This is a genomic window from Aeromicrobium sp. Root344 (genome assembly GCF_001425755.1).
GTDB lineage: Bacteria > Actinomycetota > Actinomycetes > Propionibacteriales > Nocardioidaceae > Aeromicrobium.
The window spans coordinates 2597672-2652844 of record NZ_LMDH01000001.1; the positions used below are offsets into that span (position 1 = coordinate 2597672).

A 55173-nucleotide genomic window follows, 5' to 3' on the forward strand; every position below is an offset into this window, starting at 1 on the left:
TCTGCATGAAGGACTTCCGCATCCTGGTGCTGCCGTTCGCCGCGGTGGCTCTAGTCCTGCTCGCCCTCGTCGCCCCGTCGAGCTCGGAGTCGGCGCGTCCCCCGTCTCGAGTGGTCGTCGGTGAGGCGTCGTACGCCTGCCCGGCCGGCTCGGTCATCACGGTGGCGTCCGGCCAGGTGCGCGCCGGCTCAGGTGCCAAGGCCAACATCTTCCCGGGGCGTGCGCGTGACGCGGAGCTCGAGAAGCCGTCCGCATGGCGTACGTCCGTGGTCGACGGCTCCGGGGTGATGGTCCAGCAGACCGGCCGGGCATCTGGTCCGGTGGGATTCTTCGCCGGCACCGCCCCCAAGAAGGGCGGCGGCGGACTCGTGGTCGGTTCGTGCCCGGGCGTCGTCGACGACGCCTGGCTGCTGGGTCTCGGCTCGGGCGGCAAGCACTTCTCGACCCTGATCCTGACGAACCTCGCCGACACCCCGGCCGCCGTCGACCTGTCGCTGTGGGGGCCCAAGGGCAAGATCGACGCCGTCGGGTCCGAAGGCATCGTGGTCGGTCCCTCGTCGGTGCGCCGCATCCGGCTCGATGAGCTGGCCGCAGGGGAGCCCGAGCTGGCGATGCACGTGCACCGGCGCCGTGGCTCGCTCTCGGCGGTCGTCAACGACAGTGCCACGACGGTCTTCAGCGGCACCGAGCCGGTGTCCGCGACGTTGTCGCCCCGTCGCACGCAGGTCATCGGTGGACTGGTCCAGGGCGCTGATGGCCGGACGCTGATGCTGCTCAATCCCGGCGCCGACACCGCACGGGTCGCAGTCAAGGTCATCGGCGCGAAGAACACGTTCGCCCCGTCCGGCTTGGAGCAGATCAAGGTACGAGCCGGCGCGACCCGGTCGATCACGGTGCCCAAGTCCGCCGGCGCCGGTGCCCAGGCGCTGCAGGTCACGTCGGACCAGCCGGTCTCCGCGACGGTTCGCATGGCGCCCAGCGCCAAGGACTACGCCTACGCCGAGGCTGTCCCGGCGCTGACCGGTCCGGCCGTCGTACCGATCGAGGTCGGTCCCAAGATCGGTGCGCCGCGACTGCTCCTGACCGCGCCGGGTGCGGCGGCGACGGTCGACGTGCAGGCCTACGACTCGTCGATGCGGCGCTTGGCGGCGACGACCGTCAAGATCAAGGCCGGCACCACGACCTGGACCAGGCTCGAGACGCCGGAGGCGGCCTACTTCGTGGTGACGCCCCACGGCAAGGTCGTCGCGGCCGCGACGTACGTCAAGGGCGACGGCATCAGCTCGCTGGCGTTGACGGCGGCCCCGGTCACCGTGCTGAGCCCCCAGGTCCGCCCGGTCTCCTGAGAGCGGGCTAACTAGCGCGGTCGCGGGTCGAGGTCGTCCGGCGACATGTGCCAGACCTCGGCGAGCCGGTCGAGGACGACCGTCCAGACGAGGTCCTCGAGGTCCTCGTTGCCAGAGCACCGCTGGGCGATCGGGATGCGGAACAGCACGACGCGTGCGCCCTCGGGCCCGGGCGCGACGATGCTCAGCGGCACGTCATCGGTCCATTCCGGCGGCAGCATCGGCGCTTCCTCGACGACGACGTCGACGTGATCCGGCTCGACCGCGAAGTGCGGCTCGAGGGCCGCCAGCACGTCGCCGACCAGCAGGTCGAACGACGCCCTCGCGGGACGGTGCACCGGCACGCTGCGTGGCGACAGCGGCCCGGGCAGTGCCATCGGTCCGCGGGGCCCGCGGCCTCGTCGGTCACGCATCCGGCCGGGTCGGGGGCCGCTGACGGCACCGCCGAAGTGATCCATGCGGTGAGCCTAACGCGCGCGCCTCGGCGTCAGGGATAACCTCACCTCGTGGGTGCGGTGAGACGATGCACGCGATCTGCGTGCTCCCAGACGGCAGTGGCGACGCTGACCTATGTCTATGCGGACCAGACGGCGGTGCTGGGTCCCCTCGCGACCTACGCCGAGCCGCACACCTATGACCTGTGCGCCGAGCACTCGCAGCGCATGTCGGCGCCGCAGGGCTGGAACGTCCTGCGCCTCGCGCCCGACCCCGCGGCAGCCGAGCCCACGCGCGACGACCTGCTGGCCCTGGCCGATGCCGTACGCGAAGCCGGTCGCCCGCCCGCTCCGCAACCCGATGGACCACCAGCCCTTCGACTCGTGAGGCCCGACTCTTGATCGACCCCCGTCTGGCGGAGGTGGTCAAGGCGTACGACGTACGCGGCCGCTCGCCCGAACAGCTCGACCCTGCCCTGACCCGTGCCCTCGGCGAGGCGTTCGCGCTCGAGACCGGTGTGGCCGGAGGCGGCACCGCCGTGATCGGCCACGACATGCGCGACACGTCGCCGCTGCTCGTCGAGGCGTTCTCAGATGGGGTACGCGCCCAGGGCGGCAACATCATCGGCATCGGCCTGGCGTCGACCGACCTGCTCTACTTCGCGTCCGGCGACCTCGACCTGCCCGGCGCCATGATCACGGCGAGCCACAACCCGGCGGAGTACAACGGCATCAAGCTGTGCCGCGCCGGGGCCAAGCCGATCGGCTACGACACCGGGCTCGCGGCGATCGCCGAGCAGGCCACCGAGCTCCTGGCCCGCACCGAGCTGCCGGAGCCGACGGGGACGTACGAGGAGCTCGACGCGCTCAGCCGCTATGCCGCCTATCTCCACGAGATCGTGCCGATCCCCGACCGGCGCCGCCTCGAGGTCGTGGCCGATGCCGGCAACGGCATGGCCGGGCACACCGTGCCGTCGGTCTTCGCGACGCTCAACGTCGAGCTGACGCCGATGTACTTCGACCTCGACGGCACCTTCCCCAACCACGACGCCAACCCGCTCGACCACAGCACCCTGGTCGACCTGCAGGCCACGGTGCGCGAGACCGGCGCCGACATCGGCCTGGCGTTCGACGGCGACGCCGACCGCTGCTTCGTGGTCGACGAGCTCGGCGACGTCGTCTCGCCGTCGGCGATCACGGCGCTCATCGCCTCCCGCGCCCTGCTCACGACGCCCGGCGCGACGATCCTGCACAACGTCATCACGTCCCGGGCCGTGCCGGAGATCATCGCCGAGAACGGTGGCACCGCCGTGCGTACGCCCGTCGGGCACTCGTTGATCAAGGCGGAGATGGCGCGCACCGGCGCGGTGTTCGGCGGCGAGCACTCGGGGCACTTCTACTTCAAGGACTTCTTCCTCGCCGACTCCGGCATGATCGCCGCGCTGCACGTCATGGCGGCGCTCGCCGAGACCGACGGCACGGTGTCCGAGCTGATGGCGCAGTACGAGCGCTACGTCGCCTCCGGCGAGATCAACAGCACCGTCGACGACGGCCCGGCGATTCTCGAGGAGCTCTCCACGACGTACGCCGAGCTTCCACAGGACACGCTCGACGGCCTGACGATCACGGGCGACCGGTGGTGGTTCAACGTGCGGGCCTCCAACACCGAGCCCCTGCTGCGGCTCAACGTCGAGGGTGACGACGACGAGACGATGGCGCGTGTCCGCGATGAAGTCCTCGCGGTGATACGTCGGTAGGCTGCTCGCATGAATCTTGACCCCGCCCTGCTCGAGATCCTGGTCTGCCCGCAGTGCCGGGCCACCCTGGCGGTCGACGACGAGGCCAGTGAGCTCGTCTGCACCGCCTGCGCCCTCGCCTATCCCGTCCGTCGCGACATCCCCGTGATGCTCGTCGACGAAGCGCGGAGCATCTGAGCGATGTCGACCGAAGGCGGCAACAAGGCGGTCATCGCTGCGCTCCTGGCCAACACCGGCATCGCCATCACGAAGTTCATCGCATTCCTGCTGACGGGATTCTCGTCGATGCTGGCCGAGTCGATCCACTCGCTGGCCGACTCCGGCAACCAGGTGCTGCTGCTGGTCGGCGGCAAGCGCTCGCAACGCGAGGCCACCGAGGAGCACCCCTTCGGGTTCGGCCGGGAGCGCTACATCTACGCGTTCGTCGTCTCGATCGTGCTGTTCAGCGTCGGCGGCCTGTTCGCGCTCTACGAGGCGTACCACAAGTGGCACGAGATCCATGAGGGTCATGACGCCGGCCTCGACAGCACATGGCGCCTCGTCCCGCTCGTCGTGTTGGGCATCGCGATCGTGCTCGAGTCATTGTCGTTCCGCACCGCGATCGTCGAGGGCAACAAGGTCCGTGGCGCGCAGAGCTGGTGGTCGTTCATCCGCCGCGCCAAGTCGCCGGAGCTGCCCGTCATCCTCCTCGAGGACTTCGCCGCGCTGATCGGCCTCGTCGCGGCGTTCCTCGCCGTGAGCCTGTCGCTGCTCACCGACAACGCCTACTTCGACGTCGTCGGCACCGGCTTCATCGGTGTGCTGCTGATCGTCGTCGCGATCGTCCTGGCCATCGAGGTCAAGAGCCTGCTGATCGGTGAGTCCGCGAGCAAGGACGCGATCGGCCGGATGCGCTCGGCGATCGAGTCCACGTCGGGCGTCACGCAGATCATCCACATGAAGACGCTGCACATCGCGCCCGAAGAGCTGCTCGTCGCGGTCAAGATCGGCATCGAGGCCGACGCGACCGGTGCCGGCATCGCCGAGGTCATCGACGCCGCCGAGCGCAACGTACGGGCGGCGGAGCCGATGGCACAGCAGGTCTACGTCGAGCCCGACGTCTATCGTGCCGACCACGTCCCCGACGCCCGCCCCACACCCCCGAGCGCCCCCAGCCACTAGCAGGACGCCCCGCGATGTGGCGGACAGACCACCACCGGGCAGGTGATCGGTGGTGGTCCGGCCGCCACATCGCGGTGACTAGTCCACCGGTGGGGTCGACAGCGGGTCGAGGCGGTCGACGACCTCCGGGTCGCCGGCGTCGGCCAGGTAGTCCGTCGGGTGCGTGTCGTCCGTCCCGGCGTCGATGTCGAGCGCGCGGCAGATGACGGTGCCGACGGCCGCGACGATCAGGTTGAGCACGAGCGCCGTCAGCCCGAAGTAGATCAGGTTGTCGCTCAGGTTGACCCCGAGCACCTCGAGCGGAGCGACGGAGCCGCCGAAATGCGACCCCGGGTCACCGACGACCGGCGTGTTGTAGGCCGCGACCGTGCCCCACACCATGCCGATCGCCCAACCGGCGATCAAGGCGTAGCGGTGGAACCAGCGCGTGTAGAGGCCGATGACGATCGCCGGCAGCGTCTGCAGGATCCAGATGCCGCCCAGCAGCTGCAGGTTGATCGCGAAGTCCTTGGGCAGCGCCAGCACGAACAGCAGCGCGCCGAACTTCACCAGCAGGCTGGCGAGCTTGCTCTGCTTGGCCTCCTGCGCGTCCGTCGCGCCCGGGTTGAGGAACGCCTTGTAGATGTTGCGCGTCCACAGGTTGGCGGCGGCGATCGACATGATCGCGGCCGGCACGAACGCGCCGATGACGATCGCGGCGAACGCGACCCCGGCGAACCAGGGCGAGAACTCCTGCTCGAACAGCTGCGGGATCGCCAGCTGCGGGTTCTTGACCTGGATCCCGGCAGCGACCGCGGCGATGCCGAGCAGGGCCAGGAGGCCGAGCAGGAACGAGTACGCCGGCAGCAGCGCCGCGTTGCGCCGGATGATGTTGCGGTTCTTGGTCGACAGCACCGCGGTCACCGAGTGCGGATACATGAAGAGCGCAAGCGCCGAGCCGAGCGACAGCGTGGCGTACGCCCACTGGGAGACCCCCAGACCCGGGATCAGCCCCTTGGGCCTCGCCTCACCGGCCGCGATGGCGTCGGCGCTGTCCTTGTTGAACGAGTCGAAGGCCTTGCCGGCGGAGTCGAAGATGCCGCTCCAGCCGCCGAGCTGCGTCGGCAGGTAGATCACCGCGACGATGATGACGAGGTAGATCAGCGTGTCCTTGACGAACGCGATGAGCGCGGGCGCCCGCAGCCCCGAGGAGTAGGTGTAGGCCGCCAACAGGGCGAACGCGACGAACAGCGGGATGTCCTTGCGGAACCAGCTGGCGTCCTCGCCGCCGCCGAGCCCCATCACATCGAGCACCGCCTGGATGCCGACGAGCTGCAGTGCGATGTAGGGCAGCGTCGCCAGGATGCCGGTGAACGCGATGGCCAGCGAGAGGCCGCGGGAGTCGAACCGGCCCTGCACGAAGTCGGCCGGTGTCACGTACGCCCGACGGTGCGAGACCGACCACAGTCGTGGCAGGAAGATGAAGATGATCGGGTAGAGGATGATCGTGTAGGGCACCGCGAAGAATCCCGTGGCGTTGCCGGCATAGAGCAGCGCAGGCACCGCGATGAACGTGTAGGCCGTGTAGATGTCGCCGCCGATGAGGAACCACGCGACGAACGTGCCGAAGCTGCGCCCGCCCAGCCCCCACTCGTCGAGGTTGTCGAGCGTCTCGGCCTTGCGCCACCGCGCGGCGAGGAAGCCGAGGACCGTGACGAGCAGGAAGAAGAACAGGAAGATGCTGAGCGAGACCGGGTCGACGTCGTTCATCGCGCGTCCCCGTTCGTACGTCCTTCGGCGAGGCGTCGCTGCCGCTCATGGCCGATGACGAGTCGGTAGGCGAGCGACGTCAGGACGACGGACCCGATGACCAGCAGGAACTGGTACCAGAAGAAGAACGGGATGCCCCACAGCTCGGGATCGGCCTTGGCGTACGTCCAGACGAGCAGCGGGACGACGATGGCAACTGCCAGCGCCACCCCCGCCCCGATCAGTGGACCCTTGCCCGGCGGTGTGTGCTCTGGCATCGACATGACCCCCCAGTCAGTCCGGCCGTGACCCCCGTCACAGTCCTCCGACACCGTACGCCCGACGCGTGGCGAGCGAAAGCCGGGGCCCGACGTTTGTCGGATCCCTCACATGTGCCCGCCGATTCGGTGGGGACGCCTACCCGCCGGTACGCTGTCGACCATGGATTACAACGTCGCTGACCTGTCCCTCGCGGAGTACGGTCGCAAGGAAATCGACCTCGCCGAGCACGAGATGCCGGGACTCATGGCCATGCGCGAGCGCTATGGCAAGGACAAGCCACTCGCCGGAGCCCGCATCGCCGGCTCCCTGCACATGACGATCCAGACCGCCGTGCTGATCGAGACCCTCGTGGACCTCGGCGCCGACGTCCGCTGGGCGACGTGCAACATCTTCTCGACCCAGGACCACGCCGCTGCCGCGGTCGTCGTCGGTCGTGACGGCACCCCCGAGGACCCCAAGGGCACGCCGGTCTTCGCCTGGAAGGGCGAGACGCTGGGCGAGTACTGGGACGAGGCCGAGAAGGTCTTCGACTTCGCCGAAGGCGGACCCAACGTCCTGCTCGACGACGGTGGCGACATCACGATGCTGCTGCACCTCGGCGTCGAGTACGAGAAGACCGGCTCCGTGCCGTCGCAGGACAGCACCGACAACGAGGAGTTCAAGGAGGTGCTGCGTGTGCTGGCCCGCTCGGTCGCCAACAAGCCGCAGCACTGGACCAACATCTCCAAGGACATCAAGGGCGTCTCGGAGGAGACCACCACCGGCGTCCTGCGCCTCTACGACCGTTTCCGTGACGGCACGCTGCTCTTCCCGGCGATCAACGTCAACGACTCGGTCACCAAGAGCAAGTTCGACAACAAGTACGGCTGCCGCCACTCGCTGATCGACGGCCTCAACCGCGCCACCGACGTCATGATCGGCGGCAAGGTCGCGGTCGTCTGTGGCTACGGCGACGTCGGCAAGGGCTCCGCCGAGTCGCTGCGCGGCCAGGGCGCTCGCGTCATCGTCACCGAGATCGACCCGATCTGCGCGCTGCAGGCCGCGATGGACGGCTACGAGGTCAAGCGCCTCGAGTCGGTCGTCGAGACCGCCGACATCTTCATCACCACGACGGGCAACTTCGACATCATCCGTGTCGAGCACTTCGAGAAGATGAAGCACCAGGCGATCGTCGGCAACATCGGCCACTTCGACAACGAGATCAACATGGCCGGCCTGGCCAAGATCCCCGGCATCGTCAAGGACGAGATCAAGCCGCAGGTCCACCAGTGGATCTTCCCCGACGGCAAGAAGCTCATCGTGCTGTCCGAGGGCCGTCTGCTCAACCTCGGCAACGCGACCGGCCACCCGTCGTTCGTGATGTCCAACTCGTTCACCAACCAGGTCCTGGCCCAGATCGAGCTCTACTCCAAGGCCAGCCAGTACGAGCTGGGCGTCCACGTCCTGCCCAAGCACCTCGACGAAGAGGTCGCCCGCCTGCACCTCGACGCCCTCGGTGTCGAGCTCACCGAGCTCACCAAGGAGCAGGCCGCCTACCTCGGCGTCGACGTCGCGGGTCCCTACAAGTCGGACCACTACCGCTACTGAGTCACCGCACGACACATCGCTCCGGGCGCCAGGTGTTCGCATCTGGCGCCCGTCGCTGTCCCCGCCTCCGTATCATGGGTTCCTATGAGCTATCGACGTACGAAGCGTGATCGCGTGCTCGTCGTCGACGATGACGCCTCGCTCGCCGAGATGCTCACGATCGTCCTCGAGGGCGAGGGCCTGACCGCTGCGGTGTGCCGTTCCGGCGACCGGGTCATGGCGGCGTTCAGCCAGTTCAAGCCCGATGTCGTGCTACTCGACCTGATGCTGCCGGGCCTGGACGGCATGAGCGTGTGCCGGCAGATCCGCGAGAAGTCGGCCGTGCCGATCATCATGCTGACCGCCAAGTCCGACACGCCCGACGTCGTCGCCGGGCTCGAGGCCGGAGCGGACGACTACATCACCAAGCCGTTCAAGAACACCGAGCTCGTCGCGCGCATCCGGGCCCGACTGCGCCGCTCGGACCAGCTCGCGGAGCCACTCGTGTTCGGCGACATCGTGCTCGACCCGGCCGGTCACACCGTGACCCGCAAGGGCGAGCCGCTCGAGCTGACCCCGCTGGAGTTCGACCTGCTGGCCTGCCTGCTGAGCGATCCGGCCCAGGTCTTCACGCGCGAGACGCTGCTGCAGAAGGTCTGGGGCTACCACCACCCGGGCGACACCAAGCTCGTCAACGTCCACATGACGCGCCTCCGGTCCAAGATCGAGGACGACGCCGAGAACCCGCAGATCATCCGCACCGTCCGCGGAGTCGGCTACCAGGCGATCACGCCGCCCGCATGACGCGGCAACGCCCGTCCGGCGGGGCAGGGATGCCCTAGATGCGCCGCGTGACCCGCCTGTGGCGCCGGTCGATCCAGGCCCGGGTCGTCACGAGCACGATCGTGCTCAGCGCGCTCGTGATCTCGCTGACCGGCTGGGCGCTGCTGCGCGACGTGGCCGGCGGGCTCGCCGACAGCCGCCGGGTCGCGGCGATCTCCGAGGCCAAGTCCGGATTCGACTACGCCCAGACCCAGCTCGACGCCTCGGTCGAGACCGAGCCGGCGACCCAGTCGCAGGCGCTGACCCAGATGGTCGACTCGCTCACGAGCTCGCGCGGCGCCAAGCGCACGTACGAGCTGGTGCTCGAGGGACCGCTGCTGACCGGCACGGGCGAGGTGCCCGTACGTTCCTCAGCCGCGATCGAGGCGGGTTCGCTGCCGGCCGACCTCGACAAGGCCGTCCGGTCCAGGCCCGGAACCTATTGGCGCTACTCCGACCTCGCACTGCTGGGCTCGTCGGACACGCATCCGTCGGTCGTGGTCGGCAGCCAGCTGCGCGCTCCGGGCACGGGCGACACGTACGCGCTGTTCTACCTGTTCTCGATGGAGGACCAGCAGGAGACCCTCGACCTCGTGCGTCGCGCCCTGCTGCTCGGTGGGCTGGCGATGGTGCTGATGGTGGGCGGTGTCGCCTGGCTGGTGTCGCGGCAGGTGCTCGATCCCGTACGCCTCGCGCGCCGCATCGCCGAGCGCTACGCCAGCGGCAACCTCGAGCAGCGCATGCACGTCAGCGGCGAGGACGACATCGCCCGCCTGAGCTCGTCGTTCAACCAGATGGCGGCGAGCCTGCAGAGTCAGATCCGTCGCCTCGAGAACCTCTCGCGCCTGCAGCAGCGCTTCGTCTCCGACGTGTCGCACGAGCTCCGCACCCCGCTCACGACGGTCCAGATGGCCAGCGAGGTGCTCTACGACGCCCGCGAGCGGTTCGACCCCCAGACGGCGCGGTCGGCCGAGCTGCTCAAGGGCGAGCTCGACCGCTTCGAGTCGCTGTTGTCCGACCTGCTCGACCTGAGCCGCTTCGACGCGGGCGCGGCCAAGCTCGAGCTCGACACGATCGACCTCAGCCAGGTCGCGCGCAGCGGCGCGGACGACCCGACGCTGGCTCGCAAGGGCATCGACGTCACGCTGATCGGCGTGGACGAGCCGGCGATCGTGGAGGCCGACATCCGGCGCATCGACCGCATCGTGCGCAACCTGCTGACCAACGCCGCGAAGTACAGCGGATCTCCGCGCCTCGAGATCGAGGTCGCGCAGAACGACGGCTGTGTCTCGTTGGCGGTGCGCGACTTCGGGGTGGGCCTGTCCGGTGACGAGAACCTCCGGGTGTTCGACCGCTTCTGGCGTGCCGACCCTGCGCGTACGCAGGGCGGCACGGGCCTCGGCCTGGCGATCTCCCGCGAGGACGCCGCACTGCACGGCGGAACCCTGCAGGCGTGGGGCCGCCCGGGCGAGGGCAGTGAGTTCGTCCTGACGATCCCCAAGCCCGAGGGCACCGCCAAGTTCCCCGCCATCACCTCGGTGTTCGCATGAACCTCACCCCACGCCTGAGGGCGGCCGTCGCGGTGGGCGCGCTCCTGGCGGTCTCCGCGTGCGCCGGCATCCCGTCGTCCGGCCCGGTCACCAAGGTGGCCGATGACGGCGGGCTCGGCGAGAGCACCGTGCGCTACTCCCCGGCGCGCCCGGCCGAGGGGGCCTCGCCTCAGCAGATCGTCCGGGGCTACCTCGACGCGATGCTGGCCTATCCGGCCTCGTCCGGCATCGCGACGGCGTTCCTCACGCCCGCCGGAGCCAAACGGTGGAGCCCGTCGGCGAGCGTGCGCGTCTATTCGTCCGCCACGATCTCCGGGCCGACGCTCGCGGCGGGGGAGGACGGGGAGACGACCGACAAGACCCGCAACCCGGTCGAGCTCAGCGCCCGCCTGTTCGAGGACGCCAGGCTTGACCAGCAGGGGCACTACACCCGGCGGGCGAGCCCGCTCGTGCTGTCCTACCGGTTGGAGCGGGTCGACGGCGAGTGGCGCATCGCCAATCCCCAGGTCGGCCTGCTCATCAGCCAGAAGTACTTCGACGACTACTTCCGCCCCTTCAACCTCTACAACTTCGACCGACCCGGCCGCCGGCTCGTGCCCGACCCGGTGCACCTCGTCGTCGGCGACCAGCTCGCCACCGGGCTGGTCACCAACCTCGCGCGGGGTCCGGCCGCATCGATTGCCGGTGTCGCCCGGACGTACGTCCCGCCCCTCGACGTGCTGCGGCCGTCGGTGCCGGTGTCGGACGACGGGGTGGCAGACGTGTCCTTCAGCGCCGACTTCTCGGTGCTCAGCGAGTCGGTCCAGGACCACCTCTCGGCGCAGATCGTGTGGACCCTTCGCCAGGTTCGCGGCATCACCTCCGTCCGGCTGGCCGGCGAGGCCACGGTGCTGTCGAGCAACGGCGGCACGACCCAGGACATCGGGTCGTGGGGCGGCTACGGCCCGAGCATCGCGCGCGGCCGGGCGTACGCGATCAGTGACGACCACGTCGTGCAGATCGACGACGACGCCGTCAAGCGCCTCAGCGGGGCCTGGGGCAGCGATGCACGCGGCGCCGTGGCGATCGGTGTGTCGGACGACGGCGTCGCCGCGGTGCTGGCCGGACGCAACCTCGTGCGGATCACCAACCGCAAGGGGACCAACGCGCGTACGTTCGCCGGCTCCCGGCTCCTCACGCCCCAGTGGGACGGAGACGGCAACGTGTGGGTGGTCGACGACCAGGGTTCCGGCACCCGCGTACGCCTGGTGACCGGCACCCGCATCCGAACCCTTGCCACGGGCGGGCTCGCAGGGCTTGACGTGACGACCTTCGCGTTGTCGCCCGACGGCTCGCGCTACGCGGTCACGGCCCGCGGTGCTGCGGGGTCCTCGATCCAGGTCGGCGCGGTCCGGCGCGACGCCAAGGACCGGGTCCTCGGCCTCGGCACGCCTTCGGAGGTCTACACACCTGCGCCGTCCCCGCGATCGGTCTCCTGGTCATCCGGCACCGAGCTCAGCTATCTCGCCGAGAGCCAGTCCGGTCGCCAGGTCTACACCACGGCGATCGACGGGTCCTCGACGACGGGAGGGCTGTCCCGCGGCGGTGTCCTGCTCCCTGATGTCGGGGCGCGAGCCCTCGCTCTCGGGTCCGGCGGCAGCGCCAACCGCTACGCGACGGACGCGCGCAACCGGCTGTGGTTCCTCGCCCCCGGAGGGTCGTGGCGGCTCCTGCCGGGCATCAGGCTCACAGGCCTGACGTACGGCCGCTGACCGTCCACAGGGCACGCCCGACGTGACGCGGACGGCTGACGGGGACGCGATGCTCGGTGGATGCGCGAGCTGCTGATCCCCGCCGCCGACCTGTTGCTCGGCGCTCAGTGCGCCGGGTGCGGCCGGCCGGCCCTGACCCTGTGTCGTACGTGCGGCGTCGCGATCCGGCCCGCGCCCGACGTCGCGTGGCCGCAGCCGTGCCCCCCTGCGTTGCGCCGGCCCACCCGGGTGCCACCGGTCGCCGCCGGGGCCAACGCCGATGTCCTGCGGCGCGTCCTGGTGGCCTGGAAGGAGTCGGGCAACACGCGGCTGACCTCGGTGCTCGACCACCTGCTGGCGGCGTCGGTCGTCGAGCACGTCCAGCCGCGGTGGCCGATCGTCCTCGTCCCCGTGCCGACGTCCCGACGCAGCAGGCGCGAGCGCGGTTGCGACCTCGTCGACGAGCTCAGCCGGTCCACGGTCCGGCTCCTGCGACGGGTCGGGATCGACGCGCGGGTGTGCCAGGCGTTGACCCCGGCGCGGGAGACGGCCGACCAGGTGGGGCTCGACGCAGCAGCCCGGGCCCGCAACCTCCGTGGTGCGTTCCGGCTCCGCACGGACCGGTCGTTGGCGGGCCGCGACGTCATCGTCGTGGACGACATCCTGACGACCGGTGCCACCGTCTCGGAGGCTGTCAGGGTGCTGACGGCGGCCGGTCATCGGCCGGTCGGCATCGCCGTCGTGGCCGCGACCCCTCGCATTCCTGAGCATCGGGGATGAACTTCTCGGCTGCTCTGGTGATTCCTTGGAGGGCGGTCTAACGTCACAGGTATGGCATGAAGACTGCGCTGATGGTTTAGGGCGCGACACCGAGGCAAGGGAGTTCCCATGGAAATTGTCGTCAACGGTCGCAACAGCGAGATCTCCGAGCGTTTCCGCGAGCACGTCGAGGAAAAACTTCACCGGCTCGAGAAGTACGACTCCCGCCAGAAGATCAGTCGCGTCGAGGTCGAGGTCACGCACGAGAAGAACCCCCGTCAGCAGGACACCGCCGCCAAGGTCGAGATGACCCTGCGCTCCCGGGGCCCGGCCGTACGCGCCGAGGCAGCCTCCACCGACCAGCACTCCGCGCTCGACGCCGCGATCGACAAGCTCGAGTCCCGCCTGCGCCGCTCCGTCGACCGCAGCCGCATCCACCACGGGCGGCACGCGCCGACGTCGTTGTCCTCGGCCACCGCCGAGCTGCCGCTCGACGGTCTCCAGGCCGACGAGCCGGACGACGACGTGCCCACCAGCCAGGCCTCGCCGATCGACTCCGAGGGCGACTGCCCGATCGTCGTGCGCGAGAAGACCCACCAGGCGTCACCCATGACGCTCGACCAGGCGATGTACGAGATGGAGCTCGTGGGGCACGACTTCTACCTGTTCCTCGAGAAGGACTCGATGCGCCCGAGCGTGGTCTACCTGCGCAAGGGATACGACTACGGAGTCATCCACCTCGACGTCTCCGAGTAGTCATAGTGCGCCAGTTGGCTCGACACGTGGCATGATCGAGATGTGAGTTCTCGGGGCGACAGCATTCGGGTGCTCCTGGTCGATGACCAGGAGCTCTTCCGACGCGGCGTCAAGATGGTGCTCAGCGCCGACGACGCGCTCGAGCTCGAAGAGGTCGACGACGGCGACAAGGCGCTCGAGATGGTCGCCGAGAACCCCTACGACATCGTCCTGCTCGACGTCCGCATGCCGGGTCGCAGCGGCGTCGAGGTGTGTGCCGCGATCAAGGAGATCTCGCCGACGACGGGCATCATCATGCTCACCGCGAGCGATGACGAGTCCGATCTCTACGAGTCGATCCGCAGCGGAGCCTCGGGCTATCTGCTCAAGGACGGATCGACCTACGAGCAGGTCGCCGAGGCCGTACGCCTCGTCGCCTCGGGCCAGTCGCTGATCAGCCCCAGCATGGCGACCAAGCTGCTCGACGAGTTCGTCCACATGTCCAAGAGCCCCGCGCCGACGACCAACCTCACGCCGCGCGAGCTCGGGGTGCTGCGCCACGTCGCGCGTGGCCGCAGCAACCGTGAGATCGCCGAAGAGCTGTTCATCAGCGAGAACACGGTCAAGAACCACATCCGCAACATTCTCGAGAAGCTGCAGATGAAGTCCCGCATGGAAGCGGCGATGTACGCCGTGCGCAGCAAGCTCGTCGACGACATCCCTTAATGTCACACCGCTAGACGACGATCGGGTCCATGCAGCTGACCACGACGCAGGCTCGTCGCATCGCTCTCGGCGCACAGGGCTTCACGCGTCCACGCCCCGGTCTCGGCGGCGAGGTCGCCTCGCGGCACCTCAATCGGGTCGTCGAGCGTCTCGGCTTCTTCCAGATCGACTCGGTCAACGTGCTGGTCCGCGCCCACTACATGCCGTTGTTCTCGCGCCTCGGTCCCTATGACCGTGAGCTCCTGCACCGGGCTGCGTCGCGCCGCCCGCGGCGCCTGTTCGAGTACTGGGCGCACGAGGCAGCGCTCGTCGACGTCAACCTGTGGCAGGCGTTCCAGTTCCGCATGGAGTCCGGGGCCCGCATGTGGGGCAACATGGCGCGGATCATCCGCGAGAAGCCCGAGTTCGTGGCCTGGGTGCTCGAGGAGGTGCGCGCCAAGGGCCCGTTGACGGCTCGCGAGATCGAGCACGACGCGCCGCGTGACAAGGACAACTGGGGCTGGAACTGGTCCGAGGTCAAGATGGCGCTGGAGTACCTCTTCTACAAGGGACAGGTCACCGCCGCGCGGCGCAACTCCGCGTTCGAGCGGGTCTACGACCTGCCCGAGCGGGTCATCCCGCAGGCACAGCTCGACGCCGAGCCCCTCGACAGCCGGCAGGCCCATCGGCTGCTCGTCAGCCATGCCGCTCAGGCGTTGGGCGTCGGCACGGCGCAGTGCCTGCGCGACTACTTCCGCATGGCGCCCGAGCCGACCAAGGTGGCGATCGACGACCTGGTCGCGACCGGCGAGCTCGTGCCGGCCACGATCGCGGGTTGGAAGCGCCCGGCCTACCTGCATCGCGACGCCGTGCGCCCCCGCAAGGTTGCGGCCCGGGCGCTGCTGAGTCCGTTCGATCCGCTCGTGTTCGAGCGCACCCGCACCGAGCAGCTGTTCGAGTTCCGCTATCGCATCGAGATCTACGTCCCCGCCGAGAAGCGGATGCACGGCTACTACGTCTTGCCGTTCCTGCTCGGCGACCGGCTCGTCGCTCGAGTCGACCTCAAGGCCGATCGGCAGGCGGGCGCGCTCGTGGTCCACGGGGCCTGGGCCGAGTCGCACGCACCCGACGAGGCCGCCGACGAGCTGGCCGCGGAGCTGCGGCTCATGGCCGGCTGGCTCGGCCTCGCGACCGTCACACCTCCGGCCAAGGGCGATCTGGCCGGGGAACTCACGCGGTCGCTTGCTCGTCACCTAGACTGAACAGGCTCTCAACTCTTTCTGCAGGAAGTACATTCGTGCCCAAGGTCATCGACAAGATCCTTCGCATGGGCGAAGGCAAGATCCTCAAGCAGCTCCAGGCGGTCGCCAAGCAGGTCAACGCCCTCGAGGACGAGTTCCACGCCATGAGCGATGACGAGCTCCGTGGCATGACCGAGGAGTTCCGGACCCGCCTCGCAGAGGGTTCGACGCTCGACGACCTCATGCCCGAGGCGTTCGCGACCGTCCGTGAGGCGGCACAGCGCGTGCTCGGTCAGCGGCACTTCGACGTCCAGATCATGGGCGGTGCGGCGCTGCACCTCGGCAACATCGCCGAGATGAAGACCGGCGAGGGCAAGACCCTGGTCTCGACCCTGCCGGCCTACCTCAACGCACTCAGCGGCAAGGGCGTGCACGTCGTCACGGTCAACGACTACCTCGCGAAGTACCACGCCGAGTGGATGGGCCGCGTGCACCACTTCCTCGGCCTGAGCGTCGGCATGATCCTGCCGTCCATGACGCCCAACGAGCGTCGTGAGGCCTACGCCGCCGACATCACCTACGGCACCAACAACGAGTTCGGCTTCGACTACCTGCGCGACAACATGGCCGACGACATCGCCGACTGCGTCCAGCGCGGTCACAACTTCGCCGTCGTCGACGAGGTCGACTCGATCCTCATCGACGAGGCCCGCACCCCGCTGATCATCTCGGGCCCCACCGAGGAAGAGGTCAAGTGGTACGCGGAGTTCGCCAAGATCGTCGGCGCCATGACCATTGACGAGCACTACGAGGTCGACGAGAAGAAGCGCACCATCGCCGTCACCGAGGAGGGCATCGACCGGGTCGAGGACCAGCTCGGCATCGACAATCTCTATGACGCGGTCAACACCCCGCTGATCAGCTTCCTCAACAACGCCATCAAGGCCAAGGAGCTGTTCAAGAACGACAAGGACTACGTCGTCATGGAGGGCGAGGTCCTGATCGTCGACGAGCACACCGGTCGCATCCTCGACGGACGCCGCTACAACGAGGGCCTGCACCAGGCGATCGAGGCCAAGGAGGGCGTGCGCATCCGCGAGGAGTACCAGACCCTCGCCACGATCACGCTGCAGAACTACTTCCGGCTCTACGACAAGCTCAGCGGCATGACCGGCACGGCGCTCACCGAGGCCTCGGAGTTCGACAAGATCTACAAGCTCGGCGTCGTCCCGATCCCCACCAACCGTGAGGTCGCCCGCGTCGACCAGCCCGACCTCGTCTACCGCACCGAGCAGGCCAAGTTCGACGCCGTCGTCGAGGACATCGTCGAGCGGCACTCCAACGGCCAGCCGATCCTGGTCGGTACGACCAGCGTCGAGAAGAGCGAGCGGCTCTCCAAGCAGCTCAAGAAGCGGGGGGTCCCGCACGAGGTGCTCAACGCCAAGCAGCACGACCGCGAGGCCGCGATCGTCGCGATGGCCGGCCACAAGGGCGCCGTCACGGTCGCCACCAACATGGCGGGGCGCGGCACCGACATCATGCTCGGCGGCAGCGTCGAGTTCCTCGCGGACCAGGCACTGCGCAAGAAGGGTCTCGACCCGCTCGAGGACTCCGAAGCGTACGAGGCCGCATGGCCCCAGACCCTCAAGGCGATGGAGGAGCAGGTCGCAGCCGAGCACGACGAGGTCGCGTCGGTCGGCGGCCTGGCCGTGATCGGCACCGAGCGCCACGAGTCGCGCCGCATCGACAACCAGCTGCGTGGTCGCTCCGGCCGTCAGGGCGACCCGGGCGAGACCCGCTTCTACCTGTCGCTCGAGGACGACCTGATGCGCCTGTTCAAGGCCGACTGGGTCAACTGGGTCCTGCAGACCATGAAGATCCCCGACGACGTGCCGATCGAGAACAAGCGCGTCACGGGCGCCATCGCCTCGGCGCAGGCTCAGGTCGAGGCGCAGAACTTCGACACCCGCAAGAACATCCTCAAGTACGACGACGTCATGAGCCGCCAGCGTGAGGTCATCTACGCCGAACGCCGTCGCGTGCTCGAGGGCGAGGACATGCACGAGTGGGTCACCTCGATGATCAGCGAGGTCACCGGCGCCTACGTCCATGGCGCCACCGAGGGATTCCCCGAGGAGTGGGAGCTCGATCAGCTGTGGACCGCACTCGGCACGCTCTACCCGATCGGCGTGACCGTCGACGGCGTCGAGGCCGAGGTCGGTGGCCGTGAGGGTCTGTCCCGCGAGTACCTCCAGGAAGCGATCTCCGAGGACGCCTTGGCGGCCTATGGCAGGCGTGAGGAGGAGCTCGGCTCGGAGGTCATGCGCGAGCTCGAGCGCCGGGTCGTCCTGAGTGTCCTCGACCGCAAGTGGCGCGAGCACCTCTACGAGATGGACTACCTGCGCGAGGGCATCGGCCTGCGGGCGTACTCACAGCGCGATCCGCTCGTGGAGTACCAGCGCGAGGGTTTCGACCTGTTCAACGCCATGATGGAAGGCATCGCCGAGGAGTCCGTCGGGTTCTTGTTCAACCTGGACGTCCAGGTCGAGCAGGCCGCCGAGGCGGAGCCGCAGTTGACCGCCAAGGGACTGACCGCGGACAAGAAGCCGCAGGCGCTGTCCTACTCCGCGCCGAGCGAGGACGGTATCGCCGAGGTTCACGGGGACACCGCCGAGGAGGACACGCCGGAGACCGAGGCGCGTCGCCAGGCCAACGCCAAGAACAAGGCACGCCAGAAGGCCAAGCAGCAGCGGAAGTCGCGCAAGAACAACCGCTGAGTACGCGCTGAGCCTGACGTTTCTGCACCGCCGCCGCGGCGTGTCGCTGCAGAAACGTCAGGCTCAGCGCGTTCAGGCCCACGTCAACGCTGTGCACTTCCAGACCTGGTCGCCGCGGTGGGTGGTCTGCAGCTCGAGGCGCACCGCGAGCGCCCTCGAGCGGCCGCGGTGCACCATGCGGCCGGCGATCTCGGCCGCGCCGTCGTGGACCATCGACACGTGGACCGAGGCGATACGGGCGCCGTGACCCGAACGGGCTCGCAAGGGCACCCGAGCGTGCGCTGACAGGCGGCTGGTCAGCTGGTCGTAGACGTCGGGCGCCATCCACGCAGCCATCTGCCGCGCGGCCCGCTCACCGGACAGGACCTCGACCAGCGCCTGCATGAACCGGGCGGCACGCTGGCGCATCGGCGCGGCGTCGCCACGCTCGACTGGCACCGGCAGGACCGGGCTCAGGCCGGGGAAGGGCAGCGGGATCTGGCCCGGAGCCGGTTCGACCGGTCCGGCGAACGACGGTTGCAGTGAGGGGACGAGCAGGGCGGTCGCGGTCTTCATGTGGGGTCCTTCCCGAGCGGCGGAACGAGGCGTTGCATGGGGAAGATCAGGTCGGGGTCGTCGCCGATGACGTCCCGGTTGGCGGCGTGCCACTGGGCGCAGGCTCGCGCGACCTCGGCGTCGGTGGGGTCGCCCGGCAACGAGCGGGCGGCGATCGCCCAGAGCGTGTCACCGGGACGTACGACGACGGGGGAGGAGCTCACCTGAGGAGCCGGGCGGTCGACCGTGGCCGTGCCGAGTGGCCGGTCCGGGAGCCGGAGGCCGGTGAGGTCGTGCTGGGGCCGGCTCGGTGCGCCGCCACGGTCGGCATGCACGGGTCCCAGCGCCAAGGCGCCGACGGTCCCGGCGAACAGGGCGCGGCGCAGCAGGCGAGGAGTGACCGCCCGCAGGAGAGGCGCCGGCGCCCGCACGAGCGACAGTGCCGCGACGAGCAGCACCCAGCTCGACAGTGCCAGCTGCACGACGCAGCCGAGGGCGAGCAGCGCCTCCGGAAAGCTGTCTCCGCGCAGGGCCCTGACGGTCGCGTCGGCGCCGGGCGCCAGCAGCCCCACGCTCGCGACGGCGAGCGTCGTGACCACCCACCCAGCCCGAGACAGCATCCGACCCCCCGATCGATGTGTTGGATGACGTTTGAGTACGTTTGAGTACAGACAAGACCGTTTGGCAGCGACTGTCAACACCTGTGCGCAGGGGTGTGCACACTGTCGTGCGGGTGCACGGCTGGGATAGCGTTCCGACATGCGGTGGGAGCGGCTGTTCGAGGATCTCGAGGCGCAAGCGCAGGAGCTCGAGCTCGACGAGCGCGATGCGCTGGTCGAGGAGCTCCGCGACGGTGACTGGGCCGAGACGTCGTGGCGGGACCTGGTCGGGGGGCGGGTCGTGCTCGCCGTACGCGGGGCCGACCGCGTCGAGGGTGAGGTGACGCTCGTCAACCCGCGGCTGGTGCACCTGCGCGGCGACGCGATGGATCACATCGTGAGCGCCGCCGCGGTGATGGCCGTGCACGAGACCGAGCGACGGGCCGACACCAGCACCGCAGTCGGGGAGGCCATGGGCTGGGGCCACGTCTTCCGGGCTCTGCGCGAGGCAGGGGAGGACATCCGCGTACGACTGGTCGACGGGACCGTGCGCGACGGCTCGGTGGTCGTCGCGGGCCGCGACTTCGTGCGCCTGCGCGCCGGGTCAGGGCGCGATCAGGTGGTGCCGTTCGCCGCGATCGCGGTGGTCAGCGGTCGGACGTGACGTCGTCTGTCGGCGCGTGGGCCTCGTCCGGGATCTCGGCGCGAGCGTACTGCCGGGCGATGTAGTCCTCGAGCTGGTCGTTCTCGATGCGCCACTGACCTCTGCCGCCGATCTGGATGCCGCGCAGGTCGCCGGAGCGGACGAGCGCATAGACCTGGCGCACCGTGACGTTGAGGATCTCTGCGACGTCGGCCAGCGTGAGGAACCGCGGGCTGGTGGGTGGCATGGCTTCAGTTTCCCACGACGCGGTGTCAGAGTCGCCTTGGCCCACGTGCCGCTGTGGACAACTCGACCCCGGTATGGACGAATGCAGGCGGAGTCTGTACAACCGAGGCATGACGAACTGGCGGGGGCCTGGGGAATCAGGCAGGACGGCGGCGCAACGACTGCACATCCGAGCGTGGCGGGACCCACGGCTCCTCCTCGGGCTGTTGCTCGTGCTCGGAGCGACGATCCTCGGCGCTCGTCTGGCTGCCGCCAGCGACGACACGGTGGAGTACTGGTCCGTCAGGGCTGCCGTCGCGCCGGGCGACGCGGTGAGTCCAGACGCGCTCCAGGCCACGCGCGTACGCCTGTCGTCCGCGACCAAGGGCAACTACCTGCGCACGGACGAGGAGTTCGCCGCTCCGCTCGAGGAGCTCGTCTGGGCCCACGGAGTGCCGGCGGGATCCTTGGTCGACAAGAGCTCACTCGTACGCCGGTCGGCCACGTCGCGCAGCCAGCTGCCGCTCAGCGTCGCCGAAGGAGCAGCTCCGGCCGACCTCGACCGCGGTGACCTGGTCGACGTGTGGGTCGGTCCGGGCCCCGGCGACGAGCCGGCCGGCAAGGCCAGGCTGGTGCTCGAGTCCGTGCGCGTCATCGAGTCGGGCGACGATGCGGCGGCGCGGGCCGGCTCGCTGGCACAGACGGTGCTGGTGGACGTCGACAAGACGCAGCTGCGCGGATCAATCGTCAGCACCGTGGCGGCGGGGCACGTGACGCTCGTCAGGGTCTCCTGATGGACGTCGTCCTCGCTGCGGGCGGTGCTCCGTGGGAGGCGGCGGCGATCCGGGAGATCGAGGGCTCGCCCGCCCTCCGCCTCGTACGCCGTTGCGTCGACGTCGCCGACCTGCTGGCCGTCGCCGACACCGACCTGGCCGTCGCCGCGCTGGTCACGGCGGACCTGCAGGGCCTCGACGCGGACGCGGTCTATCGGCTCGAGCACGCCGGCATACGCGTCGCGGCGGTCGAGGCCGACGAGGGCCGGTGCCGGGCGCTGGGCATCGAGCGTCTGGTCCGGCTCGGCTCGCTGGACGTCGTGGCGCGCGACGCCCCAGCCCCTCGGCACGCACCCCAGGACCGACGTGCCCCGATGATCGCGGTCTGGGGCCCGGCCGGCGCGCCGGGCCGCAGCACGGTGGCGCTGGGGCTCGCGTCGGCAGCGGCCGCACAAGGCGTCGACACGGCGCTGGTCGACGCCGACACCTATGGCGGCTCGCTGGGGCAGATGCTCTCGGTGCTCGACGACGTGAGCGGCCTCGTGGCCGCGTGCCGCGCGGCCAACACCGGCCGGGCGACCGAGGTGGCCGACCACCTCCTGGAGGTCGACGACCGCCTCCGCCTGCTCACGGGTCTCCCGCGAGCCGACATGTGGCCGCAGGTGCGCACGGGAGCGTTCGAGCTCGTCCTGTCCCGGCTGCGGTCGGTCGCCGACCTGCTGGTCGTCGACTGCGGGTTCTCCCTCGAGCCGGGCACCGGGCCGTCGGCCAACCGCAACCAGTCGACCCTGCAGGTCCTCGACCAGGCCGAGGTGATCGTGGCGGTCGGCCGGCCTGATCCCGTGGGACTGGCCCGGCTCGTGCGTGGGCTCCACGACCTCGCCGAGGCCGTCCCGGGCCGGGTGCCGACGCTGGTCGTCAACATGACGCGTACGTCATTGGGCTGGCGGGAGCGCGAGGTCGACGCGACGTTGCGACGCCTCACCGGGATCGTGCCGGCGGCCTACCTGCCGTTCGACCAGTCGGGTCTCGACCTCGCTGCGGTCAGCGGGCGAACGCCGCGCGAGGTGGCGCCGTCGTCGCCGTTCGTGACCCGGATCGAGGTGCTGGCCCGCACGCTCGTGTCACAGGTCGGAACACCCGCCCGCCTCGCGCCTGCGATCCCATGACCCGGTGGTAACTTCTCTGCAGGACGTCCCTGAGGAGAGTCATGCAACGGTTGAGCCCGCTGGATGCGATGTTCCTGCAGCAGGACAGCCCGACGGTGCCCCGCCAGATCGCGTCGCTGGCGATCCTGGAACCCGGTGAGCACCCCCTCGACTACGACCGCCTGATCCACGTCATCAACGAGCGCATCGACCTCGTACCGCGCTACCGCCAGGTCCCGCGCACCGTCCCGGCGTCGCTGGGCACGCCGGTGTGGCTCGACGACGAGAACTTCGACATCTCGTTGCACGTACGCCGCTCGGCGCTGCCCCGACCCGGCACCGCCGCCGCGCTGCACGAGCTCGTCGGACGCCTCATCGCCAGGCGGCTCGACCTCGACCGTCCGCTGTGGGAGCTCTACCTCATCGAAGGGCTGTCCGAAGGCCGCGTCGCGCTGCTGTTCAAGGCCCACCAAGCCCTGGTCGACGGCTCCGAGACGGTCGACCTCGCGCAGGTCCTGCTGGAGGAGACCGCGCACGACCGTGACATCCCCTACGAGGAGTGGAACCCGCGGCCGGAGCCCAACGCCGCCGAGCTCGTCGTCGGCACGCTCAACCGCAACCTCCGCCACCCCGGCGAGGCCTTGCGGGTCGCTGAGCTCAACCTCGGCCGGATCGCCCGGCGGCTCCCGGTCGTCGGCGTCGACGGCCAGCCGCCCCACAGCGTCCTGTCGACCGAGCTCTCGCGACATCGGCGATTCGCCTCGCTGGCCGCCAAGCTCGACGACTTCCGGCGCGTACGCGAGGAGCACGGCGGCACGGTCAACGACGTCATCCTCGCGGTGATCGCCGGTGGCATCCGCGGCTGGATGCTGACCAGAGCCGAGCCCGTGACGGCCAAGACCAGCTTCCGCGCGATGGTGCCGATGTCGGTCGTCGCCGAGGACGGTCTGCCTACCTCGCTGGGCTCCAAGGTGCGCGGGCACCTGCTGTCGCTGCCGGTCGGCGAGTCCAACCCCGTCGTGCGCCTGCACCAGGTGTCGTACGCGCTCAAGGACCACCGCGAGACCGGATCCGCAGTCGCGGCCAACAAGCTGGCCAACCTGCCGGGCTTCGCCACGTCGACGTTCCACGCTGTCGGCGCTCGGGTCGCGGACGCCGAAGCGGGCCGCGGGCACCAGATCGTCATCACCAACGTGCCCGGCCCGCAGGATCCCGTCTACATGGCGGGGGAGGCGGTCAGCGAGGTCTATCCCTGCATCCCGCTGAGCGGTCGCCGGGCGGTCTCGATCGGGGTGACGTCCTACAACAGCAAGGTGTTCTTCGGCATCGTCGCCGATCGCGAGGCCGTGCCGGACGTCGACGTGCTGGCGCAGTGCATCGAGGACGCGCTGCTCGAGCTCGTCGAGTCCGTCGAGGGACGGCGGACCCGGGCACCTCGCGGACGCCAGCGGCCGGCCAAGTCATGAGGGTCTATCTCGCGGTCGGACCCGACGACCTGAACGCCCTGGCCGGCGGCGCGTCGATCAGCGCGCCGGCGTTCCTCGCTGCCTCGGAGGACGAAGAGGACGAGCTCGCCGCACTCGAGGAAGCGGCGGAGAACGGCGCTGCGGTCGCCGCAGCCGAGCTCGACGACCCCGACGGCCCGGTCACGCTCGACGACGTGGTGTCGTTCCACCTCGATGTGGACGGCACGGGCGACCTCGCGTGGTACGCCACCCAAGAGATCGACGCCGTGCTCAGCACCCTCGCGGGGCCGGACACGGCGTCGTAGCGACCTCTCCTAGAGCTTGGTCTGCCCGTACTCGACCTCTTCGCGCAGCGAGGACCGGATCGCCTTGGCGACCTCGGGCTCGATCTTCTTGCCGATGAACGGGATCGACACCTTGACGTCGCCGTCGAGGCTGAAGGAGGTGGCGGAGCCGTCGGCGACGAGCTTGGCCTTGCCGGTCATCTCGGCGGGCTGTCCGATAATGCTGACCTTGACGTCGGCGGTGCGGTTGCCGCTCGCATCGGGGCCACTCCAGACCTCGGTCTGCTTGACCTTGACGGTGCTGCCGGTCAGCTTCTTGACGAAGTCGGGCAGGTCGGCGTCCTGCGTACGGATGACCGTGACGGTCGCGCCGTCGCCGGACTCCTCGACCGTGACCTCGTACTCGTGGGCGCCCTGGTTGGCGCACGACTCGGTGCGGAAGGCCTGGTCCGTGATCAGTCCGTAGACCGTCGCCACGTCAGCGCCCTCGTAGCTGAAGGACTCGGTGAGCTTCATTCGGTCACCGCCTGGGGGGCGCCGGTGCCGATGCCCTTGAGCTCGGCCAGCCGGGCCTCGACCTCGGCGTCGGTCGAGGACGCTTCGAGCTCGTCCCACGGGTCGGCGGTCGCGGCGTTGAGCTCAGCCTGTCCGGCGACCTGGGCCTCGGAGCGGCGCACCTTGTCCTCGAACCGGCCCAGCTCGCTGGTGGGGTCGAGCACGTCGATCGACTTGACTGCGTCCTGGACCTTGGCCTGAGCCTCGGCGGTCTTGGCGCGGGCGACGAGCTGGTCGCGCTTGGTCTGGAGCTCGCCCAGCTTGGCCTTCATGCCGATGAGCCCGGTCTTGAGCTTCTCGACGGTCTCGTTCTGCGAGGCGATCATCGGTGCGGCCTGCTTGGCCTCGGTCTCGAACCCGATCTGCTTGGACAGTGCGATCTTGGCGAGCTGGTCGAACTTGTCGGCCTCGGCCGCCTGCCCGGACGCTCGCAGGGAATCGGCCTTCTGCGACGCTGCGAGTGCCTTCTGGCCCCACTCCTTGACCGCCGCGACGTCCTCGGCGTGGTCAGCCTCGGCGAGCCGCAGGTTGCCGATCGTCTGCGCCACGGCGTCCTCGGCCTCGGCGATCGAGTTGGTGTAGTCACGCACGAGCTGGTCCAACATCTTCTCCGGGTCCTCGGCCTTGTCGAGGAGGGCGTTGATGTTGGCGCGCGTCAGCTGGCCGATGCGCCCCAGGATGGTCTGTTTCTGAGCCATGGTCATCACTCTCTGTCAGATGCTGCCTGTGGGGTGCGACGATCGGGCACAGGGTTGCCGCACACGTTGATCTTGCTGCATCGAGGTGGTCGAGACAACCGGATCAGGCGCCAGGCGCCGCTCAGACCGCGGTTCCGGGCTCTCGCCGTGTGCCGCGGAAGATCCACAGCCGCATGAGCACGAAGCGCATCACGGTCACGAACAGGTTGGCCCCGGTCAGCAGGACGACCTCGACGAGCGGATGCCCGTCGCCCCGCACGGCACGCATGGTCCACAGCGCTCCGCTCGTGACGCCGAGGCCGCACGCGAAGACCAGCAGCCCTTGGAGCTGGTGCCGGAGTGCGCCTTCGGGGCCCCGGAAGCCGAACGTGAAACGCCGGTTCGCCGCGGTGTTGGCGACCGCGGTGGCGGCCAGCGCGAGGGCGTTCGCCTCCTGAGCGCCGAGCCGGCCGCGCAGCGCGACGTACAGCACCCCGTACGCGAGGGTCGACAGGATCCCGACCAGGGCGAACACGACCATCTGGGCGCTCAGGCGGCCGCCAGCGCTGCGTGCGGTCGTACGCCCGAGGGCGCCGGCGACGTCTGCCAGCGGTACGCGTCCGCGCAGGAGCGCCCAGCCGAGCCGGCCCATGCCTCGCAGGTCGGCTGCGGCGGTGCGGACGATGTCGACGCGGCTGTCGGGGTCGTCGATCCAGTCGACCGGCACCTCGTGGATCCGCAGGCCGGCCCGCTCGGCCACGATCAGCAGCTCGGTGTCGAAGAACCACTCGTCGTCCTCGATCAGAGGCAGCAGGTGCTCGGCCACGTCGCGTCGGATCGCCTTGAACCCGCACTGCGCGTCGGAGAACCGCGCTCGCAACGCCCCGCGGAGCATCACGTTGTACGTCCGCGAGATCAGCTCGCGCTTGGGTCCCCGGGTCGTCCGCGCGGTGCGGGCCAGCCGGGAGCCGATCGCGAGGTCGGAGTGTCCCGACAGCAGGGGCGCGACGAGCGGCAGCAGGGCGTTGAGGTCGGTCGACAGGTCGACGTCCATGTAGACCAGCACGGCGGCATCCGACTGCGACCAGGCGTGCTTGAGGGCGCGCCCGCGTCCCTTCTGCGCCAGCGACAGCACCGCAACGTCCGGGTGGCGGTGCGCGAGCTGATGGGCCAGCAGGCCCGTCGCGTCGGTGCTCGCGTTGTCGGCGATCGTCACCCTCGACGCGTACGGCAACGTCTGCAGGTGCTTGCGGATGGTCTCGACCGACTGCACCAACGTCCGCTCCTCGTTGTGGACGGGAATCACGATGTCGAGGACGGTCGTGCCGACCGGTGTGTGCTCGGCGTACGTCGTTGCGGCGGTCATCACTGGATGCCTGCCGAGAGGTCGTAGATCGTGACACCGTCGACAGTCTTGGCGGTGAAGTTCTCCGACACCCAGCTCGTGATCTCCGAGCTGGAGCTGCCGCCGGCGTTCATCCCGCCGCCGCCGCTGGCGATGAAGTAGTGGATCTCGCCGTCCGCGACGTACTGCTTGAACCGTGCGAGCGTCGGGCTCGGGTCCGAGCCGTTGAACCCGCCGACCGCCATGACCGGCAGCTCGGTCGCCAGCTGGTAGCCCGATGCGGTGTTGGAGCCGATTGCCGCGGCGACCCAGGTGTAGGAGCTGGCGTCGGTCGCCAGCAGGGCGTTGATCGCGGTGGTCGACGTCGAGCCGTTGAGCAGACCACCGGCGCCGCCTCCGGCCCGGCCCGTGGTGCCGCCGGGGGCCTGCCGGGTGCCGTTCTGGGTCGGGGGCCGGCCCAGCTGACCGCCGCGGCCGCCTCCGGGTCCGCCGCCCATGCCGCCGCCGGTGCTCGGGCCCGCAGACGGGATCGAGCCGGTGTGCGGCGTGGACGCGGTGTCGACCGCGTACGCGGCAGGTCCGGCGAGCATCGTGATGACCGCGGCTGCACCGACGGCGAGCATGATCCGGCTGGACAGCAGCCGGTGGAGCACGATCATGAGCGCGGCGCCGACTCCGACGACCACCACGGCGTACTTGAGCCACGGTACGAATCCACCAGCCCGGCCGAGCAGGACGAAGCTCATCGAGGCGGTCAGCGCGAGGATGAACGCGGCGCCGAGGGCCGCGACGATCGACTCGCGGTGCTCCCACAGGATGCTGGCGCCGATGCCGAGGAGCGCGGCGATCGCGGGTGCCAGCGCCACGGTGTAATAGGCGTGGAAGATGCCGGCCATGAGGCTGAACGTCAGCCCGGTCACGAGCAGCCAGCCACCCCACACGATGAGTCCGCTGACCTGGCGGTCCGTACGCCCGGCCTTGCGACGGAACCACACGCCGAGCGCCAGGCTCGCGAGCGCTGCGGGGAGCAGCCAGGCGATCTGCCCGCCGATCTCGGAGTTGAACAGCCGGAACACTCCGGTCGCGCCCCAGTTGCCACCGCCGGCGTTGCCGCCACCGCCACCGACTGAGCCGACCTCGTTGCCGTTGAGCCGGCCGAAGCCGTTGTAGCCGAGCGTCAGCTCGAGGATCGAGTTGTTCTGCGAGCCGCCGATGTAGGGCCGGCTCGATGCGGGCCACAGCTCGACGATCGCGATCCACCACCCGGCAGCGACGATCATCGACCCGAACGCGATCAGCAGGTGGCCGAGGCGCTTGCCGATCGACGGCTTCGCGGCGATGAGGTAGACGGCCGCCAGCGGAGGCAGGACCAGGAACGCCTGCAGCATCTTGGTGAGGAAGGCGAAGCCGACCAGGGTGCCGCCCAGCACGAGCCAGCGGACGGCACGTTCAGGCGACTCGATCGCGCGGATCGTGGCGTGGACCGCAGCGATGAGGAGCAGCGTCAGCAGAGCGTCGGGATTGTTGAACCGGAACATCAGCACGGCGACCGGTGTCAGCGCGAGCGCCGCGCCGGCGAGCAGCCCGGCCCAGGCGTTGTGGGTCGTACGCCTGACCGTCGCGTACAGGAGGCCGACCGAGCCGACGCCCATCAGCGCCTGCGGGACGAGCATGCTCCACGACGACAGCCCGAAGATGCGGACCGACAGCGACATCGGCCAGAGCGACATCGGGGTCTTGTCGACCGTGATCGAGTTCGAGGCGTCGGAGGACCCGAAGAAGAATGCCTTCCACGACGCCGAGCCGGCCTGTACGGCGGCGGAGTAGAAGGAGTTCGCCCACCCGGACGCGCCGAGTCCCCACAGGTAGAGGAGCGCGGTCGCGAGCAGCAGACCCAGCAGCGCCGGGCGTACGAACGGCGAGTCGTCGGGCTTGCCACGCCAGAGGCGGGTCGTCCAGCGCGGGGCGGCGGGCGTTCGGTCAGGGGCGGGCGCCACGATGCGGCGCTCGGCCGCCGGCGGGATGAGGGTCGTCTGGTTCATGCCACCACGGTGCGAGACCCGACTGGCACGACCGTGTGGTCAGTCTGTGCCGGCTCTGTGAGGCGTTGGCGGTTTACCAAGAGGTCAGGGCAGACAGCCACTCCGCAGGGCGCGTGCGCCGTGAGGAGTGGCAGGTTGCCGTGAGGAGTGGTGAAGCTTGCCCTGACCTCTTGGTAAACCGCGGCAGCCGTCAGTCGCGGGGCAGGGTGAGGGTGAACGTCGTGTCGCCCGGTGTGCTCTCGACCGTTGCGGTGCCGTGGTGAGCGTGCATGATCGCCCGTACGAGCGACATGCCGAGGCCGGCGCCGCCCGAGGCCCGGGTGCGGGACGAGTCGCCGCGCACGAAGCGCTCGAAGATCGTCGGTGCGAGTGACGGGTCGATGCCCGGGCCGTCGTCGTGCACCTCGACCAGCACGGCGCCGTCGACCCGCAGGCGTACGTCCACGGTCGTCCTCGGCGGGGTGTGGCGGCTGGCGTTGGTCAGCAGGTTCGTGACGGCCTGGTGGAGTCGTTGCTCGTCCCCGGTCACCGTGACGGGTTCGTCCGGCACGTCGAACGTCCACTGCCGCTCGGGGTCGACGACGCGTGCGTCATCGACTGCCTCGACAACGAGCCGGGTCAGGTCGACCGGGCGGCGGTCGACCTCGCGCCCGGCGTCGAGGCGAGCCAGCAGCAGCATGTCCTCGACGAGTGTCGACATACGGCCGGCCTCCGACTCGACCTTGGCCAGGATCTGGTCGGGGTCGTCGCGGCCCGTGCGCCGGCTCAGCTCGGCATAGCCCTTGATCGTCGACAGGGGAGTGCGGAGCTCGTGGGACGCGTCGGCAAGGAACTGGCGCACCTGCTGCTCGCTTTCGTGCCGGGCGTCCAGCGCCTCCTCGACGTGGCCCAGCAGCTGGTTGAGTGCGCCGCCGACCTGCCCGACCTCGGTGTCCGGGTCGGTGAGCTCGGCCGGCACGCGCACGGTCTCGCCGATCTCGCCCGACGACAGCGGCATCGCGATGACCTCGTGTGCCGTGGCGGCGACCTCGCGGAGCGGCCGGAGCTGCCGGCGTACGATCACGCGGCCAGCGACGCCCGCGGCGGCGATCGCACCAAGTGCCAGCAGCGCCTCCCACCGGATCAGGCTGGCGATGGTCTCCTCGACGTCTTCACGGGGCAGCCCGACGACGTACGTGGACCCGTCCGGCCCCTGCTGGGCGAGGACGCGGTACGAGCCGTACTTCGGCAGGTGGACGTTGTGCGCCTCGTCGTCGGGAGCGACGCCTGCCAGGAGGTCGCGTGCGGCGGTCGAGATCTGGGGCAGCCCGCCGCTGGCGGTGATGATCGATCCCGGTTTGCCGGGAATCACGATGATGAGCCCGACGTCCTGGCCTCGGCCGGCGTCAGGACGGCGATCGTCGGGATCGCCGTCGGCGCGCGGCAGGTTGGGGGCGTGCTGCGCCCGACCCATGGAGTCCTTCAGCTTCTCGTCCAGACGATCGGTGAGGTAGCGGTTCATCACCACGGTGACCGCGCCGGCGACCAGGAGGCTCGCGACAGCGACGAGGGCGACCACCGTCACGACGAGGCGGCCGGTCAGCGAGGAGGGGAGAAGCTTGCGCACGGGACCTACTCTGCAGGCTTCAGGACGTAGCCGGCGCCGCGCTTGGTGTGGATCATCGGCTCGTGGCCGGCGTCGACCTTCTTGCGCAGGTACGAGATGTAGAGCTCGACGACGTTGGCCTGGCCGCCGAAGTCGTAGTCCCAGACGCGATCCAGGATCTGGGCCTTGGACAGGACACGGCGTGGGTTGCGCATCAGGAACCGCAGCAGCTCGAACTCCGTCGCGGTCAGCTCGATCTCGCGATCGCCGCGCACGACGTCGCGGCTGTCCTCGTCGAGGCTGAGGTCGCCGACCGTGATGACCGAGTTGGGGCGCGCGTCCATCGCACCGGCGCGCCGCATCAGCCCGCGCAGGCGCGCGACGACCTCCTCGAGACTGAACGGCTTGGTGACGTAGTCGTCGCCTCCGGCGGTGAGCCCGGCGACCCGGTCCTCGACTGAGTCGCGCGCGGTCAGGAAGAGCACCGGGATGTCGGGGGACTGGGCCCGTACCTTGCGCAGGACCTCCATGCCGTCGTAGTCGGGCAGCATCATGTCGAGCACGATCGCGTCAGGGACGAACTCCTTGGCGGCGGCCACCGCCTTGCGCCCGGTGTGCGCCATCTGGATGTCCCAGCCCTCGTAGCGGAGGGCCATCTGCAGCAGCTCGGCGATGTTGATCTCGTCATCGACCACGAGGACGCGCAGGGGTGTCCCATCAGCCCGGGTCAGTGTGGAAGCCATGAGCTCAGTGTGGATCGCCCAGGCCCGGAGCGCGTGAGAACAGCCTGTGAGCAACCTGTGAGTGGCGTGGCCGCGATTGCACCCAGCCGGTGATGGGCGGGCACACAGGGTCGTGACAGGTCAGCCGCGCATCGTCATGGTCATGAACGACACCGCTGACGACAGCTCTGCCCAGCCCACCTCGTGGTCGACCCGTACGCTCGTGGCCGCCGCGATCAGCGCAGTCGTGCTCGGCCTGGGCGCGGGCGCCGCGCTCGGCGCCGCCGGCAGCGCCTCCGATGGTGGCATGGGAGGTGGCCCAGGAGGCCGTCCCGGGATGCAGCGCGGCCAGGTGCCGCCCGGGGGTGGACCAGGAATGCCGCCACCCGCCACGCAGGGCAACGCCACCAACTCCTGACGGCGGTCACTACGCTGTGCCCATGACGCGGCTGACCCGATCGCAGGTGCAGGACCGCAATCGCGAGACCGTGCTCGAGGTCGCCCGCGGCGCGTTCCTCAGGGACGGCTACGTCGCGACGTCGCTGGCGTCCGTCGCCAAGGAGGCCGGCTTCACGACCGGCATCGTCTACTCCAGCTTCGGCAGCAAGGCCGACCTCGCGCTGAGCGTGCTCGAACGCCTGCAGGCCGAGCAGATCGGCGCCCTCGGCGACCAGGTCGGTGGGGCGTCCGGTGACGTCCTCGACCGCGTGCGGCAGTGGGCCGCCGAGGCGATGTCGTCCGGATGGGTGCGGCTCGAGCTCGAGCTGCTCCTCGACACCATGAACGATCCACGGCTGGCGGCCGCCCAGACGAGGCGGCAGACGGCGTCGATCCAGCAGGCTGTGGCCGTCGTACGCTCGCTCGTGCCACCGGACTCGATGGACGACGAGACCATCGAGGTGCTCGCCGAGGCAGCGGTCGACTATGCCATCGGCCTGGCGATGCGGCAGTCGGTCAACCCCGACGCGACGCCCGACCGCTTCCTGCGGCTCATCGAGCCGCTGGTCGCGGCCATCACGCCCTAGGGATAGTGGCGGGTCTTGCCGTCGGCAGTTCCGCACTCGCCACCGGCCACCCCGGCGGGGAAGTCGTACTTCTCGAGCACTGCGCAGTCGGGCAGCGTCTGCCCGCCCCACACCTCGCGCCACCCGCCGGCGACCTTGGCCCAGAGCGCGGCATTGCCGCCGCACTGCGGGATGAAGATGCCGCCGGCCGCCCAGCCCCGGGTGTCGACCTTGCCGACGTGGATCTCCGCCTTCTCGGTGCAGACCTTGTCCTTCGTGGCCTGCTGGCGCTGCAGGTCCGCGGCGATGAACGCCTTGAAGTCCTCGGGTGCACCGGTCAGCTTCGCCACGTCACCAGCGCGTGCCACCGTGATCTCGTCGTCGCCGTAGTCGATCAGCGTCGAGGCCTTCGTGGGTTGCGTCGGCGTCGGGGTGGTGGTCGGAGCCGGCGTCGGGGTGGCCGTCGTGGTCGGTTCGGTGGTCGGCGCGGACGACGTCGTGGGATCGTCCGCGCCCTGGGGCTCGTCGGAGCCACCGCACCCCGCGGTGAGCAACAGGATCGCGATGGCCGCCGGCAGAGTCCGTCTCATGCCGACCAGTATCACCGAGCCCGATGCGTCCGGTAGTCAACGACTTGCTGGAACGTGGGACGGTTCTGCCAGTCGATCGGCCGGACCTCCACGACGCCTCCGGTGGTCGGCCGGATGTAGTCGAGCGACTTGTCGTACGTCAGCTGGCTCGGGCTGGTGACCCCCTGCGCCGACTCGGCCCGCTGGACGGCGTTGAGCAACGACGTCCGCAACGTCGTCCGGCACGTCGTGAGCGAGCCGCAGAGCCGGTAGGCGTACGGGCTCTGGACCGTCGAACCGGCCAGCTGGCGCAGCTCCTTGTCGAGGTAGCCGTACCAGGGTGAGCCGAGCCACGACGAGCCCTGTCCCGTACGCGGGTGGTCGTCGAGTGGCTGGGGGAGTGATTTGGCGAGCACCGAGCCGAGGCCCGGCGTGGCGAAGTCGTACGCGAGGGACTTGTCGCCGTCCTCCCACCAGGTGTCGAAGATCCGGATCGCGGCCTGGTGGGCGTACGTGCCGTCGCGGTCGTAGTCGACCCGGTGCGCGCCGGCGGCCAGCCACGCTGACAGGAGCTTGCGCGCCTCCGCGGTCCTGGGATCGTCGCCGAGCACCTTGAGCAGCCCGGGCAGCAGCGACTTGGCCCGTACGTCCTCGGTCGCGGCATCCTCGACGATGCCGGCCAGCTGGGCTCGGCTGACCTTGCCTGCGGCGATCGCGGCGGAGGCCCGCCGGCTGAGCGCCTCGGAGCGGTGCACCGAGCCATCGGACCACTTGTCGTCGGCCGCCGCGAAGTCACGCGCCGGCTTGTTGTTCCAGCTCGCGAGGTAGCCGGTCGACGGGTTGATCTGCTGGGGATGCTTCGCGGCGCTGAGCCAGCCTGTCGGGTCGTATGCCTTGCCGGCCCACCGCGGCAGGTCGGTGTCGGTGCCTGCTGCACGTACGGGCAGGCGGCCGGACGAGAAGTAGGCGATGTCGCGGTTGTCGGCATAGAACCAGTTGAACGTGTAATCGATGCCGTTGGCTGCCTTCTTGAAGGTCGTGGCGTCCTTGACGTAGTCGGGGTTGTTGAACCGCGAGAAGCCCAGGATCGACGCAGCCTCCCGGCCGTACGTGCTGCGCTCGAGCACGACGGCGACCGGCACGCCCTTGACCGTCGTGCGGGTCTGCACGATGCCGTGGTTGGTGCGCCAGACCTGCATCTTGAGGGTCTTGGGCGCCGTGGGCGCCGAGATGTTGGGGATCACCGTCTCCTTGTGCTCGTCGTACTGCATCGGCACGCATGCGCCGCCGTCCTTGCGGTACGACGTCGAGCTGACCGTCGGCGCGCTGCCGTCTGCGTTGCAGAGCTTCTCGATCACGGTGTCGATGTTGTCGCTGCCCGAGCTGGTCGCCGACCAGGCGTAGTCGAGGCCGTGGCCGAGCTCGACGACGAGGTTGGTGCCGGCGAACGACACCCCGCGCGCGAACACGCCGGGACCCATCAGCACCTGCTCGTTGAGCAGCTGTGGGTTGTAGTAGCCGGTCTGTGGTCCGAAGACCACGAGCGGGTGCCCGGTCTTGGTCTTGTTGGCGCCGACGAGCAGCGCGTTGCTCATGCCGTTGGCGGCGAACAGGCTGCTGAGGTCGATCGTCCCCGACGGTGTCTCCATCTGGTTGGGCACGCCGGTCAGCCCGAGCTTGAGCGCGTCGAGCAGCGTCTCGATGGGACTGGTGCTGCCGGCGTCATCGCCGGACCCGGTGCCGTGGGCGCCGGTGAGATCGGGGATCGCCACGCCGGCCTGGTGGGGATTGAACGCCTTGTTGTCGTAGGGGAACGACAGCGTCGAGGTCGTCGGCGCCTCCTTGTCGTTCTTCTCGCGCAGGCTGGCGAACATCTTGTCGGCCTTGGTCGTGCCGAACTTCTCGACCAGCTCGCCGTAGTAGATGCTGTTGGCGTACTCCTGACCGCCGCCCTTGCCGAAGATGCCGCCGACGAGCGAGGCGACGTATGTCAGGTCGGCCCGGGTCCACGGCGTCGGCTTCTTCTGCAGGGCGAGGTATTCGGCCGGGCAGTTGAGCCCGGTCGGCAGGCCGAGAGGGCACATCTGGTTCTGGGCTGCGTTGATGCCGGCGAGGTAGGCATCGGCGCCGTCGAGCAGCCGCTGACCCTCGGCGCCGTTCTCGTCGGCGATGACCTGGAGCTGGTCCTGTGCTTCCTTGGGCGTGTAGTACGCCGAACGGACCTGCGCCCGGTCCATCGCGATGTTGCCCGGCGTGCCGCCGACGAACTCCGCGCCGCGGCCGGCGCCGAGGTGCCGCAGCGCGTCCATGAGGAACATCCGGTCCTGCGTGCCGGCGAACCCGGCGCCGAACATCGTGTCGGTGTAGGTCTTGCCGGTGATGTAGGGGACGCCGTACGCGTCACGCACGATCGTCACGCCCGCCTTGGGGGTCTCGGTGCTGACGACCTTCTCGGGGACGAAGCCGGCCTTCTTGTAGTCCTTGTCGATGACGGTGTCGGTGATCTGGGCCGGTGTGTGCTTCGCCAGGTCGTCGTACATCTCGAGCTGGTCGGCGTAGTTCTTCGGTGCGTTCTTGCCGTCGATGGCGGTCAGGCTCCCGCCGAGCAGCACCTGTGCGAGCTGGAGCGCGTTGACCGACCCGCGCTGGCCTGCAGGCACGATGTTGCGCACTGTGCCGTACGAGTCGGCGGTCGCGGGCGAGGGCGTTGAGGTCGCAGCGGAGGCGGGAATCGTCGCGGCTGCGCCGACGGCCAGGACGCTGAGGACGGTGACGGCAAGACGACGCACGTAGGTGCTCCTCTGACTCAGAAAAGTGTTGCAGGTCACAACGATCGAAGGTGACATGGAGTTACACATTCGCCCGTGAGCGCCCGCGCGCCCGCGCTGTCGCGAGCTCTAGGGTCGCCAGCGGTGGTTGCGGCGCCAGACGTCTCGGGGTTTGCGGATCTCGATGATGCCGTCGGGGGCTTGGCGGAATTGCCAGTGTTCGTCGTGGGCTTGGTGGTGGTGTCGGGAGCACATGAGTGCCCCGTCGTTGATGTTGGTGGTGGCGCCGTGGGCCCAGTCGCCTTGCCAGTGGTGGCCTTCGCACCATCCGGGTGGTGCTTCGCATCCGGGGGTGATGCAGCCGAGGTCGCGGTTGGCGATCGCGATGCGTTGGGCGGGGGTGAACAGCCTCTTGGCGCGGCCCATGTCCAACGGCAACGCTTGGCCGTCGAAGACCATGGGCAGGATGGCGTGGTTGCAGGCCAGCCGTCGTAGTTCGCTGGAGCTGATCCTGGTGCCGGTGGTCAACGTGGCGGCGCCGACCTTGTTCTTCAGGTCGGCCAGGTCGATGTTGACCGTGATCACTGCTGGGGTTCCGCCGGTGGTGGGGACCTTGTCGGTGGGCAACCTCTCGATGAGGTGCGCGAACGCGCGACCCATCCGCTGCGAATACGTCAGATCGTCCTGGTCGCGTTGTTGTTCGGGGGTGAGGTGGCGACGGCGGGGTGCGGCGATCGCGTCGAGCGCGGATTTGAGCATCTCGCCGTGCAGCGCTGGGAGGCGTCCGCCGAATCGCCAGGTGCCGTCCTTGTCGTCGACCAACCACGCCTCGGTCCGTGCCCACGCCTTCTTCTCCCGCAACCTCAGCGCTTCGTCCTCATCAACTTTGGCGTCTGCCGGTGCTCTGAACGCGTCACTGATGCGCAGCGCGCGTTGGCGCAGGTCCTTGATCGGAAACCGTTTCGCATCAGCAATCAGCGACTTCTCACACGCCGCCCGCTGATCTGCGGTCACGTCGTCGGGGAGGTCGGCCATCGTCCCGGCGATGACGGCGGCCTGGGTCTCGGCCAGCTCACCAGCCGCAAGCGCGTCCTCGGTCCGGGGCGCCGCCGACAGGGCTTTGGCGACCCGGACGGATCGGTCGGCTTCCCACTTGTCACGCCCGAACCCGCGCGCCAGGACTTCGCCGGTGCGGGTCTTGTCACCCAGCCCGGCATCCAGAGCGCGTACGGCTGCGAGCTCCTGGGCGGTGATGCGGGCTTTGAGCCGTCGCAACCGCTCGACCGCGTGACGTCGCATCGCCGGGTCAAGTGAGGCGTATGCCTCGACCGGCATGTCATCCAAGATGGCATCGAGCGCGTCCAGGCAGCCCACCAGCGGTGGCGGTGCTGGGACGAGCTCGGCGACCATGATCCCCCGATCAGTAGAACGTATGTTCGACTGATTCCAATCTAGACCACGGCTCGGACACTGTCCATGGCCGCCGAAAGGGCTGTGGGCAACCGGCGCTCAGCGGCTGGTCACGCCGTCGATCGCCTCGCGAATCAGGTCGGCGTGGCCGTTGTGCCGGGCATACTCCTGGATCATGTGGATGTAGAGCATGCGCAGCGACATGTCCTCGCCGTGGCTGTCGAACGTCACGTCGAAGTCGAGCGCCTTGGCCGCCTCGTCCGCCTCGCGCTGCTCGTTGAGCAGCTCCGCCACGGCACGCTCGGCATCAGCAGGGTCGATGACCTTGAAGTCGGTGTCGTCGCGGGCCTCGAAGTTGTGCAGGTGCTCGATGTCCTGCTGTGCGAGTCGCTTGCGGAACCAGATGCGCTCGACCTTGGCCATGTGACGTACGAGCCCCAGCAACGTGATGCTCGTCGACGGGATGGGCCGCGACGCGAGCTGCTCGGCGGTCAGCCCGGCGCAGATGTTGAGCAGCGTGACGCGATGGTGCGCCAGCATCTCCTCGAGCAGCGGCCGGTCGGGACCGGTCATGGGGCCCTCGGGTGCGGGAGTCGGGGTCGGCACGGTCCAGGTCATACGAGCGATCGTGCCATGCGCCGTGGCCTAGGGGATGGCCAGTGGCGCACTCGTCGCGGCTGTGGGCGCGTAGTTGGTCTTCGTCGCCGTGACCGTGACGGTGATCGACGTCCCCGCGTCGGCGGCCGTGAGCACGTACCGGTTCGTGGTGGCGCTGGAGATCGGCACGCCGTTCCGGTTCCACTGGTACGCCTTGGTGACGGACGGGCTCCAGCTGCCTGCCGAGGATGACAACGTCCGCCCGACCGCCGGGGTCCCGCTGATCCTGGGCAGAGCCGTGTTCGTGATGGTGTTGAGGGCGATCTCCGCGGTCGGATCGGTCGTCACGACCAAGGTCGTGTAGTTGGCCTTCGTCACCGTGAGGGTCACCGTCAGGTGCGAACCGACGTCGGCCGTCGTGGCTCTGTACGTCCGCGCGGTCGCACCGGTGATCGGGGTCCCGTCACGGTTCCACTGGTACGTCCTGCTGACCGTGCTGGGGTTGAAGGTTCCGGTCGACGTCGTCAGCGCGCTGCCGGCGGTCGGCGTACCGGTGATGGCCGGTGGTGCCGTCGTCGTGATGAGGTTCTCGGGTATCGCCGGCGTCGGTGCGCTCTCGACCGTGAGGGGAGCGAGGCCGGTCCTGGCCGCCGTGACCTTGACCGTGAGGGTGGAGCCGACATCTGCGGCCGTCACCCGGTAGGTCCGGGCCGTGGCCGCCGCAATCTCCTCGTCCCCGCGCATCCACTGATAGGTCCGGGTGACAGGGGACGGGGTGAACGTGCCGGTCGACGACGTGAGCATGCTGCCGACGGTCGGCGTGCCCGAGATCGTGGGCGGCACGGTGTTGGTGATCTTGGCCGCGATGACCGAAGCTGTGGGGTCGCTGGTTGCCGCGGCGGGCGTGAATCCGTCAGCGCCGGCCGTGACGACCACCGTGATCTGGTGGCCGCTGTCGGCGTCCGTGAGGTCGTACGTGTCGGCGGTTGCGCCGGTGATGGTCGTCCCGTCGCGCTTCCAGCGATAGCTCCGCCTGACGTCGCCGGCGGACCAGGTGTCGCCGGCAGCGGTGAGGCGTCCACCATTCGCCGCGAGTCCGCTGATGCTCGGCCTCGTCTGGTTGACCAGCACGGGCGCCTTGATCTGGACCAGCTGGCTCGACGACTGATAGCCGTTGTTGCCCACGAGGTCGAACACCTCGGGGAGGTAGGCGACTCGACGGCCGCCCGGCTCGGTCGAGTCGATCGTGATCGTCGCCTCGTACACGCCGTCGTACTGGTCCCCGCTGATGAGCTCAGGAACGGTGAAGTCGATGTCAGGGCCGCCGCCGTAGGAGAACGACGTCAGGCGGAAGCTGGGGTCGACACCGGAGGGGTCGGAGATCCTCAAGCGGGAGGTGAGGGTGACCGGGCCCGTGCTGGCATCGACGATCGAGGGGGTCAAGGGATCCCACGACACGACGGGTCCGGACAGGTCGGGTTCGTCCGTGCCGTTGGTGACGATGAACGGCATGTTCTTGCCGTACGAGAGGTTGCCGAGGACGTCGCGAAGATTGCCGATGCTCACGCTCCATTGGCCCGAACGTGCCCCTTCGGGGATCGTGATGGTCCCTTGGTAGGTGCCGTCGTGTGCGTCGCCTGAGATCCGCTGGACGTCAGAGGTCCCGGCACTCTGGCCCGATGCCTGCTCGTAGGCGCCGAAGCCGTAGAACCCCGGGAAGCCGGCTCGGTCCTTGATCCGGACGGTCACCGTAATGTCGGCCGGCCCGTCGGACACGTCGACAGGGTTCGGCGTGACGCTGGCTGAGACGACTTCGGGGATGTCCGCGTCGGGATCCTCGTTGAGGACGTCGAAGCTGCGCGTCTGGCTCCTGCTGTTGCCGGCCGCGTCGTGGGGATTGACCAGGGCGTACCAGGGCCCGCCGATGGAGAGGGCCGGCAGCGTGACGGTGTACTCGTAGTCGCCCGACTGCGCGTCCCCGCTGACCCGCACCATCTCGCCGGAGGAGTACGTGGGGAAGGCGCCCAAGGTGTTCTGCTCGGACTGCTTGCTGGCCAGGAACACCTGCACCGTCTCCACGCCGACCTCGTCGGTGACGTGCGCCTTCACGGTCACCTCGACGGGGCCTTCGTCGAGGTTGACGGGATTGGGCGTGACGCTCATCGAGGTCACATCAGGGGCGGTCTCGTCCCCGCCCTCGCAGAAGCCGGGGCAGAACCCGGCGTTGGCCGGCTGACCGCCCAGGAAGAGGAGGACCATGGCGCAGGTGACTGCCGCGGCGAGGATCTTGCGTGGACGCTGGTTCATGCGGGCATGTCCTTCTCGCGTTCCTCTCCCTGCCCTCGACCGTACGCACGAGTGCGGCTCGTGACGATGGTCGAGGAGCGAAATGGCCACGACGAGAGGCCGAAACCATCCCGATGAGCCACGGCGTCCGGGCCTCGTGCGGTCGATCTCCATCCACAACTCACCGCGACAGGCTCTTCCCAAACCGGCCGGGACTCGGGCACTATCTCTTCCCAAGTCACTTCTTCGGGGGAAGAGGTTCTGGGAGTGGAATCGTCGACGTCGGCACTGTCCGACCGCGTGCGCGACCTCGTGCGTCAGCGCCGCATCGACCCGCGCACCGACGCGGTGTCCGTACGCCAGGCAGCCCTCGACGTCATCGCCGAGCATGAGTCCCGCAGCCTGACCGGCGCCGTACGCTCGCTCGACGAACCCGAGCTCGTGATCGGCCAGATCGTCGCCGACGTGTCCGGCTTCGGCCCGCTGCAACAGTTCCTCGACGACGACACGGTGGAGGAGATCTGGATCAACGACCCGTCTCGCGTGTTCATTGCGCGGGGCGGGCGCCACGAGCTGACCTCCTTGATCCTCAGCGCCGAGCAGGTCAGAGAGCTGGTCGAGCGCATGCTGAGCTCGTCGGGCCGGCGGCTCGACATCAGCCAGCCGTTCGTCGACGCGATGCTCCCCGGTGGACACCGCCTGCACGTCGTACTCGACGGCATCTCGCGAGGCTTCGCCGCCGTCAACATCCGCAAGTTCGTCGCCCGCGCCCACTCGCTGTCAGACCTCGTCGCGCTCGGCACGCTCGACGAGCAGAGTGCGACGTTCCTCGACGCGAGCGTCGCAGCCGGGCTCAACATCGTGGTGTCCGGTGGCACGCAAGCCGGCAAGACGACGCTGCTCAACTGCCTGGCCGCCTCGATCCCGGGCTCCCAGCGCCTCGTCTCGGTCGAGGAGGTCTTCGAGCTGCAGTGCGGCCATCCCGACTGGGTCGCGATGCAGACGCGGCAAGCCGGACTCGAGGGCACCGGCGAGATCTCGTTGCGGGTGCTCGTCAAGGAGGCGTTGCGCATGCGCCCGTCCCGCATCATCGTCGGCGAGGTCAGGGCGGCCGAGTGCCTCGACCTGCTGCTTGCCCTCAACGCCGGGCTTCCCGGCATGGCCAGCATCCACGCCAACTCCGCCCGGCAGGCCCTGGTCAAGATGTGCACACTGCCGTTGCTCGCGGGCGACAACATCGGGTCGAGGTTCGTGGTGCCGACCGTCGCCTCGTCCGTCGACCTCGTCGTCCACACCGGCATCGACCCCGACGGGAGCCGTGCTGTGCGCGAGATCGTTGCGGTGACTGGCCGCGTCGAGAACGACCTGATCGAGTCCGAACCGGTGTTCGTACGTCGTGCGGGCCGGCTCGAGCGGGGTCACGGCGTGCCGTTGCGCCGCGACGCGTACGAGCAGGCCGGCGTCGACCTCGACGACGTGCTGGGAGTTGGCCGATGGGCGCCGTGACGGGCCTGATGGCCGGCGTCGGCCTGCTGCTGATCGGCTGGACGTTCGCCGATCCGGGGTGGCGCCCCGCGCGGCGCAGCATCCGTGGCAAGGGCCGGCTCGCGGATCTCCTGGCCCGCGCCGGGGTCGAAGGCATCTCGCCGGCGCAGATCGCCGGCCTGTGCGTCGTCGCGTTCCTCCTCGCGGCCATGGTCGTGACGGCGGCGTCGGGCGTACCAGCGATCGGTGCGATCTTCGGGCTCATGGCGGGTGCCGTGCCGACATCCGTCCTGCGTGGGCGAGCGGCGCGGCGGGCCCGTGAGCACGCCGCGCTGTGGCCCGATGCCGTCGACAACCTCTCGTCCGCCGTACGTGCGGGGCTCTCCTTGCCGGAGGCGCTCATGCAGCTGGGTGAGCGAGGACCGGAGGGCCTGCGGGTGCCGTTCGCGCAGTTCGGCCGCGACTACCAGGCGTCCGGCCGATTCCACGACTCGCTCGACCTGCTCAAGGCGCGACTCGCCGACCCCGTCGGTGACCGGGTGATCGAGGCGTTGCGCATCGCGCGCGAGGTCGGCGGCGGCGACCTGGGCCGCATGTTGCGGTCGCTCTCGGGCTTCCTGCGCGACGACCTTCGCACGCGTGGCGAGCTCGAGTCGCGGCAGTCCTGGACCGTCAACGGCGCTCGTCTCGCGGTCGGCGCGCCCTGGGCGGTGCTGCTCTTCATGTGCCTGCAGCAGGACGTGGTCGAGCGGTTCGCGACGACTGCTGGCCTGGTCGTCCTCGCGAGCGGAGCGGTCCTCTGCGTGGTGGCCTACCGCCTCATGCTCTGGATCGGCCGCCTGCCCACCGAGAAGCGGATCCTCGCGTGACCGGGGCGATGATCGGGCTCCTGCTGTCCAGCGGTCTGCTGCTGGTCGCCTCGGGCTGGGCGCGCACGCGACGGCCGTCGCTCGAGCAACGGCTGGCTCCCTATCTCCGCGACGTTCATCCGTACGCCGTGGTGCCCGGCTGCTCGCGCGGTGTCGTCGAGGCGGTCTTCGGCCCCTCGATCCGCAGGGCAGGTCAGGTGGTGGGCGACCTCGTCGGCGGCTCCGCGAGCGTGTCCCGGCGCCTGGTCCGGCTGGGCTCGACCATGACGGTCGAGGAGTTCCGCATCCGCCAGGTGTTGTGGGGCGCGGTTGGACTGGCCGGGACGATCGGTGTCTCCGCGTTCCTGTGGTCCGAGCGAGGCACGGGCGTCCCGGTGCTGCTGGTCATCTGCGTCGTCGGCTTCGTGAGCGGCGTCCTGATGTGCGACAACAACTTGTCGAGCAGGGTGAAGGCGCACGAGCAGGAGCTGCAGGCAGAGTTCCCCGTGGTCGCCGACCTCCTCGCCCTCGCGGTTGCCGCAGGCGAGAGCCCGGTGGCCAGCCTCGAGCGGATCATGAAGGTCTGCCACGGAGCGCTGTCCGACGACCTCGCACGTGTCGTCGCCGACATCCGCACCGGAACACCGATGGCGCACGCGTTCGACGGGCTCGCCGCACGGACGGGTGTCACGAGCATCGCGCGGTTCGCCGAAGGACTGGCGATTGCGGTCGAGCGTGGCACGCCGCTGGTCGATGTGCTGCACGCCCAGGCCGCCGATGTTCGTGAAGCCGGGCGACGCGAGCTGATGGAGGCAGGCGGCCGCAAGGAGATCGCGATGATGGTCCCCGTCGTGTTCCTGATCCTTCCTGTGACCGTCGTGTTCGCCTTCTTCCCCGGCTACATCGGGCTTCATCTGACCTCAGGTATGTAGGAAGGAACTCACATGTGGCAATTCCGATCTCGTCGCCATGACGAACGCGGCGACGTTCCCGGCTGGGTCATGATCACGGTCATGAGCGCGGGAATCGTGGCAGTGCTGTCGGCGGTCGCCGGGCCCCAGCTGCGGTCGATGCTGACCCAGGCACTGTCGGCGGTCGGCGGCTGAGCCGTGGGGCTGCCGGGGCGGCGCGAGCGCGGGGCGGCGGTCGTCGACTTCGTGTTAATCATGGTCTTGCTGGTCCCCCTGGTGCTCGGGGTGGCCCAAGTGGCCCTCGTGCTCCACGTACGCAACACCGCAGCGGCCGCGGCGTCCGAAGGCGCCCGCGCCGCGGCACCCTTGGGAGCCACCCCTGCCGACGGAGTGGCACGTACGCGCTCCATGATCCGCGCCGCACTGGCCGACCGCTATGCCGACGACGTGACCGCGACCCGTACGTCGATCGGCGGCTTGCCCGCCACGGAGGTGGTCGTACGCGCTCGGGTCCCGGCCCTCGGCCTGTTCGGGCCCTCCGTCCCGATCACCGTACGAGGGCACGCCGTCAGCGATGTCGAACCATGAACCGCGACGAGGGCACTGCCACGGTCGAGTTCGTCTGGCTCTCGATCCTCCTCCTCGTGCCGTTCGTCTACATCCTCGTCGCGGTGTTCGACGCCCAGCGCGCGTCCTACGGGGTGTCGACCGCGAGCCGCTCGGCCGCCCGGGCCTTTCTTCAGGCCCCCGACGTCGCTTCGGGGGAGCAGCGCGCCAGACTGGCCGCGCGCGTGGCGCTCGACGACCAGGGCCTGCCCGCCGCCAGCGTCCAGATCACCTGCCTGCCCTCGCCGGCAGACTGCCTGCAGCCGGGGTCTTCGGTCCGGGTCGTCGTCCGTACGACCCAGCAGCTGCCACTCACCCCCAACGCGCTGGGCTCGCAGCTGGGCGGCATCACGGTCGACAGCACGCACACGCAGCCCTACGGCACCTTCCGGAGGGCGCGGTGAGGCGCGAGGACGGCCAGATCACCGTCATGACGATCGGGTTCTTCGTGTTCCTCGGCCTGCTGGCGGTCGTGGTCGTCAACTCCTCGGCGGCGTTCCTGCAGCGCCAGCAGCTCGACAACGTCGCCGACGGCGCGGCCCTTGCCGCGGCCGACGGACTGAGCCGGGCCGACTTCTACCGGCACGGTGAGGTCACGCTCGACGACGCCGAGGCCCGCCGACTGATCGGGGAGTACGTCGCGGGCGACGACATCCGGGTCGTCGCGGTGCGCACCGACGGCGACCAGGTTCACGTACGCCTGGAGCGCACCGTGAGCCTGACGATCGCACCGCCGGGCTGGACCTCGCGAACCACGATCGCGTCCGAGGCGACGTCCCAGCTCCGACTGGGCGACTAACCGTTCCGCCCAGAGATCTGACGAGTCGGCTCGATCAGGGCGACGACCCGCTCGGCGTCTCGCCCGTACGGCTGGCCGATGTACTTCCGGGCGATCCGATCCACGACTTCCCACGCGGCGTCGCCCTCGAGCCACTCGACGACCCGACCCCGGATGAGGACCGGATGGAACGGGTTGTCGACCGGAGTCAGCGACAGGGCCACGCGTGGGTCGCGTCGCAGGTTGCGGGCCTTGAGGGTCTGCGGGCCGGTGAGGATCGCGACGCGCTCGCCCTCGGTGCCGACCCAGACCGGCACCGAGTGCGGAGCGCCGTCGGGCAGGATCGTCGCGAGGTGGGCCGTCGAGGTGCCGTCGAGGATCTCGCGGACCTCGGGGTCGATCATCGCTGCACCTCGTAGTGCAGGTGGGTCACACCAGGAGCCGGCACGGCCGCGATCAGGCGCAGCTGGATGTGCGCTGGCAGCTCTTGGAAGAACGGACGACCGGCACCGAGCAGGATGGGTACCTGGTTGAGGACCAGCTCGTCGACCAGACCGGCCTTGAGGGCCTCGGTCACGATGCCGCCGCCCATCAGCGCGACGTCCTTGTCGCCGGCAGCCTCCTTGGCAGCGGCGATCGCCTCCTCGATCCCGGTGGTGACGAGGGTCTGGCGGGCGCCCATCTCGGGAGCTGGGCGGTGGCTCAGGACGAACAGGGGAGCGGTGGGGTGTGGTGCGCCGTCGTTGCCGAACTGCTCGGAGTCGTCGTACGTCTTGCGTCCGGCCAGAGACGCGCCGACACGCTGCGCCAAGGTGTCGAACAGCGGAGCGCTGGCAGCGCTGAGCGTGAAGCCGTCGAACACGTGGCTGGGGACATCCCCGGTGAAGAACCAGTCGAAGAGTGCGCCGCCGTCGCCGAGCCCATGGCCGGGGCGGGCGTCGCGTCCGGTGACGAAGCCGTCGACCGAGACCGACATGGCGGTGAAGACCTTGCTCATGTGTCGTTCCTTTCGAGTTCCGTGAAGAGACTCTGGCACCGTAGCATCCAAAGTTTCTTGAGGGAACCCCAATGGAGTAGGATGAGCCCATGCAACGTACGGACTTCGGCGCCATGGCCTGCTCGATCGCCCGCACCCTCGACGTCATCGGCGAGCCGTGGTCGCCGCTGATCCTGCGCGATGTGTGGGTCGGGATGACCCGTTTCGAGCAGCTCCAGGCCGACCTCGGGATCTCCCGCAAGGTGCTCACGGAACGGCTCAACCACCTGGTCGAGCACGGCGTGCTGGAGCGCCGGCCGTACGACAACCGGCCGCGTCACGAGTACCACCTCACGGACAAGGGCGCCGAGCTCGTCGACGTCCTGATGGTCATGGTGCGGTGGGGCGACACGTGGCTTGCCGGCAAGGCAGGGCCGCCCGTCCTCTATCGCCATCACGCGTGCGGCGAGGTCAGCCGCGTCGACCTGCACTGCTCGGGCTGCGGTGAGCCGATGCACGCAGGCGACGTCGACGTGCTGGCCGGTCCCGGCGCGGCGGCCTAGTCGTCGAGCGCAGCGCGGAGCTTGGCGGCGTACTCCTCGGCCTCGCGGTCGGCATACTTGGTGCGCGGCCAGAAGAAGCCACGCAGACCGTCACCCTTGGTGCGCGGGACGACGTGTACGTGCAGGTGCGCGACGCTCTGCGAGACGACGTTGTTCATCGCGACGAACGTGCCCTGCGCGCCGAGCCCCGACGTGACGGCGTCGGCGACCCGCTGCGCGGTGCCGAACAGCGGCACGATCAGCGGCTCGGGCAGGTCCGACAGCGTCACGACGTGCTCGCGCGGCACGAGCAGCGTGTGCCCCTTGAACACGGGCCGTACGTCGAGGAACCCGACCACGTCGTCGGTCTCCAGGACCATCGTCGCCGGAGTGGTCCCGGCGATGATCCCGCAGAACAGGCACTCAGAAGTCATGCCGTCACCTCCACCAAGAACCCCACCATACGGAGGTGACGGCACGAGTCCTTTCGTTTCCCTCGCTGGCGCTCGGTCATGGTCCGATCCCACCACAACTAGGCATAGGGTGGAGGCATGGCTGAATCAGAAGGCACCGACAACAAGTCCGACATGAAGGCCAAGTTCCGCGAGGCGCTGGAGAAGAAGAAGGGCAAGCACCACGCGACTGCCGAGGGTGCCGAGCACGACGGCAGCGAGAAGTCGCACGGAGCCAACGGTCCCACGCAGTCGCCGGAGTTCCGCCGCAAGAGCATCTGACCTCTCCCTGTAACCTCGTCGGGTGGCGACACCGGATTTTGCAGAGCAGACCAAGGCCCTCGACGCGACCCTGACGTCGATCGAGAAGGTCCTCGATCTCGACTCGATTCGCGCGGAGATCGCGACGCTCCAGGAGGAGGTCGGCGATCCCGGGCTGTGGGACGACCAGGCCAACGCGCAGCGCGTCACGAGCCGACTGTCCGCGCTCCAGGCCGAGGTCGAGCGGGTCACCGGTCTGCGAGGACGGCTCGACGACCTCGAGATCATGCACGAGATGGCGCTCGAGGAGGAAGACGATTCCGCTTCGGCTGAAGTCGCCTCCGAACTGGTGCGCATCCAGAAGGCCATCGACTCCCTCGAGATCCGCACGCTGCTGTCGGGGGAGTACGACGAGCGCGACGCCCTCGTCTCGATCCGCTCCGGCGCGGGTGGCGTCGACGCAGCCGACTTCGCGCTGATGCTCCAGCGCATGTACATCCGCTGGGCCGAGCGCCACGGCTACAGCGTCGAGGTCTACGACACGTCGTACGCCGAAGAAGCCGGCATCAAGTCGACGACCTTCGCGGTCAAGGCGCCCTACGCGTACGGGACGCTGTCGGTCGAAGCCGGCACGCACCGCCTCGTCCGCATCTCGCCGTTCGACAACCAGGGCCGGCGCCAGACGTCGTTCGCCGCGGTCGAGGTCGTGCCGGTGCTCGAGGAGACCGACGAGATCGACATCCCCGAAGAGGACATCCGCGTCGACGTGTTCCGCTCGTCCGGCCCGGGTGGCCAGAGCGTCAACACGACGGACTCGGCCGTACGCCTGACACACATCCCGACCGGCACGGTCGTCAGCTGCCAGAACGAGAAGAGCCAGCTGCAGAACAAGGCCAGCGCGATGGTGATCCTGAAGGCCAAGCTGCTGGCACTCAAGAAGGCCGAGGAGCGGGCGCAGCTCGACGAGCTGCGCGGGGACGTGCAGGCGTCGTGGGGTGACCAGATGCGCAACTACGTCCTCAACCCGTACCAGATGGTCAAGGACCTGCGCACCGAGTTCGAGACCGGCAACACGCAAGCCGTGCTCGACGGTGAGATCGACGACTTCATCGAGGCCGGGATCCGCTGGCGCCGAGGCCAGTCCGCCTAGGACCCGTCACCGCTGCGTGCGGGGCGGTGCGTCAGGTCGAACCGGCAGGTGTTGGGTTCGATCAGGGTCACCGCTGCGTGGCCCGGGTTCGACCGGGGTCACCGCTGCGTGTGGGGCGGTGGGTCTGGTCGAACCAGGAGGTGCTGGGTTCGACCAGGGTCACCGCTCGCGGGTCAGTCGGACGATGAGAACGCGGCGTCGAAGGCTGCGGTGGGGGCGTCGAACAGGTTGGCCTTGACGAACGCCAGGGCCTCGGGCGCACCCAGCAGGCGATCCATGCCGGCGTCCTCCCACTCGATCGAGATGGGTCCGTCGTAGCCGATCGTGTTGAGCATCCGGAAGCATGCCTCCCACGGCACGTCGCCGCGCCCCGTCGACACGAAGTCCCAACCACGCCGAGGATCAGCCCAGGGCAGGTGCGATCCGAGCCGGCCGTTGCGACCGTTGCCGACCTGCTTCTTCGCGTCCTTGCAGTCGACGTGGTAGATCCGGTCCTTGAAGTCCCAGAGGAAACCGAGTGGATCGAGGTCCTGCCAGACGAAGTGCGACGGGTCCCAGTTGAGCCCGAACGCCTCGCGGTGACCGATCGCGTCGAGGGCGGCGTGCGTCGTCCAGTAGTCGTACGCGATCTCGCTGGGGTGCACCTCGTGGGCGAACCGCACGCCCTCCTCGTCGAACACGTCGAGGATGGGATTCCAGCGGTCGGCGAAGTCGCGGTAGCCAGCGGCGACCATCTCCTCGGAGGCCGGCGGGAACATCGCGACGTACTTCCAGATCGACGAGCCCGTGAAGCCGATGACGGTGTCGACGCCGAGCAGCTTGGCGGCGCGCGCCGTGTTCTTGAGCTCCTCGGCCGCCCGCTGGCGTACGCCTTCAGGATCGCCGTCGCCCCAGATGCGCGATGACAGGATGCCTTGGTGCCGGGCGTCGATCGGGTCGTCGCAGACGGCCTGGCCGGTCAGGTGGTTGGAGATCGCGTAGACCTTGAGTCCGTTCTTCTCCAGGATGTCGTGGCGGCTCTGGACGTACGAGGGATCCTCCACAGCGGCCCAAGGATCGAAGTGGTCGCCCCAGCAGGCGATCTCGAGGCCGTCGTAGCCCCACTCGCCGGCGAGTCGTGCCACCTCTTCGAACGGCAGGTCGGCCCACTGGCCGGTGAACAGCGTGATGGGTCGAGTCATGAGACAGCTCCTGTCGTGTGGGTGGTGCCGTCGGCGGCGCTGGCCTCGACGGCGGCCAGCACGCGCTGGACGGCCAGGCCGTCGGCGAACGAGGGGACCGGGTCGGCGCCCTTGGCGATGTCGGTGACGAGGTCGACGACCTGGTGCGTGAAGCCGTGCTCATAGCCGAGACCGTGGCCGGGCGGCCACCACGCCGCGATGTACGGATGGCTTGCCTCGGTGACCATGATGCGGCGGAAGCCGGCGACGGCGGGGTCCTCGGTCGCGTCGAACAGCTCGAGCACGTTCATGTCCTCGAAGTCGAACGCGATCGAGCCGCGCGTGCCGTTGATCTCGAGCCGCAGCGCGTTCTTGCGGCCGGTTGCGAAGCGGGTCGCCTCGAAGACACCGATGGCGCCGTCGGCGAAACGGGCGGTGAAGGCGGCCGCGTCGTCGACGGTCACCGGTCCGCGCTCCGCATCGGCACTGGAGGTGCCGCCGAGCGTCGCGCTGTCGCCCGCGATCGGGCGGGTCTTGACGAACGTCTCCATGAGCCCGCTCACCGAGGTGATCGACGAGCCGGTGACGTACTGCGCCATGTCGATGATGTGGGCGCCGATGTCGCCCAGGGCGCCGGACCCGGCCAGCGACTTGTCGAGGCGCCAGCTCAGGGGCGCGTTCTCGTCGGCCAGCCAGTCCTGGAGGTACTGCCCGCGCACGTGGCGGATCGACCCGATCCGACCCGACGCGACGAGCTGCCGCGCGAAGGCGACCGCGGGCGTACGCCGATAGGTGAAGCCGACCATCGCGCGTACGTCGTGCTTGGCGGCCTCGGTCGCGGCGGCGGCCATCGCCTCGGCCTCCTCGACGGTGTTGGCGAGGGGCTTCTCGCAGAGCACGTGCTTGCCGGCCCCGAGGGCGGCGATCGCGATCTCGGCATGCGTGTTGCCCGGCGTGCAGATGTCGATGACGTCGATGTCGTCGCGGGTCAGCAGTGCCCGCCAGTCGGTCTCGACCGACTCCCAGCCGAACCGGCGGGCGACGTCTCCGGCGGCGTCCTCGTTGCGGCCGCAGATGGCCGTGAGCCGTGGGCGGAGCGGGAGGTCGAAGAATGCGGGGGCGGTGCGCCAGGCCTGGGAGTGGGCGGCGCCCATGAAGGCGTAGCCGACCATGCCGATCCCGAGCTCGGTACGTGTGTCGGTCATGTCCCTGCTCTCGTGTGAGGTGGTCTCAGTGTGGCGTGGTGGTGGGGGCCCGCGGCGGCGGCCGCGGGCCCCCGTCCGATCAGGACCGGAACGCGGACGGCAGGTACGTGTCGACGTTGTCCTTGGTGACGACCGGCGCGGCCAGCTTGAGCTGACGCGGCACCTCGATCTCCGAGAGGTCCGACATCGACTTGCCCTGGACCAGCAGCCGGGCGAGCTTGATGCCGTCGGCGGCCTGGGTCGACGGGTAGACGACCGTCGCCTTGAGCACCGAGTTGCCGGCCTTGATGGCCTCCATGACGTCGGCCGAGCCGGCGCCGCCGATCATCGTGAACTCGTCACGGTTGGCGTTCTTGATCGCCGCGAGGACGCCAACACCCTGGTCGTCGTCGTGGTTCCAGAGGTAGTCGATCTTCGGAGCGGCCTGCAGCAGGTTGGATGCCGCCTTCTCACCCGACTCGACCGTGAACTCGGCCGCGACGCGGTTGTTGACCTTGAGGCCGCACTTCTTGAGCGCGTCCGCGAAGCCTCGCGACCGGTCCTGCGTCAGGGGCAGCGAGTCGATGCCGGCGATCTCGGCGACGATCTTGCCCTTGTCTCCCTTGGCGTCGTCGCAGACGTAGGTGCCGGCGGAGACGCCCATGCCGTAGTTGTCACCCAGCACGGTGCTGCGGGCGGCGAACGGTGAGTCGAACTCGCGGTCGACGTTGATCACGACGATGCCGGCGTCCATGGCCTTGCGGGCCACCGACGTCATCGCGGCACCATCGAACGGCAGCAGGACGATCGCGTCGACCTTGTCGTTGATGAACGTCTCCACCTGTGAGATCTGCAGGTTGACGTCGTTGGTGCCCTCGGCGACCTTGAGCGTGATGTCCTTGTACTCCTTGGCCTGGGCGACCGCGTTCTTGGTGATCGCGCCCATCCAGCCGTGATCGGCCGCCGGGGCCGAGAACCCGATGACGACCTTCTTGCCGGTCTTGTCGTTGTCGGTGTTGCTCTTGCTGACGTTGGAGTTCGAGTCGCCGTCGGAGCTGTTGCCGCACGCGCCGAGCACGAGCGTGGCTGCTGCGAAGGCACCGACGATCGCGAGACCGCGACGCCGACGATGATGGAAAACGGACATGGTGTGGACTCCTGTTGTGGTGGGGGCGGACGGACTGGAGAAGTCAGGTCTTGCGGTTCGCGATCTGCTGCTGGAGCAGCACGGCGATCACGATGATCACGCCGTTGGCGACGGCCTGGGTCGACGTCGACAGGTTGTTGAGCGTGAACACGTTGGTGAGCGTCGTGAAGATCACGACGCCGAGCAGGGTGCCGGTCACGGTGCCGCGTCCGCCGCTCAGCAGGGTGCCGCCGATCACGACGGCCGCGATGGTCTGCAGCTCGAGCCCCGTGCCGTGGGTCGACGACCCCGTGGTCGTACGGGACATCAGCATCACGGCGGCGATGCCGCAGGTCAGGCCCGACAGGGCGTACAGGTAGACGGTGTGGCGCTGCACCTTGATGCCCGCCAGGCGGGCGGCCTCGGGGTTGCCGCCGACCGCGAACGTCCGGCGGCCGAACGTCGTGCGGTTGAGCAGGAACCACCCGGCGGCCGTGACCACGGCGAAGATGATCACGATGACGGGTATGCCGGCCGGCTCGGCACCGAAGAAGTCGGTGAAGCCCTGGTTGCGGATGATCTGGGTCTTGCGGTCGGCGATGACCTCGGCGAGACCGCGGGCCGACGCCAGCATGGCGAGCGTGGCGATGAACGGCACGACCTTGCCGTACGCGATCAGCACACCGTTGATGACCCCGGCACACGTGCCGACCAGGAGCGCGCTGAACACCATCGCGATCCAGCCGATGCTGTCGGCCATGTCCTGCGTGCCGGTCGTGGTGGCCCACACGGAGGCGAGAGCCAGGATGGCGCCGACGGAGAGGTCGATGCCGCCACCGGTGATCACGAACGTCATGCCGACCGCGACCACGCCGGTGACCGCCGCGAGCCGGAGGATCGTGACGACGTTGTCGGTGCTGGCGAAACGGTCGCCGGCGGTGATGATGCCGACGACGCACAGGATGACGAGGGCGATGACGAGACCGAGGTTGCGGACCGGACCGAGGCTGCCCCCGCGACTCTCCTTGGCGGGTGCTGGCACCGCCAGCGAGGGGTCGTTCTGAAGGGAGGCGCTCACGCGATGTCTTCTTCCTGGATCGGGGTCGAGTCGTGCTCGGCGAGGATGCGGTCGAGGACGCCGGAGGCGTCGATGGCGTCGCTGGGGCCGTCGTGGACGACCCGGCCGTCAGCGACGACGAGGACCCGGTCGGACAGGCCGAGCACCTCGTCGATGTCGCTGGAGACGATCACCAGGGCGACGCCGGAGTCGGCGAGCTCACGGATCAGCGCGTAGATCTCGGCGCGGGCACCGACGTCGACGCCACGGGTCGGCTCGTCGAGCAGCAGCACCTTGCACGACCGCAGCAGCCAACGGGCCAGGACGACCTTCTGCTGGTTGCCGCCCGAGAGCGTGCGGATGATGCGGTTGGGATCGTCGGGGCGCACGTCGACCGAGCGCGCCGCCTCGTGAGCGGCTCGGCGCTCGGCGCCCTCGCGCGAGATGCCGTACTGCGCGAACCGGTCGAGGCTGGCCAGCGAGATGTTGCGGTAGACCGCGTCGTCGAGCACGAGGCCCTGGGACTTGCGCTCCTCGGGGCACAGGCCGAGGCCGGCGGAGACCGCGGCGGACACCGATCCGTTGTGCAGGGGCCGTCCGGCGACGGTGACCGAGCCCGACGCCGCACGGCGGGCGCCGTAGACGGTCTCGATGATCTCGCTGCGCCCGGCGCCGACCAGTCCGGCGATGCCGACGATCTCGCCAGGACGTACGTCGAACGAGACATCGGCGAACTCGCCGGGACGGGTGAGCGCATCGACGCTGAGCAGGGGAGCGCCTTCGGGCAGCGTGGTCGTACGCCGGGGGAACACCGACGACACGGTCCGGCCCGTCATCAGCGTGACGAGCTCGGCGGTCGGGGTCTCGCGGGCCGGTAGGTCGGTGGCGACCGTACGGCCGTCCTTGAGCACCGTGAGCCGGTCGCCGATGCGACGGATCTCCTCGAGGCGGTGCGAGATGTAGATGATCGCGGCGCCCGAGGACCGGAGATCCTCGACGACGCGGAACAGCCCGTCGACCTCGTCGGGGTCGAGGACGGCCGACGGCTCGTCCATCACGATGACCTGGGCGCTGCGGGACAGCGCGCGAGCCATCGACACGATCTGCTTGCCGGCGGCGGAGAGGCTCCCGACCTCACGGGTCGGCCGGATCTCGGGGTGGCCGAGCCGGCGCAGCAGCTCGCGCGCCGAGCGGTTCATGTCGCGGTCGCGGGTGACGCCGCCGCGCGCCTTCTCATGGCCGAGGTAGATGTTGTCGGCGACGCTGAGCCCGTCGATGAGGTCGAGCTCCTGGTAGATCGTCGCGATGCCGGTTGCCAGCGCGGCCTGCGGGTCCGCGAAGCTGACCGGGTCGCCGTTCCACAGGATCGTGCCCTCGTCGACGTCATGGGCGCCCGACAGGATCTTGATCAGCGTCGACTTGCCGGCACCGTTCTGGCCGAGCAGGCAGTGCACCTCGCCGGCGCGCACCACGAGATCGACACCGTCCAGGGCGCGCACGCCGGGGAACTCCTTGACGATGCCGCGCATCTCGAGCAGGGGCTGTGGCATGGCGGTGATGCTAGTCACACGTTTTGCCGTTCGTCAAGCAAAAGTATGATGTCGAGCGACATACTTGGTTCACAATCGTCATGAAAGGGTGCATGGTTTACTCATGGCCATGACCGTGCCCACCGCGCTGCCGCCGACCCTCGCCGGCACCGGGGAGCTCTTCCAGTTGCTGCGCGACGGCACGCCCCGCACCCGTGCCGAGCTCGCACAGCTGTCATCGCTGGCGAGGTCGACCGTGACCGCGCGGGTCGATGCCCTGCTGGCGTCGGGATTGCTCGCGCCCGTCGGTGAAGCCGCGTCGACCGGTGGCCGACCGCCGACACGCTTTGCCCTCAACCGCGACAACCGCGTGGTGCTGGCGATCGACCTGGGCGCCTCGCACGCCAGCGTCGCCGTGACCGACCTGTCGGGCCAGGTGCTCGATGAGAAGACCGTCGACAGCGACATCGCTGACGGTCCGGAAAAGGTTCTCGACCGGGTCGCGGCGATCGGTCGTACGCTGCTGACCGCCATCGACCGGCCGCTGAGCGACGTCGCCGGTGTCGGCATCGGCGTGCCGGGACCGGTCGAGCACGCCACCGGCCGGCCGGCGAACCCACCGATCATGCCGGGCTGGCACGACTTCGACATCCCGGCGCACCTCGGCACGACGTTCGTCGGCCCGGTGCTCGTCGACAACGACGTCAACCTCATGGCGCTCGGCGAGTACGCCACGTCGTGGCAGGCCGCGCCCCACCTGCTGCTCGTCAAGGTCGCCACCGGCATCGGCGCCGGCATCGTGTCGGACGGCCGGCTGATGCGCGGCGCGCTCGGCTCGGCCGGCGACCTCGGACACGTACAGGTCGCCGGGGCCCGCGACGATGTCGTCTGCCGGTGCGGCAACACCGGCTGCCTCGAGGCCGTGGCCGCCGGTCCGGCGATCGCCGCCAAGCTGCGTGAGCGCGGACTCGACGTCGAGGGCTCCCAGGACATCGTGGACGCCGTCGTCGCCGGCGAGATCGCCGCGCTCCAGGCCGTGCGCGAGGCCGGGCGTGACCTGGGCACGGTGCTCGCGACCTGCGTCAACCTGCTCAACCCGTCGGTCATCGTGATCGGCGGCAAGCTCTCGGAGGCAGGGGAGTACCTCCTGGCGGGCGTACGCGAGGTGGTCTACCAACGGTCGCTGCCGCTGGCGACGCACGACCTGCGGATCGTCAGCACGTCAGCTGCGAGCAGGGGCGGGATCCTCGGGGCGAGCGCCATGGTCGTCGACGCGGTGCTGG

Annotated in this window: 56 protein-coding genes (1 of these 56 running past the window's edge); 31 read left to right on the plus strand and 25 right to left on the minus strand. The window is 69.3% G+C overall.

The features are described from left to right. On the plus strand, positions 1 to 1346 hold a 1346-nt coding region (locus ASC61_RS12765), incomplete at its 5' end, for a DUF5719 family protein (protein ID WP_235503553.1). 11 nt (positions 1347 to 1357) lie between these two features. Here ASC61_RS12765 and ASC61_RS12770 read toward each other — a convergent pair. Next, positions 1358 to 1804, minus strand: a complete 447-nt coding sequence (locus ASC61_RS12770; protein ID WP_082530650.1) for a metallopeptidase family protein — start codon at positions 1802 to 1804, stop codon at positions 1358 to 1360. Positions 1805 to 1861: 57 nt separating this feature from the next. Here ASC61_RS12770 and ASC61_RS12775 point away from each other — a divergent pair, with 57 nt between their 5' ends. The 4 genes from ASC61_RS12775 to ASC61_RS12785 are packed head-to-tail and all read left to right on the plus strand — an operon-like array spanning position 1862 to position 4698. Further along, complete coding sequence (locus ASC61_RS12775; RefSeq protein ID WP_327019501.1) at positions 1862 to 2182, plus strand: DUF3499 domain-containing protein; 321 nt, start codon at positions 1862 to 1864, stop codon at positions 2180 to 2182. Next, positions 2179 to 3537 (plus strand): phosphomannomutase/phosphoglucomutase, encoded by a 1359-nt coding sequence (locus tag ASC61_RS12780; protein ID WP_056212476.1) that lies wholly within the window; start codon positions 2179 to 2181, stop codon positions 3535 to 3537. The genes ASC61_RS12775 and ASC61_RS12780 overlap by 4 nt, the downstream gene beginning before the upstream one ends. Before the next feature lie 9 nt (positions 3538 to 3546). Next, positions 3547 to 3714: a Trm112 family protein gene (locus ASC61_RS19445; RefSeq protein ID WP_082530651.1), complete on the plus strand. Its 168-nt coding sequence runs from the start codon at positions 3547 to 3549 to the stop codon at positions 3712 to 3714. Positions 3715 to 3717: 3 nt separating this feature from the next. Beyond that, on the plus strand, positions 3718 to 4698 hold the full coding sequence (locus ASC61_RS12785; RefSeq protein WP_056212478.1) for a cation diffusion facilitator family transporter: 981 nt from the start codon (positions 3718 to 3720) through the stop codon (positions 4696 to 4698). 78 nt (positions 4699 to 4776) lie between these two features. Here ASC61_RS12785 and mctP read toward each other — a convergent pair whose 3' ends face one another. Both mctP and ASC61_RS12795 read right to left on the minus strand, forming a co-directional pair. After that, positions 4777 to 6447: a monocarboxylate uptake permease MctP gene (gene mctP, locus ASC61_RS12790; RefSeq protein ID WP_056212480.1), complete on the minus strand. Its 1671-nt coding sequence runs from the start codon at positions 6445 to 6447 to the stop codon at positions 4777 to 4779. Further along, positions 6444 to 6704 (minus strand): DUF3311 domain-containing protein, encoded by a 261-nt coding sequence (locus tag ASC61_RS12795; protein ID WP_056215642.1) that lies wholly within the window; start codon positions 6702 to 6704, stop codon positions 6444 to 6446. The genes mctP and ASC61_RS12795 overlap by 4 nt, the downstream gene beginning before the upstream one ends. A gap of 163 nt (positions 6705 to 6867) precedes the next feature. On the opposite strand from ASC61_RS12795, the gene ahcY reads away from it, so the two are divergent. The 9 genes from ahcY to secA all read left to right on the plus strand — a co-directional run bounded on the left by ahcY (position 6868) and on the right by secA (position 18593). Next, complete coding sequence (ahcY, locus tag ASC61_RS12800; RefSeq protein ID WP_082530652.1) at positions 6868 to 8295, plus strand: adenosylhomocysteinase; 1428 nt, start codon at positions 6868 to 6870, stop codon at positions 8293 to 8295. An 84-nt stretch (positions 8296 to 8379) separates the two neighbouring features. After that, positions 8380 to 9078: an MtrAB system response regulator MtrA gene (gene mtrA / locus ASC61_RS12805; RefSeq protein ID WP_056212482.1), complete on the plus strand. Its 699-nt coding sequence runs from the start codon at positions 8380 to 8382 to the stop codon at positions 9076 to 9078. A 38-nt stretch (positions 9079 to 9116) separates the two neighbouring features. Further along, positions 9117 to 10646 (plus strand): MtrAB system histidine kinase MtrB, encoded by a 1530-nt coding sequence (mtrB, locus tag ASC61_RS12810; protein WP_056212484.1) that lies wholly within the window; start codon positions 9117 to 9119, stop codon positions 10644 to 10646. After that, positions 10643 to 12397 (plus strand): LpqB family beta-propeller domain-containing protein, encoded by a 1755-nt coding sequence (locus ASC61_RS12815; RefSeq protein ID WP_082530653.1) that lies wholly within the window; start codon positions 10643 to 10645, stop codon positions 12395 to 12397. Before mtrB ends, ASC61_RS12815 begins: the two co-directional genes overlap by 4 nt. Positions 12398 to 12457: 60 nt before the next feature. Further along, on the plus strand, positions 12458 to 13156 hold the full coding sequence (locus tag ASC61_RS12820; protein ID WP_056212489.1) for a ComF family protein: 699 nt from the start codon (positions 12458 to 12460) through the stop codon (positions 13154 to 13156). Between the two features lie 108 nt (positions 13157 to 13264). Further along, positions 13265 to 13891, plus strand: a complete 627-nt coding sequence (gene hpf, locus ASC61_RS12825; protein ID WP_056212491.1) for a ribosome hibernation-promoting factor, HPF/YfiA family — start codon at positions 13265 to 13267, stop codon at positions 13889 to 13891. A 42-nt stretch (positions 13892 to 13933) separates the two neighbouring features. Beyond that, positions 13934 to 14596, plus strand: coding sequence for a response regulator (locus ASC61_RS12830; protein ID WP_056212493.1), 663 nt, complete (start codon positions 13934 to 13936; stop codon positions 14594 to 14596). Positions 14597 to 14625: 29 nt separating this feature from the next. Beyond that, the gene (locus tag ASC61_RS12835) at positions 14626 to 15837 is read left to right on the plus strand and encodes a winged helix-turn-helix domain-containing protein (protein ID WP_056212495.1); all 1212 of its coding nucleotides are present in this window, start codon (positions 14626 to 14628) and stop codon (positions 15835 to 15837) included. Positions 15838 to 15872: 35 nt separating this feature from the next. Then, a complete protein-coding gene (gene secA, locus ASC61_RS12840) occupies positions 15873 to 18593 on the plus strand; it encodes a preprotein translocase subunit SecA (RefSeq protein WP_056212497.1) in 2721 nt (906 codons plus the stop codon). A gap of 72 nt (positions 18594 to 18665) precedes the next feature. Here the strand turns inward: secA and ASC61_RS12845 are convergent, their stop codons facing one another. Next, the gene (locus tag ASC61_RS12845) at positions 18666 to 19148 is read right to left on the minus strand and encodes an Rv3235 family protein (protein WP_056212499.1); all 483 of its coding nucleotides are present in this window, start codon (positions 19146 to 19148) and stop codon (positions 18666 to 18668) included. Next, positions 19145 to 19726: a LysM peptidoglycan-binding domain-containing protein gene (locus ASC61_RS12850; RefSeq protein ID WP_056212501.1), complete on the minus strand. Its 582-nt coding sequence runs from the start codon at positions 19724 to 19726 to the stop codon at positions 19145 to 19147. Before ASC61_RS12850 ends, ASC61_RS12845 begins: the two co-directional genes overlap by 4 nt. Before the next feature lie 160 nt (positions 19727 to 19886). On the opposite strand from ASC61_RS12850, the gene ASC61_RS12855 reads away from it, so the two are divergent. After that, a complete protein-coding gene (locus ASC61_RS12855) occupies positions 19887 to 20390 on the plus strand; it encodes a hypothetical protein (protein WP_056212504.1) in 504 nt (167 codons plus the stop codon). Here the strand turns inward: ASC61_RS12855 and ASC61_RS12860 are convergent. Then, positions 20374 to 20616, minus strand: coding sequence for a helix-turn-helix domain-containing protein (locus ASC61_RS12860; RefSeq protein WP_056212506.1), 243 nt, complete (start codon positions 20614 to 20616; stop codon positions 20374 to 20376). The two genes, ASC61_RS12855 and ASC61_RS12860, sit on opposite strands and share 17 nt — an antisense overlap. A 109-nt stretch (positions 20617 to 20725) precedes the next feature. Between ASC61_RS12860 and ASC61_RS12865 the strand changes: the two genes are divergently transcribed. Genes ASC61_RS12865 through ASC61_RS12880 form a run of 4 tightly spaced genes read left to right on the plus strand, consistent with a single transcriptional unit; the run spans position 20726 to position 24286 of the window. After that, on the plus strand, positions 20726 to 21388 hold the full coding sequence (locus ASC61_RS12865; RefSeq protein ID WP_157439487.1) for a hypothetical protein: 663 nt from the start codon (positions 20726 to 20728) through the stop codon (positions 21386 to 21388). Further along, a complete protein-coding gene (locus tag ASC61_RS12870; RefSeq protein WP_056212509.1) occupies positions 21388 to 22536 on the plus strand; it encodes an AAA family ATPase in 1149 nt (382 codons plus the stop codon). The genes ASC61_RS12865 and ASC61_RS12870 overlap by 1 nt, the downstream gene beginning before the upstream one ends. A gap of 41 nt (positions 22537 to 22577) precedes the next feature. Then, complete coding sequence (locus tag ASC61_RS12875) at positions 22578 to 23981, plus strand: WS/DGAT/MGAT family O-acyltransferase (protein ID WP_082530655.1); 1404 nt, start codon at positions 22578 to 22580, stop codon at positions 23979 to 23981. Continuing rightward, positions 23978 to 24286, plus strand: coding sequence for a hypothetical protein (locus tag ASC61_RS12880; RefSeq protein WP_056212513.1), 309 nt, complete (start codon positions 23978 to 23980; stop codon positions 24284 to 24286). The genes ASC61_RS12875 and ASC61_RS12880 overlap by 4 nt, the downstream gene beginning before the upstream one ends. A 9-nt stretch (positions 24287 to 24295) precedes the next feature. On the opposite strand, the gene ASC61_RS12885 is transcribed toward ASC61_RS12880, so the two are convergent. From ASC61_RS12885 to ASC61_RS12910, 6 genes are all read right to left on the minus strand, one after another. Next, entirely contained in the window at positions 24296 to 24781 is a 486-nt protein-coding gene (locus ASC61_RS12885) for a DUF2505 domain-containing protein (protein WP_056212515.1), read from the minus strand. Continuing rightward, a complete protein-coding gene (locus tag ASC61_RS12890; protein ID WP_056215647.1) occupies positions 24778 to 25518 on the minus strand; it encodes a PspA/IM30 family protein in 741 nt (246 codons plus the stop codon). Before ASC61_RS12890 ends, ASC61_RS12885 begins: the two co-directional genes overlap by 4 nt. A 121-nt stretch (positions 25519 to 25639) precedes the next feature. Further along, entirely contained in the window at positions 25640 to 26863 is a 1224-nt protein-coding gene (locus tag ASC61_RS12895) for a glycosyltransferase (protein ID WP_056212517.1), read from the minus strand. Beyond that, positions 26863 to 28884 (minus strand): glycosyltransferase family 39 protein, encoded by a 2022-nt coding sequence (locus tag ASC61_RS12900; RefSeq protein WP_056212519.1) that lies wholly within the window; start codon positions 28882 to 28884, stop codon positions 26863 to 26865. The genes ASC61_RS12895 and ASC61_RS12900 overlap by 1 nt, the downstream gene beginning before the upstream one ends. 190 nt (positions 28885 to 29074) lie before the next feature. Beyond that, positions 29075 to 30490, minus strand: coding sequence for a sensor histidine kinase (locus ASC61_RS12905; protein ID WP_056212521.1), 1416 nt, complete (start codon positions 30488 to 30490; stop codon positions 29075 to 29077). Between the two features lie 5 nt (positions 30491 to 30495). After that, entirely contained in the window at positions 30496 to 31212 is a 717-nt protein-coding gene (locus ASC61_RS12910) for a response regulator transcription factor (RefSeq protein ID WP_056212523.1), read from the minus strand. Positions 31213 to 31354: 142 nt separating this feature from the next. Here ASC61_RS12910 and ASC61_RS19970 point away from each other — a divergent pair, with 142 nt between their 5' ends. Further along, positions 31355 to 31609 carry a hypothetical protein gene (locus ASC61_RS19970; RefSeq protein WP_162243675.1) on the plus strand — a complete coding sequence of 85 codons (255 nt, stop codon included), beginning with the start codon at positions 31355 to 31357 and terminating at the stop codon, positions 31607 to 31609. A gap of 22 nt (positions 31610 to 31631) precedes the next feature. Continuing rightward, complete coding sequence (locus tag ASC61_RS12920) at positions 31632 to 32216, plus strand: TetR/AcrR family transcriptional regulator (protein WP_056212527.1); 585 nt, start codon at positions 31632 to 31634, stop codon at positions 32214 to 32216. Here the strand turns inward: ASC61_RS12920 and ASC61_RS20105 are convergent. From ASC61_RS20105 to ASC61_RS12945, 5 genes are all read right to left on the minus strand, one after another. Beyond that, positions 32213 to 32785: a hypothetical protein gene (locus tag ASC61_RS20105; RefSeq protein ID WP_200935450.1), complete on the minus strand. Its 573-nt coding sequence runs from the start codon at positions 32783 to 32785 to the stop codon at positions 32213 to 32215. The genes ASC61_RS12920 and ASC61_RS20105 overlap by 4 nt on opposite strands. 11 nt (positions 32786 to 32796) lie before the next feature. After that, positions 32797 to 35553: a penicillin acylase family protein gene (locus ASC61_RS12930; protein ID WP_056212532.1), complete on the minus strand. Its 2757-nt coding sequence runs from the start codon at positions 35551 to 35553 to the stop codon at positions 32797 to 32799. Positions 35554 to 35661: 108 nt separating this feature from the next. Then, on the minus strand, positions 35662 to 36942 hold the full coding sequence (locus tag ASC61_RS12935) for an HNH endonuclease signature motif containing protein (protein WP_056212534.1): 1281 nt from the start codon (positions 36940 to 36942) through the stop codon (positions 35662 to 35664). A 99-nt stretch (positions 36943 to 37041) separates the two neighbouring features. Beyond that, on the minus strand, positions 37042 to 37560 hold the full coding sequence (locus ASC61_RS12940) for a DinB family protein (protein ID WP_056212536.1): 519 nt from the start codon (positions 37558 to 37560) through the stop codon (positions 37042 to 37044). 27 nt (positions 37561 to 37587) lie between these two features. Further along, the gene (locus ASC61_RS12945) at positions 37588 to 39846 is read right to left on the minus strand and encodes a hypothetical protein (RefSeq protein WP_056212539.1); all 2259 of its coding nucleotides are present in this window, start codon (positions 39844 to 39846) and stop codon (positions 37588 to 37590) included. 246 nt (positions 39847 to 40092) lie between these two features. On the opposite strand from ASC61_RS12945, the gene ASC61_RS12950 reads away from it, so the two are divergent. From ASC61_RS12950 to ASC61_RS12975, 6 genes are all read left to right on the plus strand, one after another. Beyond that, a complete protein-coding gene (locus tag ASC61_RS12950; protein WP_056212541.1) occupies positions 40093 to 41331 on the plus strand; it encodes a CpaF family protein in 1239 nt (412 codons plus the stop codon). Beyond that, positions 41319 to 42179, plus strand: coding sequence for a type II secretion system F family protein (locus ASC61_RS12955; protein WP_056212543.1), 861 nt, complete (start codon positions 41319 to 41321; stop codon positions 42177 to 42179). The genes ASC61_RS12950 and ASC61_RS12955 overlap by 13 nt, the downstream gene beginning before the upstream one ends. After that, entirely contained in the window at positions 42176 to 43090 is a 915-nt protein-coding gene (locus ASC61_RS12960; RefSeq protein ID WP_235503554.1) for a type II secretion system F family protein, read from the plus strand. Before ASC61_RS12955 ends, ASC61_RS12960 begins: the two co-directional genes overlap by 4 nt. Positions 43091 to 43267: 177 nt before the next feature. Then, a complete protein-coding gene (locus ASC61_RS12965) occupies positions 43268 to 43657 on the plus strand; it encodes a TadE/TadG family type IV pilus assembly protein (protein ID WP_268750614.1) in 390 nt (129 codons plus the stop codon). Next, entirely contained in the window at positions 43654 to 44079 is a 426-nt protein-coding gene (locus ASC61_RS12970; protein WP_056212545.1) for a hypothetical protein, read from the plus strand. Before ASC61_RS12965 ends, ASC61_RS12970 begins: the two co-directional genes overlap by 4 nt. Continuing rightward, on the plus strand, positions 44076 to 44474 hold the full coding sequence (locus tag ASC61_RS12975) for a pilus assembly protein TadG-related protein (protein ID WP_056212547.1): 399 nt from the start codon (positions 44076 to 44078) through the stop codon (positions 44472 to 44474). The genes ASC61_RS12970 and ASC61_RS12975 overlap by 4 nt, the downstream gene beginning before the upstream one ends. On the opposite strand, the gene ASC61_RS12980 is transcribed toward ASC61_RS12975, so the two are convergent. Then, positions 44471 to 44857, minus strand: a complete 387-nt coding sequence (locus ASC61_RS12980; RefSeq protein WP_056212549.1) for a PPOX class F420-dependent oxidoreductase — start codon at positions 44855 to 44857, stop codon at positions 44471 to 44473. The two genes, ASC61_RS12975 and ASC61_RS12980, sit on opposite strands and share 4 nt — an antisense overlap. After that, entirely contained in the window at positions 44854 to 45450 is a 597-nt protein-coding gene (locus ASC61_RS12985) for a dihydrofolate reductase family protein (RefSeq protein WP_056212550.1), read from the minus strand. The genes ASC61_RS12980 and ASC61_RS12985 overlap by 4 nt, the downstream gene beginning before the upstream one ends. An 89-nt stretch (positions 45451 to 45539) precedes the next feature. On the opposite strand from ASC61_RS12985, the gene ASC61_RS12990 reads away from it, so the two are divergent. After that, positions 45540 to 45992: a winged helix-turn-helix transcriptional regulator gene (locus ASC61_RS12990; RefSeq protein WP_056212551.1), complete on the plus strand. Its 453-nt coding sequence runs from the start codon at positions 45540 to 45542 to the stop codon at positions 45990 to 45992. On the opposite strand, the gene ASC61_RS12995 is transcribed toward ASC61_RS12990, so the two are convergent. Further along, a complete protein-coding gene (locus ASC61_RS12995) occupies positions 45989 to 46405 on the minus strand; it encodes an HIT family protein (RefSeq protein ID WP_056212552.1) in 417 nt (138 codons plus the stop codon). The genes ASC61_RS12990 and ASC61_RS12995 overlap by 4 nt on opposite strands. 117 nt (positions 46406 to 46522) lie before the next feature. On the opposite strand from ASC61_RS12995, the gene ASC61_RS13000 reads away from it, so the two are divergent. Together ASC61_RS13000 and prfB are read left to right on the plus strand one after the other, a co-directional pair. Then, on the plus strand, positions 46523 to 46705 hold the full coding sequence (locus ASC61_RS13000) for a DUF5302 domain-containing protein (RefSeq protein ID WP_056212555.1): 183 nt from the start codon (positions 46523 to 46525) through the stop codon (positions 46703 to 46705). Positions 46706 to 46727: 22 nt separating this feature from the next. Next, complete coding sequence (prfB, locus tag ASC61_RS13005) at positions 46728 to 47834, plus strand: peptide chain release factor 2 (protein ID WP_056212557.1); 1107 nt, start codon at positions 46728 to 46730, stop codon at positions 47832 to 47834. 173 nt (positions 47835 to 48007) lie between these two features. Here the strand turns inward: prfB and ASC61_RS13010 are convergent, their stop codons facing one another. The 5 genes from ASC61_RS13010 to ASC61_RS13030 all read right to left on the minus strand — a co-directional run bounded on the left by ASC61_RS13010 (position 48008) and on the right by ASC61_RS13030 (position 53911). Beyond that, positions 48008 to 49015, minus strand: a complete 1008-nt coding sequence (locus tag ASC61_RS13010; RefSeq protein ID WP_056212559.1) for a sugar phosphate isomerase/epimerase family protein — start codon at positions 49013 to 49015, stop codon at positions 48008 to 48010. Further along, positions 49012 to 50199 carry a Gfo/Idh/MocA family protein gene (locus ASC61_RS13015; protein ID WP_056212561.1) on the minus strand — a complete coding sequence of 396 codons (1188 nt, stop codon included), beginning with the start codon at positions 50197 to 50199 and terminating at the stop codon, positions 49012 to 49014. Before ASC61_RS13015 ends, ASC61_RS13010 begins: the two co-directional genes overlap by 4 nt. A gap of 79 nt (positions 50200 to 50278) precedes the next feature. Further along, complete coding sequence (locus ASC61_RS13020) at positions 50279 to 51325, minus strand: substrate-binding domain-containing protein (RefSeq protein ID WP_056212563.1); 1047 nt, start codon at positions 51323 to 51325, stop codon at positions 50279 to 50281. Positions 51326 to 51368: 43 nt separating this feature from the next. Next, entirely contained in the window at positions 51369 to 52382 is a 1014-nt protein-coding gene (locus tag ASC61_RS13025) for an ABC transporter permease (RefSeq protein WP_056212564.1), read from the minus strand. Then, positions 52379 to 53911 (minus strand): sugar ABC transporter ATP-binding protein, encoded by a 1533-nt coding sequence (locus ASC61_RS13030; protein WP_200935451.1) that lies wholly within the window; start codon positions 53909 to 53911, stop codon positions 52379 to 52381. The genes ASC61_RS13025 and ASC61_RS13030 overlap by 4 nt, the downstream gene beginning before the upstream one ends. 109 nt (positions 53912 to 54020) lie before the next feature. Here ASC61_RS13030 and ASC61_RS13035 point away from each other — a divergent pair, with 109 nt between their 5' ends. Then, positions 54021 to 55173: the 5' portion of an ROK family transcriptional regulator gene (locus ASC61_RS13035; RefSeq protein ID WP_056215656.1), read on the plus strand. The gene runs 56 nt beyond the window's last position; the window shows 1153 of its 1209 coding nt (coding positions 1-1153); the start codon lies at positions 54021 to 54023; its stop codon lies off the right edge, out of view.

Coding starts and splice junctions, on each gene's coding strand:
- ASC61_RS12770 (WP_082530650.1), bottom strand. CDS start 1,804: ATGGATCACTTCGGCGGTGCCGTCAGCGGCCCCCGACCCGGCCGGATG.
- ASC61_RS19445 (WP_082530651.1), top strand. CDS start 3,547: ATGAATCTTGACCCCGCCCTGCTCGAGATCCTGGTCTGCCCGCAGTGC.
- ASC61_RS12785 (WP_056212478.1), top strand. CDS start 3,718: ATGTCGACCGAAGGCGGCAACAAGGCGGTCATCGCTGCGCTCCTGGCC.
- mctP (WP_056212480.1), bottom strand. CDS start 6,447: ATGAACGACGTCGACCCGGTCTCGCTCAGCATCTTCCTGTTCTTCTTC.
- ASC61_RS12795 (WP_056215642.1), bottom strand. CDS start 6,704: ATGCCAGAGCACACACCGCCGGGCAAGGGTCCACTGATCGGGGCGGGG.
- ahcY (WP_082530652.1), top strand. CDS start 6,868: ATGGATTACAACGTCGCTGACCTGTCCCTCGCGGAGTACGGTCGCAAG.
- mtrA (WP_056212482.1), top strand. CDS start 8,380: ATGAGCTATCGACGTACGAAGCGTGATCGCGTGCTCGTCGTCGACGAT.
- mtrB (WP_056212484.1), top strand. CDS start 9,117: ATGCGCCGCGTGACCCGCCTGTGGCGCCGGTCGATCCAGGCCCGGGTC.
- ASC61_RS12815 (WP_082530653.1), top strand. CDS start 10,643: ATGAACCTCACCCCACGCCTGAGGGCGGCCGTCGCGGTGGGCGCGCTC.
- ASC61_RS12820 (WP_056212489.1), top strand. CDS start 12,458: ATGCGCGAGCTGCTGATCCCCGCCGCCGACCTGTTGCTCGGCGCTCAG.
- hpf (WP_056212491.1), top strand. CDS start 13,265: ATGGAAATTGTCGTCAACGGTCGCAACAGCGAGATCTCCGAGCGTTTC.
- ASC61_RS12835 (WP_056212495.1), top strand. CDS start 14,626: ATGCAGCTGACCACGACGCAGGCTCGTCGCATCGCTCTCGGCGCACAG.
- ASC61_RS12845 (WP_056212499.1), bottom strand. CDS start 19,148: ATGAAGACCGCGACCGCCCTGCTCGTCCCCTCACTGCAACCGTCGTTC.
- ASC61_RS12855 (WP_056212504.1), top strand. CDS start 19,887: ATGCGGTGGGAGCGGCTGTTCGAGGATCTCGAGGCGCAAGCGCAGGAG.
- ASC61_RS12860 (WP_056212506.1), bottom strand. CDS start 20,616: ATGCCACCCACCAGCCCGCGGTTCCTCACGCTGGCCGACGTCGCAGAG.
- ASC61_RS12865 (WP_157439487.1), top strand. CDS start 20,726: ATGACGAACTGGCGGGGGCCTGGGGAATCAGGCAGGACGGCGGCGCAA.
- ASC61_RS12870 (WP_056212509.1), top strand. CDS start 21,388: ATGGACGTCGTCCTCGCTGCGGGCGGTGCTCCGTGGGAGGCGGCGGCG.
- ASC61_RS12875 (WP_082530655.1), top strand. CDS start 22,578: ATGCAACGGTTGAGCCCGCTGGATGCGATGTTCCTGCAGCAGGACAGC.
- ASC61_RS12880 (WP_056212513.1), top strand. CDS start 23,978: ATGAGGGTCTATCTCGCGGTCGGACCCGACGACCTGAACGCCCTGGCC.
- ASC61_RS12885 (WP_056212515.1), bottom strand. CDS start 24,781: ATGAAGCTCACCGAGTCCTTCAGCTACGAGGGCGCTGACGTGGCGACG.
- ASC61_RS12890 (WP_056215647.1), bottom strand. CDS start 25,518: ATGGCTCAGAAACAGACCATCCTGGGGCGCATCGGCCAGCTGACGCGC.
- ASC61_RS12895 (WP_056212517.1), bottom strand. CDS start 26,863: ATGACCGCCGCAACGACGTACGCCGAGCACACACCGGTCGGCACGACC.
- ASC61_RS12900 (WP_056212519.1), bottom strand. CDS start 28,884: ATGAACCAGACGACCCTCATCCCGCCGGCGGCCGAGCGCCGCATCGTG.
- ASC61_RS12910 (WP_056212523.1), bottom strand. CDS start 31,212: ATGGCTTCCACACTGACCCGGGCTGATGGGACACCCCTGCGCGTCCTC.
- ASC61_RS19970 (WP_162243675.1), top strand. CDS start 31,355: ATGAACGACACCGCTGACGACAGCTCTGCCCAGCCCACCTCGTGGTCG.
- ASC61_RS12920 (WP_056212527.1), top strand. CDS start 31,632: ATGACGCGGCTGACCCGATCGCAGGTGCAGGACCGCAATCGCGAGACC.
- ASC61_RS20105 (WP_200935450.1), bottom strand. CDS start 32,785: ATGAGACGGACTCTGCCGGCGGCCATCGCGATCCTGTTGCTCACCGCG.
- ASC61_RS12935 (WP_056212534.1), bottom strand. CDS start 36,942: ATGGTCGCCGAGCTCGTCCCAGCACCGCCACCGCTGGTGGGCTGCCTG.
- ASC61_RS12940 (WP_056212536.1), bottom strand. CDS start 37,560: ATGACCTGGACCGTGCCGACCCCGACTCCCGCACCCGAGGGCCCCATG.
- ASC61_RS12945 (WP_056212539.1), bottom strand. CDS start 39,846: ATGAACCAGCGTCCACGCAAGATCCTCGCCGCGGCAGTCACCTGCGCC.
- ASC61_RS12955 (WP_056212543.1), top strand. CDS start 41,319: ATGGGCGCCGTGACGGGCCTGATGGCCGGCGTCGGCCTGCTGCTGATC.
- ASC61_RS12970 (WP_056212545.1), top strand. CDS start 43,654: ATGAACCGCGACGAGGGCACTGCCACGGTCGAGTTCGTCTGGCTCTCG.
- ASC61_RS12980 (WP_056212549.1), bottom strand. CDS start 44,857: ATGATCGACCCCGAGGTCCGCGAGATCCTCGACGGCACCTCGACGGCC.
- ASC61_RS12985 (WP_056212550.1), bottom strand. CDS start 45,450: ATGAGCAAGGTCTTCACCGCCATGTCGGTCTCGGTCGACGGCTTCGTC.
- ASC61_RS12990 (WP_056212551.1), top strand. CDS start 45,540: ATGCAACGTACGGACTTCGGCGCCATGGCCTGCTCGATCGCCCGCACC.
- ASC61_RS12995 (WP_056212552.1), bottom strand. CDS start 46,405: ATGACTTCTGAGTGCCTGTTCTGCGGGATCATCGCCGGGACCACTCCG.
- ASC61_RS13000 (WP_056212555.1), top strand. CDS start 46,523: ATGGCTGAATCAGAAGGCACCGACAACAAGTCCGACATGAAGGCCAAG.
- ASC61_RS13010 (WP_056212559.1), bottom strand. CDS start 49,015: ATGACTCGACCCATCACGCTGTTCACCGGCCAGTGGGCCGACCTGCCG.
- ASC61_RS13015 (WP_056212561.1), bottom strand. CDS start 50,199: ATGACCGACACACGTACCGAGCTCGGGATCGGCATGGTCGGCTACGCC.
- ASC61_RS13020 (WP_056212563.1), bottom strand. CDS start 51,325: ATGTCCGTTTTCCATCATCGTCGGCGTCGCGGTCTCGCGATCGTCGGT.
- ASC61_RS13030 (WP_200935451.1), bottom strand. CDS start 53,911: ATGCCACAGCCCCTGCTCGAGATGCGCGGCATCGTCAAGGAGTTCCCC.